The organism is Mycobacterium sp. NGS63 (assembly GCF_059812295.1).
This window is the reverse complement of record NZ_JCALCJ010000010.1, coordinates 1-57132: the sequence shown is the minus strand read 5'-3', so window position 1 is coordinate 57132 and position 57132 is coordinate 1. Positions and strand designations below refer to the sequence as shown.

Below are 57132 nucleotides of genomic sequence, written 5' to 3'. Positions count from 1 at the left end.
CCAGCACCGGGTCGGCGATCTCCGGCACGCGCGCCGGGCCGCGTTCGGCCAGCCAGCGCGCAAACTCCGGGCCGGCCTGCAACGTCGAGTAGGCCAGGGACTCGGTCACCACCCCCGCCGGCGTCGGGCCGTCGGGATCGACCGACCGCAGCACGTCGTCGCACACGGTGCTGGCGTGCGGCCAGCGCTCACAGCGCCGCACCAGCTCGGCCAGGGCCTCGGGGACCGAGTCCACCGTGATCGCCCGGCGGTCGCCGGTGGATTCTTCGGTGATCGTGAAAGTTGCGTGCTGCAGCCAGTATTCGGGCGCTCCGGCAACCGGGCCCGCCGCGATCACCACGCCGGTCGGCGTAGTCTCGCCCGCCGGGGGCGGCTCCGTCAGGTCGACGACGCGCAGGGTCACCCGGAATACTTCTTCACCAGCTCGCCCTTGTAGAGCTTGCCGGTGTCGGTGCGCGGCAGCTGCGCCTCGAAGGAGATCGACCGCGGACACTTGTAGTGCGACAGGCGATCCCGCAGCCACACCAGCATCTCGTCGGCGAACTCGTCCGTCGCGTCGGCCGGGTCGACGGTCTGCACGACGGCCTTGACGCTCTGGCCCATTTCGTCGTCGGGGATGCCGAACACGGCCGCGTCCAGCACCTTCGGGTGGGTGACGAGCAGGTTCTCGGCTTCCTGCGGGTAAATGTTCACCCCGCCGGAGATGATCATGTGGTGGCGGCGGTCGGTGAGGTAGAGGTAGCCCTCCTCGTCGAGGTAGCCGACGTCGCCGACGGTCGCCCAGCCGTGCGTGTCGCGCGAGGAGGCCGTCTTGTCCGGGTCGTTGAGGTACTCGAACGCGTTGCCGCCCTCGAAGTAGATCTCGCCGGGTTGGCCCGGGGGCAGTTCGTTGCCGTTCTCGTCGAGGATGTGCACCACGCACGCCATCGGCTTGCCGACCGAACCCGGGTGGGCCAACCACTCCTCGGCGCTGATCAGCGTCGACCCGTGCGCCTCGGAGGAGGCGTAGTACTCGTCGACGATCGGTCCCCACCACTCGATCATCTGCTGCTTGATCTCCACCGGGCAGGGCGCCGCCGCGTGCATCACCCGCTGCAGCGACGACACGTCGTACGAATTGCGCACGGCCGCAGGCAATTTCAGCATGCGGGTGAAGTGGGCCGGGACGAACTGGGCGTGGGTGACCCGGTAGCGCTGGATGGCGTCCAGGCAGCCCTCGGCGTCGAACTTCTCCAGCACCACCGTGGTGATCCCGCCCGCCTGTGTGGTCATCGACCACACCGACGGCGCGGTGTGATACAACGGGGCCGGGCTCAGGTAGATCGCCTCGGGGTTCATCCAGAACTGCACCAGCGCCGACATCATGCCCGGCGCGTCGGCCGGCGGGACGTGCGGCAGTTCGCGCTTGATGCCCTTGGGCCGCCCGGTGGTACCCGACGAATACTGCAGCAGGTCGCCCTCGACCTCGTCGGCGATCGGCGTATCGGGTTGATCGGCAACGCATTCCGGGTAGCGCGCCCAGCCGTCGAGATCGTCGTCGGCGATCAGCAACAGGTCGGGCAGGCCGCCGGGCTGGGGGCACCTCCCGCTTGCGGGGGAGTGCTCGCCCAGGTTCTCGCACGTCTTGCGCAGCGCCGCCGAGCCGATGATCGCCTTGGCGGCGCTGTTGTCGACGATGTAGGCGGCCTCCGCCGCGGTCAGATGGGTGTTGATCGGCACGAAGTACAGGCCGCTGCGCCGCGCCGCCCACATCACCGCGTGGATGTGCTCGTTGTTCTCCATGAGGATCGCGATGGCGTCGCCCTCGACCAGGCCGGCCCGCCGGAAGTAGTGCGCCAGCCGGTTGGCGCGCGCTTCCATGTCGCCGAAGGTGACCACCGTCCCCGACGGGTGGAGTATGACGACGGGTTTGTCGGGGTGAGCGACGGCGTGCTCGCGAATCTGCATGCGCAGAACTCTACGATGTGCGAAGTTGACGGGTGTCAAGGTGTCGGGGTTAAGGGTCGCGGTACACCTCGCGCCGATGTGCTACGCGGATGACAAGAATGGTTAGGATGTCGTCTTCAATTTCGTACAGAATGCGGTAATCGCCCGCGCGCACTCGCCAGCGATTGCGATAACCGACCAGTTTTGTCGCCTTCGGTGGCCGAGGGATGTCGGCGAGCAGAGTGACGACACCTTCGATGCGAAGACGGTCCCGCTTCTCAATCGCGTCGATGGCCCGTTGAACACGGCAGGTCTTACGGACCTGACAAGTCACGCGATGCCGAGATCGTGCTTGACCAGTTCCCAGGGAATCGTGTCGCGGTCTTCGGCCTCGTCGTGTTCGGCCAGCGCCCGGTAATCGTCTGCGTCGTCGAGATCGTCGAGTAGCTTCTCGAATGCGTCGTAGCCCATCAGCACGGCGATCGGTTGACCGTGTCGCGTGAGCTTGACGGCCTTGCCGTGCGCGGCGAGGTTGTCGACCACCGCCGCCAACTGCTCTCGCAGTTCAGATACCGGAATGCTGCCCGAAGCCATGGCGAGATTGTACAACCCCGTACAAAATGGGCGGTGCACCGACGGCCATGAAATGGCCTACAAAGAGCTGGCGCTCCCCGTGTTGGGGCAGACGTTCAGGTTTGGGTGTGAATCCTGGGCTTTGGGTGTGAATCCTGGGCGGCGAAATCGCCGAACGGCCGCCACCAGCTCACAATCAAAGCCGTGAGTTCACACCCAAAAGCGTGGCGCTAGTCGGCCTCGGCCAGGCGCTGCTTGAGCGCCTCGAACTCGTCGCGCACGCCGGTGGGCAGCTTCTCGCCGATGAACTCGAACCACTCCTCGATCAACGGCAGCTCTTCGCGCCACTCGGCGGCGTTGACCGCCAGCGCCCGGTTGACGTCCTCGGCCTCGACGTCGAGGCCGTCCAGGTCCAGATCCCCCGCGGTAGGCACGACGCCGATCGGGGTGTCCTGGCCGCCGGCCTGGTGCTCGATGCGGTCGACGATCCACTTCAGCACCCGGCTGTTCTCGCCGAAGCCCGGCCACAGGAACTCGCCCTTGTCGCCGCGGCGGAACCAGTTGACGAAGAACACCTTCGGCATCTTGGACTCGTCGGAGTTCTTGCCCAGGTCGAGCCAGTGCTGGAAGTAGTCACCGACGTGGTAGCCCAGGAACGGCAGCATGGCCATCGGGTCGCGGCGCACGGTGCCGACTTTGCCCTCGGCGGCGGCGGTCTGCTCGCTGCCCATGGTGGCGCCCATGAACACGCCGTGCTGCCAGTCGCGGGCCTCGGTCACCAGCGGCACCGTCGTCTTGCGGCGCGCGCCGAACAGGATCCCCGAGATCGGCACGCCCTGCGGGTCGTCCCACTCCGGCGCCAGGATCGGGCACTGCGACATCGGGGTGCAGTACCGCGAGTTCGGGTGCGCCGCTTTGGTGTCCGTCTCGCGCAGGATCCAGTCGTTGCCCTTCCAGTCGATCAGGTGGTCGGGCTCGCCCTCCAGGCCTTCCCACCACACGTCGTTGTCGTCGGTGAGCGCCACGTTGGTGAACACGGTGTTGCCCGCCTCGATGGTGCGCATCGCGTTGGGGTTGGACTTCCAGTTGGTGCCCGGCGCGACCCCGAAGAAACCGAACTCGGGGTTGACCGCGTACAGCCGGCCGTCCTTGCCGAACCGCATCCAGGCGATGTCGTCGCCCAGGGTCTCGGCGCGCCAGCCGGGGATGGTCGGCTGCAGCATGGCCAGGTTGGTCTTGCCGCACGCCGACGGGAACGCGGCGGCGAAGTAGTACGCCTTGTTCTCCGGGGAGATCAGCTTGAGGATCAGCATGTGCTCGGCCAGCCAGCCCTCGTCGTGGGCCATCGCCGAGGCGATGCGCAGCGAGTAGCACTTCTTGCCCAACAGCGCGTTGCCGCCGTAGCCCGAGCCGTAGCTCATGATCTCCCGGGTCTCCGGGAAGTGCGTGATGTATTTGGTGTCGTTGCACGGCCACGGCACGTCAGCCTGGCCGTCCTCGAGCGGCGCCCCCACCGAGTGCAGCGCCTTGACGAAGAATCCGTCGGTGCCCATCTTGTCCAGCGCGGCCTTGCCCATCCGGGTCATGGTGCGCATGGAGACGACGACGTAGGCGGAGTCGGTGATCTCCACGCCCAGCTTCGGGTCCTCGGCGCCCAGCGGGCCCATGCAGAACGGCACCACGTACATCGTGCGGCCGCGCATGCAGCCGCGGTAGAGGTCGTTCAGGGTGGATCGCATCTCGGCGGGGTCCATCCAGTTGTTGGTGGGGCCGGCGTCGATCTCGCGCTCGGAGCAGATGAAGGTCCGCGACTCGACCCGCGCCACGTCGGACGGGTCGGACAACGCCAGGTAGGAATTGGGGTGCTTTTTCTCGTTCAGCTTGGTGAACGTGCCCGCCTCGACCAGTTGCGTGCACAGCCGCTCGAATTCCTCGTCGGAACCGTCAGCGAAGACCACCCGGTCCGGCTGGGTGAGCTCGGCGACCTCCTCCACCCATGACAACAGCCCCTGGTGTTTCGTCGGCGCGGTGTCCAGACCCGGAACGGTCGCTGAAGTCATCGAACTCTCCTGGTTTCTTCTGCCTGCTAACTCGGCTCGTGGTTGCGGTGTTGCCTTTACGTGACTGCCTTGGTGTCTTGCTATGGCTGCGCCCACACAACTGTTTACATGGTGGCGTTAACTACAGGTTATCGTGATCGCCTTGTCGGGGAGGTCTCGGGCGGGTATAAGCCTTCTCACAACAACGATTCAGAAGCCCGCGCCGAGCGTCAGTCGGCATCGCCATCCGCGCTCCTTGAAGCCGGTTTTTCCGTTTCGTCCCCGCCCGCGTCCTCGGCAGAGTCGTCGGGTGGAGGTATACCCGGTTCTCCCAGTTCTGCACGCACCGCATCCAGCGCCGCCTGCACCGTCGGCATCTCCCGGTCCCGCGCCGCCGCGGCCCGTGCCGCGGCGATCGCGTGCTCGCGAAGTTCGCTGTCGATGGCGGAGACCTGATCGGACACCTGGGTGTTCTCGGCCTCGTCCCGGGCGATCAGCGCGGTGCTGAGCACCGACTCGGCGACCAGCACCCGGGTGGCCACCAGCTCCTCCACCGCCGAGCGCAGCGACGAGGTCACCTCGCCGGCCCACCGGTCCAGCAACGCGCGGTCGTGCAGCAGGCCGCGGATGTGGACGACCACGAACGTGACGGCCAGCCCGATCGCCACGCATCCCACGGCCCCGACGATCGCCAGCGCGGGGCTCAGCCGGGAGGTCAGCCCGCCGACCAGCCGGCTGAGCGTCAGGGCCACGCCGAGCCCGAACCCGGCGCCCAGCAACAGCATCAGCCAGGTTTCGTGCCGCCGGGATTTCAGCGGCGGCGGCGGGACCTCGACCGTGGGCAGCTGCTCCGCGTCGGGCAGCGCCACCGGCACCCCCAGCACCTGCGCGACGTCGGCGAGGTGGGTGGCGGTTCCCTCGCTCACCTCGGTCACCACCTCGTCGACCCGGGCGCGGGCATGCTCCTCGAAGCCGGCCATCTTCCGCCGCGACAGTCCGGCGGCGTCCTCTTGCAGCTCGCTGCGCACCGACGAACACCGGTTGCGCGCGAAGTAGGACAGCTGGACCCGGGCCTGCTGGATCTGGCCGCGCAGCGTGATCGTCCGCTCGGTTTTGGCCTGGCGCCGCTGCCGCAGGGCCGCGCTGCGCTCCTCGCGCAGTGCGTCGACCCGCGCCCGCCGGCCGGCGCCCTCGGCGTCACGGTCGAACCGCTGTGCGACGTTCTTCAAACGGGATTCCCACGCGCGCAACCGATTTCGCCGCGGAATGCCGGGATCGTCGAGTTGCGTCGCGACGGTCTGCACCAGGTCGTCGATGTCCGGCGCGCCGAGGTCGGGCCGGGCCGCCGCACCGACCCAGGCCACCCGGCCGTAGCGCGGCGCGTGCGCGGCCAGGGTTTCGCGGTTGGCGGTGAGGACCTCGCGCCAGTTGCGGTGCACGTCGATCTTGGACACCACCCCGACCACCACGTCGGTGTGGTCGGCGGCGGCGTCCAGCAGCGCACAGTCCGATCCGGTCAGCTCCGCGGCCGCCGACACCACGAACACCACCGCCATCGGCCCGTCGCCCGGTCCCAGGTCCGTGGACTCGACGAACTTGTGCTGCGGCACCCGTTCGCGCAGCGCCGCGACCACCGCGGTGACGCCGGCCAGCCACGGACCGGTCACCAACACCACGTCGCGGCGGTTGACGGCGGGCGCGTCCAGCCGCGGCCCGATCGCGGCGACCAGCGCGTCCACCTCGACGACCGGATCCTCGGCGCTCATCGAGCCCCTCCCGGTGCCTGGGCCTGCGACCACAGCCGCAGCGATCCCCGGGTGATGTCCGCGGCGCCGGCGCGGTGCAGCGCGCTGACCGGGCCCGAACCGTAGCGCCGCCAGCGCCGCGCGCGGGGAAGGTGCGCGGCCGGATCGTCGTCGCCGACGGGCTCGAGCCCCGCGGCCTCGGCGAGGTCGACGGCGGCCGCCATGCGGGCGACCACGGTGTCGTCGCGGGCCAGGAAGTCGCCGATGGTTTCGTCGTGCGAGACCGCCAGGGCCTCCAGTTCCGCGACGGCCCGCAGCACCCGGCGGTAGCGCGCCTCCGCGCCGACGACCGCGATCCTGTCCAGGACGGCGTCCACCCCGCTGATCCGGCGCAGCAGCGCGCGGACCTGCGCGGGCGTCGCGCCGCGCCGCAGCGCGGCGACGCACAGGGCGGCGCCGAACACGTCCAGGCTGTCCAGCAGGCGCAGCCGCGCGTCGGTGGGCACCGGAAGGCCGGCGGCCAGGAAGCCGGCGAACGAGCCGTCGAGGCAGGTGGCGCCGCCCGGATCGGCAACGATGGCGCGCAGCGCCGCCCAATGCCCCGCGTCCAGGCCGTCGTGCGCGGCGACCGCGAGCAATCCGCTCATCGGCTCGACGGGCGCCCGCAGGCGCGCGGCGAACTCCGCGCGGCGCGTGTGCGCGGAGTTCAGCATGGCCAGGTCCGCCTTGTTCAGCACCGCCAGGACGGGACGCCCGGCCGCGCGGATCGCCTCGACGTCCGCGGCATCTTCGGGCTTGACGACCTCGGTGAGGACGTAAACGACCACGTCGACCGCCCCGGCGTCATCGCACACCGAGACCCCCGGCGCGTGGCCCAGGGCGCGCGCGACGGTGGCGCGGCCCACGCCGCGGCGTCCGCGGACGGCCAGCCGCAACGGCGCGCCCGCCCGCTCGGCGACCGCGGTCACCCGCGGGTCGGCGCGGTCGGCGGCAAAGCGCGCCAGCTCGTCGACGAAAATGCCTGGCCTCCTGCCGTCGCTGTCGGTCACCGTCCGGTCCGCCCGCCGGAGGCGAAACCTATCGAATGGTGGCATCTGCGTCACCGAGATGCGAGCCACCGTTCGCCCGCTATCAGTCCAAGGCAACTGTTGGGTATCAATCTGGACCTGGGGCGGCTACATCGGCGATTCATGCGCCACGATGGACAAATGCATGCGCTACCCGGGGTCGGGACGTGTCCCGACGCGCCGGCGGAGGGGGACCACGACACGGGCCTGGACACTGGAGGGGCCATGGTCCCCGCCCCCGAACCGCGCCACCTGCCCGCCTCGAGCTTCCGCTCGCGGCGGTCCGCGTTGTCGGGCGCGCAGCGCGAGACCTGGGAGCGACTGTGGCCCGAGCTGGGTCTCACCGTCGGGCCCGACGAACGACCGCAGCAACTGGACACCCGCGCGTGGTTCGGTCGTGAGGCACCCGTCGTGCTCGAAATTGGTTGCGGCAGCGGCACATCCACGCTGGCAATGGCCAAGGACGAGCCTCACGTCGACGTCATCGCGGTGGAGATCTACCGGCGCGGCCTGGCGCAGCTGCTCAGCGCGATCGAGCGCGAGGGGGTCGGCAACATCCGGTTGATCCGGGGGAACGCCATCGACGTGCTGGACCTGATCGCGCCGGGCTCACTCACCGGCGTCCGCGTCTTCTTTCCCGATCCCTGGCCCAAGGCCCGTCACCACAAGCGCCGCTTCCTGCAACCGGGCACGATTGGTCTGATCGCCGACCGGCTACTCCCCGGTGGTGTCCTGCACGCGGCGACGGACCATCCCGGTTACGCCGAGCACATCGGCGAGGTCGGCATGGGCGAACCGCGGCTGCACCGGGTCGACCCGGATAGCCGACTGCCGATCTCCGTCGCGCGCCCCACCACCAAGTACGAGTCCAAGGCCCGCGACGCGGGCAGTGTTGTGAACGAATTCATCTGGCAAAAGCTGGAAAAGGCAAAAGGATGAGCCTGACGGAAGAAGCCGCGACATCAGAAGCAGCACCCATGCACGCGCCAGCTTCGCCGGCGGTGCTGTCGGCCGAAGGCCTGAGTAGCTTTGCGCCACCGGCCGGACGCGTCTTGCTCGTCTGGGACGCCCCCAACCTGGACATGGGACTCGGCTCCATCCTGGGCCGCCGCCCCACCGCCCTGGAACGCCCGCGGTTCGACGCCCTGGGCCGCTGGCTGCTGGCCCGCACCGCGGAGGTCAGCTCCGCCCGCCCGGGCGTCGTGATCGAGCCCGAGGCCACCGTCTTCACCAACATCGCCCCGGGCAGCGCCGACGTCGTCCGGCCGTGGGTGGACGCATTGCGCAACGTGGGTTTCGCGGTGTTCGCCAAGCCGAAGATCGACGAGGACAGCGACGTCGACCGCGACATGCTCGCCCACATCGCGCAGCGGCACCGGGAGGGGCTCGCGGCGCTGGTGGTGGCTTCGGCCGACGGCCAGGCCTTCCGCCAACCGCTGGAGGAAATCGCACGCTCCGGGGTGTCCGTGCAAGTGATCGGATTTCGCGAACATGCGAGTTGGGCGCTAGCGTCGGATACCTTGGACTTCGTCGACCTGGAAGACATCGCGGGTGTGTTCCGGGAGCCATTGCCGCGGATCGGCCTGGATTCGCTGCCTGACCAGGGGGCATGGCTGCAGCCGTTCCGGCCGCTGTCCGCCTTGTTGACCACGCGTGTGTGAGACTGGGAAACCAATCCGCGGGTCGCTACTGATCCAGTAAGGAGCTTACGTGTTCGCCTGGTGGGGTCGAACCGTGTACCGCTACCGGTACATCGTGATCGGGGTCATGGTGGCCCTGTGCCTCGGGGGCGGCATCTTCGGGATGAGCCTGGGTAAGCACGTCACGCAGAGCGGTTACTACGACGCAGGCAGCCAGTCGGTCAAGGCCTCGGTGTTGGGCGACCAGACCTACGGCCGCGACCGCACCAGCCACATCGTCGCCACCTTCACTCCCCCCGACGGAACGACGGTCGACGACCCGGCGTGGCATCAGAAGATCGTCGACGAGCTCAACAAGTTCAAGAACGACCACCCCGACCAGGTCGTCGGCTGGGCCGGCTGGCTGGCGGTGTCCAATCCCGCCGACGCGCCCCCGCTGATCAAGGGGATGGCGACCGAGGACAAGAAGCACACGTTCGTGTCCATCCCGCTCAAGGGAGACGACGACGACACCATCCTCAACAACTACAAGGACGTCGAACCCGACCTGCAAAAGCTCAACGGCGGCAAGGTCGAATTGGCGGGCCTCGAGCCTATCGCCAACGCGTTGACCGGCACGATCGCCACCGACCAGCGCCGCATGGAGGTGCTGGCGCTGCCGGCGGTGACCGTGGTGCTGTTCCTGGTGTTCGGGGGGGCGATCGCGGCGGGTCTGCCGGCCATCGTGGGCGGACTGAGCATCGCGGGCGCGCTGGGCATCCTGCGGTTCGCCGCGATGTTCGGGCCGGTGCACTTTTTCGCCCAGCCGGTGGTCTCGCTGATCGGTCTCGGTATCGCCATCGACTATGGGCTTTTCGTGGTGAGCCGGTTCCGGGAGGAGATCGCCGAGGGCTACGACACCGAGGCCGCGGTGCGACGCACGGTCATGACGGCCGGGCGCACCGTCACCTTCTCGGCGGTGCTGATCATCGCCTCCAGCGCCAGCCTGCTGGTGTTGCCGCAGGGCTTCGTGAAGTCGTTGACCTACGCGATCTTCGCCGCGGTGGGACTCGCGGCGCTGCTGTCGATCACCCTGCTGCCGGCCTGCCTGGGCATCCTCGGCCGCCACGTCGACGCCCTCGGGGTGCGCACCGCGTTCCGTGTGCCCTTCCTGCGCAACTGGAAGTACTCGCGCGCCTACCTCAACTGGCTCGCCGACCGGCTGCAGAAGACCAAGACCCGCGAAGAGGTCGAGGCCGGCTTCTGGGGCAAGCTGGTCAACTTCGTGATGAAGCGCCCGCTGGCCTTCGCCATCCCGATCGCCGTCGGCATGATCCTGCTGGTCATCCCCCTGGGCAACCTGTCGTTCGGCGGCATGAGCGAGAAATACCTGCCGCCGGACAATTCGGTGCGCCTGGCGCAGGAGCACTTCGACAAGCTGTTCCCCGGCTACCGCACCGAGCAGCTGACGGTCGTGATCCAGAGCGACAACCACACCAAGGTCACCGATCAGCAGGTCGCCGACATCCGCAACAGGCTCGCGCCGATCACGGGGTTCACCGACAAGACCTGGCAGGAGCGGGCGTGCCCGACCATCGCCGGCAACCCCTGCGTCAACGGCCCGAACGGGACGACGCAGCCCAAGGACGACTCGGTGCGGGTGATCCAGAACGGGTTGTCCAACCGCAATGACGCCGCCAAAAAGATCGACGAACTGCGGGCGATAAACCCGCCGAAGGGACTCAAGCTCCTGGTCGGCGGCACGCCCGCCCTAGAGCAGGACAGCATCCACAGCCTGTTCGACCAGGCGCCGCTGATGCTGGTGTTGCTGCTCGGCGCCACGACGGTGCTGATGTTCCTGGCCTTCGGCTCGTTCGTCCTGCCGATCAAGGCCGTGGTGATGAGCGCACTGACGCTCGGGTCCACGCTGGGGATCCTGACGTGGATTTTCGTCGACGGGCACTTCGCGACCCTGCTGAACTTCACCCCGACACCGTTGATGGTGGTCCTCATCGCGCTGGTGGTCGCGGTCGGTTTCGGCCTGGCCACCGACTACGAGGTGTTCCTGGTGTCCCGCATGGTCGAGGCCCGCGAGCGCGGCATGTCCACCGCGGAGGCCATCCGGATCGGCACCGCGACCACCGGGCGCCTGATCACGGCCGCCGCGCTGGTGCTCGCCGTGGTCGCCGCGTCGTTCGTGTTCTCCGACCTGGTGCTGATGAAGTACCTCGCGTTCGGCTTGATGGCGGCGCTGCTGCTGGACGCGACCGTGGTCCGCATGTTCCTGGTGCCCTCGGTGATGAAGCTGCTCGGCGACGACTGCTGGTGGGCCCCGCGCTGGGCCCGGCGCCTGCAGAACAAGCTCGGGCTGGGCGAGATCGACCTGCCCGACGAGCGCAAGCGGCCCAACCTCAACGGGCGGCCCGCCCGGCCCCCGGTCTCGGCGGCCAGCCTGGTGGCCGCGCCGTCGCGCGCGCCGCACGACCCCACCCACCCCGGCGCGCTGGAACCGCCGCGGCCCGCGCGGCCGGCCGGCCCACCGGAGCCCAGGCCCGCGCGGGAACCGGCCGCCGGCGCGCCCTCCGGCGCCAGCACCGCACGCCTGCAGGCCGCGCCGCGCCAGCCGACGGAAGCCACCACTTCGCGACTCGCGACGCCGGGCAACGCGCCGCCCGCCGACGCGCGCGGGACGGGCCCGGCCCAGCCCGCGCCGCGACCTCCGGCGCCCCCGACCCCGTCCAGTGGCCAGACCCGGGCCATCCCGGTTCCCGGCAACGACCCGGCCGACCCGACCGCGGCGCTTCCGGTCATGCGGTCCGACGCCGGGGACTCCGAGGCGGCCTCCCAGCAGCTCAACGCGCGCGGTCAAGGCGATAACGGCGACGGTGGCGAGAACGGCGACAACCCGCGTCAGCGCCGCCGTGGCGGCGGGGGCGGCGGGGCCGTCAGCGCGCAGGATCTGCTGCGCCGCGAGGGACGGCTGTAGCGCTCAGTCGGTTTCGGTTTCCGGACGGTCCGGTTTGGCCTGGACGACCACCCCGACCTCGTCGTCCTCATCTTCCTCGGCCTGTTTTTCGGCCTCCGCTTCCGGATTCCGGGCCAGCAGCACCTGTATCGCGTTGTTCAGGAACGCGACCGTCGGGACGGCCAGGAGGGCGCCGACGATGCCGGCGAGCACGCCGCCCGTCGAGATGGCCAGCACCACCGCGAGCGGATGGATGGAGACCGCGCGGCCCATCACGAGCGGCTGCAGCAAATGAGCCTCCATTTGGTTCACCGCAATCAGCAAACCCAGCGTGATCAGCGCGTAGACGATGCCCTTGGCCAGCAGGGCCACCACCACGGCCAGCAGGCCCGAAATCAGCGCACCGATCAGTGGGATGAAGGCGCCCAGAAACACCAGCGAGGCCAGCGGCAGCGCCAGCGGGATGCCCATGATCGCCAGCCCGGTCCCGACGCCGGCCGCGTCGGTCAGGGCGACCAGGAAGGTGGCCCGCACGTAACCGATCAGCGACGCGTACCCGGCGGAGCCGGCCTCGCGCACCCGGTCACGCGCGTGGGTGGGGAAGATCTTGGTGACGTATTGCCAGATGTTGCGCCCGCCGTAGAGAAAGAAAATCAGGGTGAACAGCGTCAACACCGCGGCGGTGACCAGTTCGGTGATCGTCGCCGCCGTGGACAGCGCGCCGCTGGTCAGCTTGGACTGGTTGTTGTGCAGCGCCTGGATCGCGGCGTCGCCCGCGCTGGAGATCTGTTCGCCGCGCAGGTGTAGCGGCCCCTCGATCAGCCATCGCCGGGTGGAGTCGATGCTGCGGGTCACCTGGTCGGTCAGGTCCGGCAGGCCGTAGACGAACTGCAGGATGACGAATGTCAGGATGCCGCCCAGGATCGCGAACCCGCTCAGCAGCACCAGGGTCACGGCGGCCCCGCGCGGCAGGCCCCTTTTGTCGATCCAGTCGACCGCCGGGACCAGCAAAGCGCTGATCATCAGCGCCAGCAACACCGGGACGACGATGACTTCGAGCTTCTTCACGACCCAGAGCAGCGCGACCGCCGCGGCCAGGATGACCAGCAAACGCCACGACCACGCAGCGGCCTTGCGGACCAGGGGTTCGACCGCTGCGTCATCTGAGGCCCCGACGGTGTGGCCAAGGTTTGCCGGCATCTGGTCAGCCTATCCGGCGCCGGTGCGCGTCGCGGCCTCACGCGGGCGCCGTTTCAGCCCGGCGGTCGGCACGATCCGGTTACGACCCCAGAACGTCCCAGACACGGTCGGAGCCGCACCCCGCTGCCCGCGCCACCTGCGCGGTTACCCTAAAGCACGTGTCGCACGACGCACCCCTTTCCAAGCTGGACTTGACGCCCGGGCGCACCCCGCGCGGCAAGTACTGGTGGGTCCGCTGGGTGATCCTCGGCATCGTCGCGATCGTGCTTGCTGTCGAGATCGCGCTCGGCTGGGACCAGCTGGCCAAGGCGTGGATGAGTCTGAACTCGGCCAACTGGTGGTGGCTGATCGCGTCTGTGCTGGCGGCGGCCGCGTCGATGCACAGCTTCGCCCAGATCCAGCGGACCCTGCTGAGATCGGCCGGGGTCAACGTCAAGCAGTTGCGCTCGGAGGCGGCGTTCTACGCCGCCAACTCGCTGAGCACCACGCTGCCCGGCGGGCCGGTGCTGTCGGCGACGTTCCTGTTCCGTCAGCAGCGGCTCTGGGGCGCCTCCGCGGTGGTGGCCTCGTGGCAGTTGGTGATGTCGGGCGTGCTACAGGCCGTCGGGCTGGCGCTGCTCGGCCTGGGCGGGGCCTTCTTCCTGGGCGCCAAGAACAACCCGTTCTCCCTGCTGTTCACGCTCGGCGGCTTCGTCGCGTTGCTGCTGCTGGCCCAGGCGGTGGCGTCGCGCCCGGAGCTGATCGAGGGCATCGGCAGCCGGGTTTTGGCCTGGGCCAACTCGATTCGCGGCAAGCCGACGGACACCGGCCTGGACAAGTGGCGCGAGACGCTCATGCAACTCGAGTCGGTGAGCCTGGGCCGTCGCGACCTGGGGGTGGCGTTCGGCTGGTCGATGTTCAACTGGATCGCCGACGTGGCCTGCCTCGGGTTCGCGGCCTACGCCGCCGGCGACCACGCGTCGGTCGCCGGATTGACGGTCGCGTACGCGGCCGCCCGCGCCGTGGGCACGATACCGCTGATGCCGGGTGGACTGCTGGTCGTCGAGGCGGTGCTGGTGCCCGGCCTCGTCTCCAGCGGGATGTCGTTGCCCAGCGCGATTTCGGCCATGCTCATCTACCGGCTGATCAGCTGGTTGTTCATCGCGGCCGTCGGCTGGGTGGTGTTCTTCTTCGTGTTCCGCACCGAAAACGCCGACTCCGGCTCGGGCTCTGACGACGAACCCATCACCGGCCCGCTGCCCGTCATGCGCGACGGCCCCGGAACCGAACCGTCCGCCGACCCGACCGAAACCGCCCTGCAGGGCCCGCTACCGCCCGAGCCGAATCCGTAAGCGCGGGGCCGGCTTTCGCCCTTGTCGGCCCGTTCGGCCCGTCGATTGTGAACGCACGGCTTTCGGTGTGAGCGTAGGGCGGCACCCGGGCGCGTTTCGCCGCCCACGATTCACAATCGAAGCCCAGCTTCACACCCGACGACGAGCCGCGACCCGGGGCTCGTCGGCCCTTTCGGCTCGTCGGCCCGTCGATTGTGAACGCACGGCTTTCGGTGTGAGCGCAGGGCGGCATCCGGGCGCGTTTGGCCGCCCACGACTCACAATCGAAGCCCAGGCTTCACACTCAACGCCGAGTCGAGGCGCAGACAGTTATCAGCCGGCGTTATTCGGCTTCGGCGCACCGCCCACGGTGACTCCGGGCAGCAGCGCGCCGCCCGCGGCCGGCGATGCACCCGCCGCCGGCGGAGCGCCCGCCGGGGAACCGGTGCCGCCCATCGGCAGCGCGCCCGCGGCGCCCTGCGCCTGCTGCATCATGCCCATCGCCTGCGGAATGGTGATCGGCAGCTTGCACTGCATCGACAGGTTGGTCAGCGGCTGCGCGATCGACGTCATGTCGCCGGCGACCTTGGGATTGGCCTCGAAGTAGGACTTCAGCCCGGTGAACGACTGCGGCCCCGCCTGCTGCTGCAGCATCGTGGTCATCGCCTGGTTGGTCTCCGGGTGCGAGTCCAGGTAGTCGCCCATCGACTTGGAGACCGAGCCGATCGTCCGCGCGACCTCACTGGCCGCGCACGGGTCGTTGGCACCCGTCGCGGGCGGTCCGGCCAGCAGAGCGATGGCGGCGGCGGGCGCGGCGGTGGCGATCACCCCCGCCAGGAGGCGGCGCCTGATTGCGATCGTCATGGATCTCTCCTCAAAGTTCGCGCGCACTGCGGGACGCCTCGCAATTCGGTTGCAATAGACGGCTCTTTCGCGGCGAAATCCCCCGCCCCACGCGCGGCCATCCGCCATATTGCCATAGATCCCGCTTGATCACCGGTTCACAACGACTGCGCAGCATCTTGGCAACAACGGTGTCTTTGCAGCTCAGGAACCAGATAAGCCGACATAATCCACAGCCTCCTGCGGTATTCTCGCCTGACCGCACTGCGCGAGAACCCGGGGAGCAAGAAATCCAGCAGTTCATGATGCGCCTCAGCCGCAGCCTGCGTAAGTACCGCTGGTTGGTCTTCACAGGCTGGCTGCTGGCATTGGTGCCCGCGGTCTATCTCGCGATGACGCAGTCGGGAAACCTCACCGGCGGCGGTTTCGAAGTGGCCGGCTCCCAGTCGCTGGCGGTCCACGACCAGCTCGAGGACCTCTACCACGACCAGGGCGCATCCTCGCTGGCGCTGGTGGCGGCCCCCCGCCCGGACGCGAGTTACTCCGACATCAACGACGCCGTCGCGCTGCTGCGCCGGATCGCCGGCGAGTTCCCCGGCGTGACGGAGGTGCCCAACCCCACGCAGCGGCCGCCGCAGCCCGACCGGCCGTACGTGGTGTCGCTGCGGCTGGACGCCCGCAACGCCGGCACCAGCGACCTCGCCAAGCAGCTGCGCCACAAGGTGGGCATCAAGGACGACCAGTCCGGCCAGACCGCCGACGGCCGGGTGCGGCTCTACGTCATCGGGCAGGGCGCGCTGTCCGCCGCCGCCGCGGCCAACACCAAGCACGACATCGCCGCCGCCGAAAAGTGGAACCTGCCGATCATCCTGATCGTCCTGCTGGCCGTGTTCGGCTCGCTGGCCGCCGCGACGATCCCGCTCGCCCTGGGCGTCTGCACGGTGGTCGTGACGATGGGGCTGGTCTATTTGCTGTCGGCGTACACGACGATGTCGGTGTTCGTGACGTCGACGGTCTCGATGTTCGGCATCGCGCTCGCCGTCGACTATTCGCTGTTCATCCTCATGCGCTTCCGCGAGGAACTGCGCACGGGCCGCCAGCCGAACGAGGCCGTCGACGCGGCGATGGCCACCTCGGGTCTGGCGGTGGTGCTGTCCGGGATGACGGTGATCGCGTCGCTCACCGGCATTTACATCATCAACACCCCGGCGCTGAAGTCGATGGCCACCGGGGCGATCCTGGCCGTCGCGGTGGCGATGCTGACCTCGGCCACCCTGACCCCGGCGGCGCTGGCGACCTTCGGCCGGGCCGCGGCCAAGCGGTCGGCCTTGCTGCACTGGTCCCGGCAGCCGGAAGGCACGCAGTCGCGGTTCTGGAACCGGTGGATCGGCTTCGTCATGCGCCGCCCGTGGGCCGCGGCGATGGCGGCGTCGCTGGTGCTCATCGTCATGGCCGCGCCGGCGGCGTCGATGGTGCTGGGCAACAGCCTGCTGCGCCAGTTCGACTCGTCCCACGAAATCCGCGCCGGGGTCGGCGCGGCCGCCCAGGCGCTCGGGCCCGGCGCGCTGGGCCCGGTCAGCGTGCTGGTCAGCTTCCCCGACGGCGGCGCATCCTCACCCGAGCACAGCCGGACCGTCGCCGCGGTCCGCGAGCGGATGACGCAGGCCCCCAACATCGTGTCGGTGTCGCCGCCGCAGTTCGCCGAGGACAACAACAGCGCCCTGGTGTCGGCGGTGCTGACCGTCGACCCCGAGGACATGAAGGCCCGCGACACCGTCGGTTGGATGCGCACCCAACTGCCCCAGGTTCCCGGTTTGGGGACGGCGCGGGTGGACGTCGGCGGCCCGACGGCGCTGATCAAGGACTTCGACGACCGGGTGTCGCGGACCGAGCCGCTGGTGCTGCTGTTCGTGGCGCTGATCGCGTTCGTGATGCTGCTGATCTCCGTGCACTCGGTGTTCCTGGCGTTCAAGGGCGTGCTGATGACGTTGCTGTCGGTCGCCGCGGCCTACGGCAGCCTGGTGATGGTCTTCCAGTGGGGCTGGTTGCAGGACCTCGGGTTCAGCCACATCAGCTCGATCGACAGCACGGTTCCGCCGCTGGTGCTGGCGATGACGTTCGGGCTGTCGATGGACTACGAAATCTTCCTGCTCGCCCGCATCCGGGAACGCTTCCTGCACTCCGGCAACACCCGCGACGCGGTCGCCCACGGCGTGAGCACCAGCGCCCGCACCATCACCAGCGCCGCGCTGATCATGATCGCGGTGTTCATCGGCTTCGCGTTCGCCGGCATGCCGCTGGTCGCGGAGATCGGGGTGGCGTGCGCCGTCGCGATCGCCGTCGACGCGACGGTGGTGCGGCTGGTCCTGGTGCCCGCTTTGATGGCGATGTTCGCCCAGTGGAACTGGTGGCTGCCCGGCTGGCTGCGCCGCGTGCTGCCGTCGGTCGACTTCGACCGCCCGCTGCCGGAGGTCGACCTCGGCGACGTCGTGGTGATCCCCGACGACATCTCGGCGCTGACGGCGCCCAGCGCCGACCTGCGAATGGTGCTCAAGTCCGCGGCCAAGCTCAAGCATTTGGCGCCCGACGCCATCTGTGTGGCCGACCCGCTCGCCTTCACCGGGTGCGGGCGCAATGGCAAAGTGACGCAAGGCATTACGGGAAGCCGCGGCCTGGGCCCCGGGCAGATCCCCCACCAGGTCAACATCGACGACGACAGCGCGGGGGTCCCGACGAGCCCGGTGGCCGTGGGAGCCGCGGCCAAGACCGCCACCAACGGCCACTCGGCCGCCAAGAAGCTGGTGGGCGGTCTGGCGTCGCGCAACGGCATCGCCCGCGCCATCGCCGGCGACCGGCCGGTGCACCCGGTCACGCTGTGGCGGGGGCGGTTGTCGGTCGCCATCGACGCGCTGCAGACGGGGGCCTCGAAGACCGGGGCGGGTCCGGCCTACGAGCGGCGCAGCCCGGTGGAGACCACCCACGTGCAGTTGCCGACGGGTGATCGGCTGCTGGTCCCAACGGGCGCGGAGGCGTTGCGCCTCAAGGGCTACCTGATCATGTGCCGTAACAGCAGCCGCGATTACGCCGACTTTGCTGACATGGTGGAAACGGTGGAGCCGGAGACCGCCGCTGTGGTGCTGGCGGGCATGGACAGGTATTACTGTTGTCAAACACCCAGGCAGGAATGGATGGCCACCCAGTTGGTCCGGCAGCTCGCGGATCCGCATCCTTCCGATTTCAGTGACGACCAGTCGTCGGAGCCCGACGTCAAGGCGGACTGGGACGAGGTCAGAGCGCGCTGCCTGTCGGTGGCCGTAGCGATGCTGGAGGAGGCGAGGTGACGTTGGCACCCGACCGGCGCCCCGCACCGCCACCCCAGCGGCCCGCCGGCGAAGAGCGCGGGCCCGACGCCGGCTCGCCCGCGTCCTTCCAGGATTCCGAGCAGCCGGTGGAGTTCTGGCCGACGTCCGCGATCCGCTCGGCGCTGCAGGGCGGCGACATCGCCACCTGGAAGCGCATCGCCGCCGCACTGAAACGCGACCCCTACGGGCGGACCGCGCGCCAGGTTGAAGAGGTCCTCGAGGGGACCCGCCCCTACGGCATCTCCAAAGCGCTGTGGGAGGTGCTGGAGCGCGCCCGCACCCACCTGGAGGCCAACGAACGCGCGGAGGTCGCCCGCCACATCCGGCTGCTGATCGACCGGTCGGGCCTGGACGAGCAGGAATTCGCGTCGCGCATCGGGGTCGCGCCCGAGGAGCTGGGCACCTACCTCGACGGCAGCGTCAGCCCCACGTCGGCGCTGATGATCCGGATGCGTCGCCTCTCGGACCGCTTCGTCAAGGTGAAGCGCGCACCGGAGTCGAACTGAGCTTCAGCGGGAGTTGATCGGCCGCACGTCGGCCACCAGCCAGGTGTCGCCGCGTTTGTCCAGCCCCACCCGCAACGCGGGCGCCGCATGGCTGGGTGGCTGGCCGGGCGCGTTCTGGGTCACCCGCAGGATGACGGCCACACTGGCCGCCGCCGGACCCAGGGCCTCGACCCCGGCCGACAGCGTGGCGGCCTGGGCCGTGACGTTGTGCTGGGCCAGGTCGGCGCTGGACTTTTGGTATTGCTCCTTGAACGCGTTCACCTGCTCGGGCACCATCATCGCCGCGGCCCGGTCGATCGAGCTCGTCGGGGCGCTGGGGGTGAACGACGCCATCGCCTCGGCCATCCCCGAGGCGATCCGCACCACCTCGCGGGAATCGTTGGCGAAGGCGCGATCCGGCCGCGTCCAGTGGGTGAACCCGGTCAGCACCGCCGCGCACAGGGCGGCCACGCACAGGAACACCACGGCCAGCCGCAGCCCCGGCGCGTCGTCGTCGGTGCCGACGCTCACCGAATCGCGGCGCAGCAGCCAGAAGTCCACCGCCACCGCTTCCATGATCAGCAGCACCAAGACCGAGCACGCCGACACCCACCACAGCGGCCAGTCCAGCACCACCCCGATCGCCAGCAGCGCGGCGACGGCGGCCAGCGGCGCCACGATGTCGAAGGCCAGCAGCCGCCAGACGTTCCTCATCGGATGGATCCCAGCCCGGAGATCATCAGCTTGCCGTCCACGTCGCAGACGTCGAGCCGCAGATTCCAGTGCACCGTCTGCGGCTTGGCGCCGGCGTTCTCGCTGATCGACGTGGCCACCACCATCACCGAGTCCAACCGGGTGGCGAACGGCGGCAGCTTGGTGGTCACCACCGGGTGGGATTCGCCGGGCCGGGTGTCCAGGTCGCGGCGCACGGTCTCGACCGCCACCGACTCGATGCGCCCGGCGCTCTTGGACTGCAGCTTCTGCACCACCTGCCGGTAGGGGTCGATGGCCGCGTCGAAGTCGGTGTTGAGGTCGCCGACCGTCCCGTCGTGCAGCTTCTGCAGGCTGGCGTCGACGTTGCCGCTGTTCATGTTGATCAGCACGCCCGTCCACTCCGCGGCGGTCTGCATGACGCGGGTCAGGTAGGCGCGTTCGCCCTCCGCGTCGCGGTGCCCGGACCAGATGAGGTAGCCGAGCACGACGGCGGCGACCCCCAGGAGGCCGAGTACGGTCGAGGCGACGCCGTAGAGGGAAAAGACCTGGCCGCCCGACGGTTCGGGCTCGGCGGCCTCAGGGCCCGAGTCGTCGGCGGCGCCGGAGTCGTCGTCAGCGTCGGACATGGCCCGATCGTTGCATCCAAAAGAAGATGGAAGGATGGCGGGGTGACTGTAGAGGCCATCCGATCGGGCGTCGACCTGAGCTTTGTCGACGCGAACGCCCGCCCCCAAGACGACCTTTTCGGCCATGTCAACGGCCGCTGGCTGGACGACTACGAGATTCCGCCGGACCGCGCGACCGACGGCGCCTTCCGCCACCTGTACGACCGCGCCGAGGAGCAGGTGCGCGACCTGATCACCGAGGCCAGCGAGCGGGGCGCCGCCGCAGGCACCGACCAGCAACGCATCGGTGACCTCTACGCCAGCTTCCTCGACGAGGGCGCCGTCGAACGCAGGGGCCTGCAACCGCTGCTCGACGAGCTCGCGGAAATAGACGGCGCCACGGACCGCGCCGCATTGGCCGCCGTGCTGGGCGCGCTGCAGCGCACGGGCGTCGGCGGCGGCGTCGCGATGTACGTCGACACCGACGCCAAGAACTCCGCGCGCTACCTGGTGCACTTCAGCCAGTCGGGCATCGGGTTGCCCGACGAGTCGTATTTCCGCGACGAGCGGCACGCGGCGGTGCTGGCCGCGTATCCGGGCCACATCGCGCGGATGTTCGGCCTCGTCTACGGCGGCGGTGCCGAAGACCACGCGGACACCGCGGCCCGGATCCTGGCGCTGGAGACCAAGCTCGCCGCCGCGCACTGGGATGTGGTCAAGCGCCGCGACGCCGACCTCACCTACAACCTGCGCACCTTCGCCGAGCTGCGCGACGACGCGACCGGGTTCGACTGGGCCGGCTGGGCGACCGCGCTGGGCAGCACACCGGAGGCGCTCGCGGAAGTGGTTGTGCGGCAACCGGATTACCTGGCCGCCTTCGCCGCGCTGTGGGCCGGCGAGGACTTCGAGGACTGGAAGCGCTGGGCGCGGTGGCGGTTGATCCGCGCCCGCGCCGCGTGGCTGACCGACGACGTCGTCGCCGCGGACTTCGAGTTCTACGGCCGCCTGCTGACCGGCGCCGAGCAGATCCGCGAACGCTGGAAGCGGGCGGTGTCGCTGGTGGAGAGCCTGATGGGTGACGCGGTCGGAAGGCTGTACGTGGAGCGGCATTTCCCGCCCGGCGCCAAGGCCCGCATCGACACCCTGGTGGACAACCTCAAGGCGGCGTACCGACAGTCGATCAGTGAGCTGGACTGGATGACGCCGCAGACCCGCGAGCGCGCGCTGACCAAGCTGGAGAAGTTCACCGCCAAGGTGGGCTACCCGGCGAAGTGGCGCGACTACTCCGCGCTGGTGATCGACCGCGACGACCTGTACGGCAACTACCGGCGCGGGTACGCGGTCAACCACGACCGCGAGCTGGCCAAGCTCGGCGGGCCGGTGGACCGCGACGAGTGGTTCATGACGCCGCAGACCGTCAACGCCTACTACAACCCGGGGATGAACGAAATCGTCTTCCCCGCAGCCATTCTGCAGCCGCCCTTCTTCGATGCCGACGCCGACGACGCCGCCAACTACGGCGGGATCGGCGCGGTCATCGGCCACGAGATCGGGCACGGCTTCGACGACCAGGGCGCCAAGTACGACGGCGACGGCAACCTGGTCGACTGGTGGACCGACGACGACCGCACCGAGTTCGGCGCCCGCACCAAGGCGCTGATCGAGCAGTACGAGGCCTACACGCCGCGCGGCCTCGACGGGGGCCATCACGTGAACGGCGCGTTCACCGTCGGCGAGAACATCGGCGACCTGGGCGGGTTGTCCATCGCGCTGCTGGCCTACCAGCTGTCGCTGAACGGCCAACCGGCCCCGGTCATCGACGGCCTCACCGGCGTGCAGCGCGTGTTCTACGGCTGGGCCCAGGTCTGGCGCACCAAATCACGTGAGGCCGAAGCGATCCGGCGTCTGGCGGTGGATCCGCATTCGCCGCCGGAGTTCCGGTGCAACGGCGTCATCCGCAACGTGGACGCCTTCTACGAGGCCTTCGGCGTGGCCGAGGGCGACGAACTGTATCTCGCGCCGGCGAGCCGGGTCAGGATCTGGAACTAGGGTCACCCTCCCCCGCGAGCAGACGCAAAAGCACCGCGACACGCCGTCAGATAGGTGCTTTTGCGACTGCTCGGCAGGCTTCGATGCGGGCCGGCACGTGCTTGTGCCACGGCGTGCCGGCGTAGGGGTCGCGCCACTCGGTGGAGGTGAGCGCGTTCGGGGCGACGCCCGGTACGACGGTCGCCCCGTCGTCGGCGACGTAGTCGAGCCCGAAACCGTTGGGCAGGGCCGCATGTCCGGCCAGCATCGTCTCGGTGATCTCGATGGTGGCCTCCGCGCTGCCGGCCGCGGTGCTGACGAGCGCCCGTGCCCCGTCGACGAGCCCGAGGGCCTGGGCGTCCTCGACGCTGACGCGCAGCGCCCCGTCGGCGTCGCGCTTGCGCCAGGACGGGTCGCGGAAGATGTCGTTGGCGGTGTAGGCGCGCCGCTCGCCCACCGACAGCACGATGGGAAACTCCGCGGTGGTCAGCTCGGGCGGCGCGGCGGCCAAAGCCCTGAGGTCGTCCAGCATTTCGGGGATTTCCAGGGCGATCTTGTGGTCGGCGTGGCCGATCAGCGCGAAGTCGTCCTCGTATAGGTGCCGGGTGAACGTGACGCCGGACGGGTTGTCGAGGATCGCGTCGAACAGGGCGTTGCCGTCGGCGTGGCCGGCCCGCGCGACCGCCTCCGGGTAGGTCATGGCGGTCTTCTGGGCCAGCCCCCACGCCGCTGCCGCGCCGGCCAGCCCGTTGGGCAGGGTCGGGCCCAGCGTCTCGTAGAGGACGTACGGAACCAGCTTGGCCACAGTGGGATTGGCGGCCACGGCGCCCAGGAACGCCTCGGCGTAGGCCTGGCGCCCCCGGCGCGCGGCCTCGCGTAACGGGCGCAGGTCGGCGTCGTCGAGCACGCCGAGCGCGCGCACCAGCCGCGCCCAGATCTCGGGTTCGGGCAGGGTGCCGGGCAGCGGCGGCAGCAGCGGGCGGCGCAATTGGAAGGTGTTGGAAGGGAACTCGAAGTTGAAGAAGGTGGCTTCCGGCTTCTCGAACTGGGACGCTGCGGGCAGCACGTAGTGCGCGAGCCGGGCGGTCTCGGTCATCGCGACGTCCACGACGACCATCAGTTCCAGCGCCTGGAACGCCTCGCGGCAGGCGGCCGAGTTGGCCAGCGAGTGGGCGGGGTTGCTGCTCTCGACGATCATGGCCCGGAACCGGTCGGGGTGGTCGGTCAGGATCTCCTCGGGCACGACGTTGCTGGGCACCAGCCCGGCGATGATGGGCGCGCCGGTGACCGGGGTGCGGCCGGAGGCCAGGCCGAGCAGCGGGGCGAACGACGAATGCAGGTGCTGGCCACCCTTTTTCGCGAAGTTGCCGGTGAGGATCCACAGCAACTTGTTCAGGTAGGAGCACAGGGTGCTGTTGGGCGCCTGCTGGATGCCGAGGTCCTCGAAGACCGCGACGCTGGCGGCGGCGCCGATGCGCCGGGCGGCCGTGCGCAGCAGTTCCTCGTCCACCCCGCAGCGCTGCGCGTAGTCGGCGATCGGCACCTCGCGCAGGGCGGCGCGGACGGCATCGGCGCCGCGCACACGCTCGGCCAAAAAGGCGTCGTCGCACAGGTTTTCCTGCACCAGGACGGCGGCCAGCGCGGCCAGGCACCAGGCGTCGGTGCCGGGCCGGACCCGCAGGTGGAAGTCGGACATCTTCGCGGTATCGGTGACGACGGGGTCGATGACGATCATCGACCGGCGCGGGTCCTTCGCGATCTCGTTGAGCACCACCCGGGCGCGGGGGAAGCTCTGCGACATCCACGGGTTCTTGCCGACGAAGACCGAAACCTCGGCGTGCTCGAACTCGCCCCGGGTGTGGCCGCCGTAGAGCTGCGCGTCGATCCACGCCTCGCCGGTTTTCTCCTGCGCCAACGCATTTGACCGGTAGCGGGCGCCCAGCGCCTTCAGGAACGCGCCGCTGTACGCCCCGCCCAGGTGATTGCCCTGCCCGCCGCCGCCGTAGTAGAAGATCTTGTCCCCGCCGTAGGCGTCGCGGATGTGCTTGAACCCCTCGGCGATCTCGACAATCGCGGTGTCCCAGTCGATTTCCTCGAAGCTGCCGTCGGGGCGGCGGCGCAGCGGGGAGGTCAGCCGGGCGCGGTTGTTCTGGTAGTGGTCCAGGCGCAGCGCCTTGTTGCAGGTGTAGCCCTGCGACCCCGGGTGCGCCTTGTCGCCCCGGATGCGGGCCAGCCGGCCGTCTTCGACCTGCACGACGATGCCGCAATTGCATTCGCAGAGGATGCAGGCCGTGGACTGCCATTCGCCGGTCATCGGGGGTTCCCTTCTGTCGTAAGCAGGTGGCGCAGCTGGCGGTGCACCGCGTCGAGCGGCGCCGGGTCGCGCCGCACCCGGGCCAGCACGATGGCACCCTCCATAGCCGAGGTCGCCAGCAGCGCCAACTCCCGGGCCCGCTCGCGCCCTATGCCGTCGGCGGTGAAGCGCTGCGCGATCAGGTCGGTCCAGCGGTCGAACACCGCGGCGGCGCGCTCGACGACCGGAGCCATCCGCTCGCGGTCCTGCTCGTCGCCCGCTTCGACGGAGACCGCGACGATCGGGCAGCCGGCGCGAAAATCGGTGTCGAGCAGCTGCCGGCGGTACTTGTCGATCAGGGTGTCCAGCAGCTCGAGCCCTTCGCCCGCCTCGGCGATGATGGCGGCCACGTGCTCGCCGGCGTAGTCGACCGCCTCGCACAGCAGCTGGGTCCGCCCGCCCGGGAAGTAGTGGTAGGCCGACCCGCGCGGCGCGCCGCTGTGTTCGAGCACGTCCGAGATCGCGGTCGCGTGCGCGCCGCGCTCCCTGATCAGCAGCGCGGCGGAGACCACCATTCGTTCGCGGGGGCTTCGCATATGTATGATGCTATACATAATCGCCGAGTAAACAAAGCCCCGGCGAACAGACACAAAATCGCCCGATTCCGGGCCGGAATGGGCGATTTTGTGTCTTCTCGCGGTGAGACCGCTACGACATCCAGTCGGCCGAGCCGTCGTTCTTCTTGTAATTGCCGCCGCTGGAGTTCTTCACGATGATCGGGTCACCCGCGCCGAAGTTGTCGAAGAACCACCGGGCGTTGGCCGGGCTGATGTTGATGCAGCCGTGGCTCACGTCGCGCTTGCCCTGGTCGTCCACCGACCAGGGGGCGCTGTGCACGAAGTCGCCGACGTTGTCGAAACGCACGGCCAGCTCGACCGTCACCTTGTAGCCGTAGGTCGAGTTGACCGGGACACCGTAGGTGGAGGAATCCATCACCACCGAGGGCATCTTCTCCTGCACGTAGTAGGTGCCGTTGGGGGTCTGGTGGTTGCCGGACGTCATCCCCATCGACATCGGGATCGTCTTCTCCACGGTGCCGTTGCGCGTCACGGTCAGCTGGTGGGTGGCGTCGTCCGCCGTCGCGATCAGCGTGTCGCCGGTCTGGAAGCTCGACACGGTGCCGCCGGCGTCGACGGTCACCGCGGTGTGCGCGGGCCAGAAGCTCAGCGGCCGCCAGCGCAGCTGCGTCGGGGTCATCCAGTAGAACTTGCCGGGTACCGGCGGGACCGAGGACACGTGGACGGCGTCGATGGCCGCGCCCGCGTCGTCGACCCGACCCGGGAAGTTGATGATGATCGGCTGGCCCACGCCCACCGTCGAGCCGTTCTTCGGCACGAACGTCGGCGGGCCGAACGGCGGCGTTCCGGTGAACGGCGCCGGATTCTGCCCGGCGGCCGGGCCGGCGGCCACCGGCTGCGCGCCGGGGAACGGCAACGGCGGAGGCGCCAGCGGGTCGGCCGGGGGCGGCGGCGCGGCCAGCGGGTCGGGCCCCGGCGGGGGCGGCGCGGGGGGCGCGACCACACCGGGGTCGCCGGGGGCCGGTTCGGGGTCGGCCACCGCGGGGCCCGCGCTGAACACCAGCGCCGCACCCACTAGAGCCAATCCGGCCGCCTTCAGACCCCCGCAGAGGCCCCTCCTGGTCCAGGCCATCGTCCCGCCCGACATACGCATCCCTCCAGTCGCTATCTCGCAACAGTGTCGCATAGCGTCCGCGCCAGCTACCTTTTCCGCGGGCGGCGCCGGGCCGATACGCTGCCCGCCCGGCACCTCTGACCTGCGCAGCTATGAATTGCGAGAAGTTGCCGGGGCAACGTCCAGCATCCGCCGGTTGGCCGCCATGCCGGCCAGCGCGGCCGCCATCAACCCCGCCGACGCGGTGAGCATCAGCGCGACGCTGCGCTCGTACAACAACCCGCCGGCCAGCGACCCGGCCATGATGCCCACCTGGAACGCCGTCACATACAGGCCCGAGGCGCCGTCGGGATCGTCGGCCCCGTTGCGCATCGCCGCGGACTGCAGCATCGGCGACACGGCGGTGGCCATCGCGCCCCACAACACGATCGCGCCCGTCCCGACCAGCGCCGTCATCGCAACCGGTCCGCCACCGAACGCGAGCGCGGCCAGCACCAGGAACGCGGCCGTCAGGCCCGCCATGCACAGCACGACCGCGCTCTTCGGCCGGCGGTCCATGGACCGCGCCACCAGGCCCACGGCGATCACCCCGGCGGTGCCATAGGCGGCCAGCACCCAGGCCAGGGTCGGCCCGCGCACGCCGACCACGTCGCGGATGACCACCACGATGTAGGTGTAGGACACGAAATGGCCGGTGACGCCGACCATCGTGATGAGGCTGACGACGATCAGCGCCCGATTGCGGTGGTGCCGCGCCCGCGGGCCCACCCACCTGAGCTGGTCGGCGCTCAGCACCATCTCGGGCAGCAGCGCCAAGGCCGCCACGGTGACCACCGCCGCGGCGACGGTGACGAACACCGCGGCCAGCCGCCAGCCCCACATCAGGCTCATCGCGGCCGTGAGCGGGCTGCCGATCACCAGCGCGAGGCTGGTCCCGATGTAGATCGACATGGTGGCGCGCCCAGCATGGCTCGGCGGCACCAGCCGGGTGGCGATCGGGGCGATCACCGACCACAGCAGGCCGTGGGTGACCGCGCACAGCACCCGCCCGACGGCCAGCACCGCGAAGGTGGGCGCCAGCGCCGAGATGAGTTGCGAGACGGTCAGGCAGACCAGGCTGAACACCAGCGCGCGGCGGCGCGGCCAGTGCGCGGTCCAGCGCACCAGCGGGAACGTCGACAGGGCCGCCACCAGCGCGTACCACGACAGCAGCGTGCCGACCGCGACCACGCTGACATGCAGGTTGCGGGCGATCGCCGAGAGCGCGCCCACCGGCAGGATTTCGGCCGTGACGTAGGTGAACGCCGCGGCGGCCAGCACAGCCAGCTGCGCGGCGACGCGTGGGGTCCACGTTCGCGCGGCAGGGTTGGTGGCGGCATCCACAGTCATGGCGGTCATCGGTCGGGCACGCAATCAGCCGGTCAATGCTGCTGGCTACTTTGCGCTGCACCTACCGTACGCACCGCAACAATAGGTTCCCGCGGGTTTGCGGTTCAACACGCCCGTCTAATTGGGCGGTCAGGAACGAACCAGGCGCGCGATCGCGGCGGAGGCCTCGGCCAGCTTCTCGTCGGCGTCGTTGCCGCCCTCGGCCACCGCCCGGGTCACGCAGTGGTTCAGGTGCTCGTCGAGCAGGTTCAGCGCCACCGACCGCAGCGCGCTGTTGGCCGCGCTGATCTGGGTCAGGACGTCGATGCAGTACTTGTCGTCCTCGATCATGCGCGCGATGCCGCGCACCTGGCCCTCGATGCGCCGCAGCCGCTTGGCGTAGTTGTCCTTTTGCTGCGAATAGCCGTGCGGCTCCGACGTCCTGGTCACCGCCCCAGTCTACCCCATACCCCGACGGGGTATAACCCGCGCATATGCGCCGTGCCAGGCCCGCGCATACTTGCACGATGGAACCCGACATCAAACCCCGCAGCCGCGACGTCACCGACGGCCTGGAGAAGGCCGCCGCCCGGGGCATGCTGCGCGCGGTAGGCATGGGCGACGAGGACTTCGCCAAGCCACAGATCGGGGTCGCCTCGTCCTGGAACGAGATCACGCCGTGCAACCTGTCGCTGGACCGGCTCGCCAAGGCGGTCAAGGAGGGCGTGTTCGCCGCCGGCGGCTACCCGCTCGAGTTCGGCACCATCTCGGTTTCCGACGGCATCTCCATGGGCCACGAGGGGATGCACTTCTCGCTGGTGTCGCGCGAGGTGATCGCCGACAGCGTCGAGACGGTCATGCAGGCCGAGCGCCTAGACGGCTCGGTGCTGCTGGCCGGCTGCGACAAGTCGCTGCCCGGGATGCTGATGGCCGCCGCGCGGCTGGACCTGGCGGCGGTGTTCCTCTACGCCGGCTCGATCCTGCCCGGGGTGGCCAAGCTGTCCGACGGCAGCGAGCGCGAGGTCACCATCATCGACGCCTTCGAGGCGGTGGGGGCGTGCGCGCGCGGGCTGATGCCCCGCGAGGACGTCGACGCCATCGAGCGCGCGATCTGCCCCGGCGAGGGCGCCTGCGGCGGCATGTACACCGCCAACACCATGGCCAGCGCCGCCGAGGCGCTGGGCATGTCCCTGCCGGGCAGCGCGGCGCCGCCGGCGACCGACCGCCGCCGCGACGGGTTCGCCCGCCGCAGCGGCCAGGCCGTCATCGAGCTGCTGCGGCGCGGCATCACCGCCCGCGACATCCTCACCAAGGAGGCGTTCGAGAACGCGATCGCGGTGGTGATGGCGTTCGGCGGCTCGACCAACGCGGTGCTGCACCTGCTGGCCATCGCCCACGAGGCCGACGTGGTGCTGTCCCTCGACGACTTCAGCCGGATCGGGTCCAAGGTGCCGCACCTGGCCGACGTCAAGCCGTTCGGCCGGCATGTGATGTCGCACGTCGACCACATCGGCGGCGTCCCGGTGATGATGAAGGCGCTGCTGGACGCGGGCCTGCTGCACGGCGACTGCCTCACGGTGACCGGTGCGACCGTGGCCGAGAACCTGGCCGCCATCGCCCCGCCGGATCCGGACGGCAAGGTGCTACGCGCGCTGGACAACCCGATCCACCCGACCGGGGGCATCACCATCCTGCGCGGGTCGCTGGCCCCCGACGGGGCGGTGGTCAAGTCCGCCGGCTTCGACTCCGACGTGTTCGAAGGCACGGCACGGGTTTTCGACGGCGAGCGGGCCGCCCTGGACGCCCTCGAGGACGGCACGATCACCGGCGGCGACGCCGTGGTGATCCGCTACGAGGGCCCCAAGGGCGGGCCCGGGATGCGCGAAATGCTCGCGATCACCGGCGCGATCAAGGGCGCGGGACTCGGCAAGGACGTCCTGCTGCTGACCGACGGCCGGTTCTCCGGCGGCACGACCGGCCTGTGCGTGGGGCACATCGCGCCCGAGGCGGTCGACGGCGGGCCCATCGCCCTCCTGCGCGACGGCGACCGGATCCGGCTGGACGTGGCCGGCCGCAGCCTCGACGTGCTGACCGATCCGGCCGAATTCGAGTCGCGACGAAGGGATTTCAACCCTCCGCCGCCGCGCTACAAGACCGGCGTGCTGGCCAAGTACGTCAAGCTGGTCGGCTCGGCGGCGGACGGCGCGGTGTGCGGCTAGCCCGCTGACGCGTTGTGCCCCAACGACTCCCGGCTAGGCGTGGGCGCCCGCCTCGCGCGTGCGCATGCCGAAGTAGGCGGCGTTGAATCCCAGGAAGGTCAGCAACGCGCCGGCGACGACATTCGACCAGATCATGCCGGAGGTCAGCGTGACGTGCGGCAGGACCCACAGCGACACGACCACCCAGAGCCCAAGCACCGGCAGCGTCCAGGTCATGCCGTGCGCGCGGTCGAGCGTCGTCGCGCACCCGTATGCCAAGAACGCCACCGCAATCCCGACGATCAGGTCGGAGGTGGCGAGCGATCCCGTCCCGCTGAATCCCACGATCCACGGTGACGCGGCCACGTACAGGCCCGCCAGCAGCGTCAGCCCGAATGTGAAATGCGCACTCATCGACTCGGCCACGCGTTCGTAGCGCGCCCGCAGAGCCAACAAGTCGGGGTGGTGATCGATTGATGAATGGACTGTACTCATTTTGTGACCTTTCTGTTATGCAGCAAGCCTTTTGAGCCGGCTGCACCCATCCATCTGTCGTCAAGATTACGCTCGATCGCCGCACGCCAGCAACGAACGACCGGCCCTGCCGTAGCGTGGTAAGGCATGGACATCGCGGACCGATTGCGGCTGGACGTCCCGGTGGGACAGGCGGGAATGGGCGGCGGGCTGGCCGGCGCGGAGCTGGCCGCCGCGGTCGCCCGAGCGGGCGGCCTGGGGACGCTGGGCATCACCACACCGCGCCGGCTGAGCGCGTCGATCGACGCCGTGCGCGAACGGGCGCCGGGGCGCGCCGTCGCGGTAAACCTGTTGCTGCCCTTCGTCCATCGCCGCCACGTCGCGGTGTGCGTCGAGGCCCGCGTCGACGCCGTCGTGCTGGCCTTCGGCGAGAAGCGCCGGCTGGCACAGCACCTGCGGGACGCCGGGATCTTCGTGTTCGTGATGGTGGGCACCGGGGAGCAGGCGCGCGCCGCAATCGCTTCGGGCGCCGACGGTTTGATCGCGCAGGGCCGCCAGGCCGGCGGCCACCTCGTCGGGACGATGCCGGCCCTGCAGTTCCTGCCGCACGCCCTGGCGGCGGCCGGGGGGCGTCCGGTGCTGCTGGCCGGCGGCATCGCCACCGCCGCCGACACCCGCGCCGCGCTGGACGCCGGCGCCACCGGTGTCATCGCCGGCACGCGGTTCCTGCTCACCCACGAGGCCAACGCCAGCCGTGAGTATCAGCGGCGAATCATGCGGGCGGACAGGACCATCGAGACTAACCTGTTCGGCCTGAGCTGGCCGCTGCGCCACCGTGTGGTGCCCAACGCGGCCACCCGCCGCTGGTGCCGCGACGACGGGAGGGCCCGCGCGCTGCCCACCGCCCTCAACGCGGCCAGCCGGCCGCTGTCGGCGCTGGGCTATTTCGACGCGGGCCCACTCATGCGCCTGCAGTCGCCGGGGCTGCCGTTCTTCACCCCGCTGGCGCCGGTCGCCGGCGTGCCCGACTCCTGGCTGGACAGCGCGGCCCTCTATGCGGGTGAAACCGCCCTGCGGATCGGCGAACTCACCTCCGCCGAGCAGGCCGTGCGGGACCTCACGCCGCGCTGAGGCGCCTAGCGCACCAACGCCATCGCGAAGCCGTCCCAGTGCTTGGCCCCGACGGTCTGCAGCACCGCCGTGTCCAGCCGCGGGTGCTCGCCCATCGCCTGCAGCGCATCGCGCGTCGCCCGCACCCGGGTGTCGTCGCAGTCCGGATCGAGGATCTGGCCCTCCCGAATCACGTTGTCCAGCAGGATGACTGATCCCGGGCGGGCCAGCCGCACCGCCCACTCGAGATAGGCGACGTTGTTCTCCTTGTCGGCGTCGATGAACACCAGGTCGAACGGGCCGCCGGTCAGCGCCGGCAACGTGTCGAGCGCCGCCCCGACCTTCACCTCGACGCGGTCGGCCACGCCGGCCCGGTCCAGGTTGGCCCGCGCGACCTCGGCGTGTCTGGGCTCATATTCCAGCGTCACCACCCGCCCCTGCGGACCCGCCCCGCGCGCCAGCCAGATGGTGCTGTAACCGCCCAGCGTGCCGATCTCGAGGATGCGGCGCGCTCCGATCGCGCCGGCGAGCAGGCACAGGAATTTGCCCTGCTGGGCCGACACCGCGATCTGCGGCAGCCCGGCCGCGTCGCTGGATTGCACCGCCGCGGCCAGGGCGGGGTCGTCGACGAGCACCGTGCCGTCCAGGAAGGCGTCGACGTCGTGCGGGGTGGGTTTGTCCGTCATCCCGCCAACGCTAGCGGGTCGCGGCGGATCCGCGCCGACCCCTTTACGGCATACCCGTATGGGGTATACAGTGAGGACGTCCACGAAACCGAGAAGGGTGATTCGCTATGACAACCTACGAGGCGGGAACCGTACTGACCTGTGGCCACGAGGGCTGCGGGTGCCGCGTTCGCATCGAGGCACCATGCCACTGCTCCGGGGCGGGTGAGCCGTACCGCTGCACCTGCGGCGACGAGCTGACGCCGGTCAAGTAGCCGCGCCGGCCGGTCGCGCGGATCGCGGCCCTACCGCCCGAACGTGCGGCCGGCCAACTCGGCGACGGCCTCGAGCCGTGGCCCGACCGCCGAGACGCCCACCGCCACCGCGTAAGTGCCCGATTCGATGCGCCAGCATTCCGCGGCACCGTCGTACCGGGCGAGCAGGCGCGGGTCGGCCGCAAGGGTGACCCGCCCGGTCGCCCCCGGCTCCAGCTCGACCCGCTGGAATCCCAGCAGCCGCAGGCATTTCCCGCCGGGCGCGGCCGTCAGATACAGCTGCGGCACGTCGGCGCCGCCGCGTTCCCCGGCGTTGGTGACATCGAAACTGACGCTGACGGTTTCACCGCCGCGCACCACCAGATCGCGGTACTCAAACCTGGTGTAGGACAGGCCATGCCCGAACGCGAACAGCGGTTCGCGTCCGGTCCTGGCGAACCATCGGTAGCCGACGTCGGCGCCCTCGACGTAGTCGATCGTGCTCGGGGTCCCCCACGCGGCGCCGGGGTCGGGCAGTTCCGGGCGCGGCGTCTGGCCGAGGCCGACCGGGAAGGTAAGGGGCAGCCGGCCTGCCGGATTCACCCGTCCGGCAAGAATTTCCGCGATCGCACGCCCCCCGGCCTGGCCGGGGTACCAGGCCTGCACGATGGCGTTCACCGAGTCGCGCCAGGGCATGGCCACCGGGTTGCCGGTCTCAAGCACCACGACGGTGTTCGGGTTGGCCGCCGACACGGCGGCGATCAGCGCGTCCTGCCCCCAGGGCAGCGCGAGGTCGGCACCGTCGAAGCCTTCCCCCTCGGCGCGGACCGCGAACACGATCGCGACGTCGGCCCGCCGCGCCGCCCGCGCCGCCTCCGCGACGCTGGCCCCGGGGACGAAGTCGATGTGCGCGTGGGGCAACTGCTTTCGCAGCTCGTCGAGCGGGCGCGACGGCAGCAGGTACAGGTTGCGCAGCCCGGCCTCGAGGCCGGCGCCGCCGATCGGGATCACCGCGGCGTAGCCGCCCGGCGGGACGACGGCGCTGGAACCGTAGCCGGCCGCGACGCCCAGCTGCGCGTAGCCGCCGATGACGGCGATGCGCGCGGTCGACTCGGGCGCCAGCGGCAGCACCCCGCGGTTGGCCAGCAGCACGATCCCCTCCCGCGCGACCCGCAACGCAATCTCGTTGTGCGCGTTAAGGTCCGGTTCCGGAGCGGGATCAGGGCGGTCGATCCCGACCGCGAACATCGACCGCAGGATTCGCCGCACCATGTCCGACAGCCGCGCCTTGGGCAGCCGCCCGTCGGCGTGGGCGGCCCGCAGGCCGTCGCCGAACGCCTCGGATTGCCACAGCAGGGCGTCGATCTGCGCGCCGCACTCCTGGTCGAGGCCGGCGAGCGCGCACTGCCAGCCGGGTGTGGCGCCCCAGTCGGACATGACCCAGCCGCGGTATCCCCAGGCGCCTTTCAGCACCCCGTTGATGAGGGTGGCGTTGGCAGCGGCGTAGTCGCCGTTGACCTTGTTGTAGGCCGTCATCACCGCGCCGGGCCGGGAGCGCTCGATGGCGATTTCGAAGGCCAGCAGGTCGGATTCGCGGTGCGCGTCGGGATCGATGACCGCGTTTAGCCAGTGCCGGTTGGTCTCGTTGCAGTTCAGCGAGTAGTGCTTGACCGTCGAGATGACGCCCTGCTCCTGTATCCCGTTGACCGACTCGGCGGCGATCGTCGCGGTCAACAGCGGGTCCTCGGAAAGGTATTCGAAGTTGCGGCCGTTGCGCGGGTCGCGCGCGAGGTTCATCGCCCCCGCGAGCTGCACGTTGAACCCGCGGCTGCGCGCCTCCCGGCCGATCAGGCCGCCGGCGGCGCGGGCCAGCGCCGGGTCGAAACTGGCGGCCAGCGCCAGCCCGGCCGGCAGCGCGGTGGCCGTGTCGCCCGGGCGGTAGCCGGGGTTGGTGACGCCCAGGCCGGCGTCGCTCATCAGCAGCGCCGGGATCCCGAGCCGCGGAATCCCCGGCACGTAGCCGGCGCTCATCGGGACGCCCGCCGGGATGCGCTCGTCGCGCAGCGGCCAGAATTCGCCGGCACCCATCACCCCGACGATCAACGTGAACCGCTCGTCGTCGGTCATCCGGGACTCGACCTCGCGCGCCCGCGCGTCGGGATCGTTCACCGCACACCCTCTTTGGCGAACACCACCCGCAGCACGTGCCCGAGTTCGGGACCCATCACCCGCTGCGTCAGCTCACACAGCGTCGCGACGAACTCCGGGCCGTGCGGCGGCTCGGCGTGGCACAGGTGATGGGCCACCTCATGGAGCACCACCAGCTCGCGCAGCGCCCAGCCGGCGGTGTCGGGGACGGCGATAGTGCCCGCGCCGTCGCGGTTTTCGTAGTGCGCCGCGGTGGCGGCCCGCCGCGACCGCACGCGCAGCGGCGCCACGTCCGGCCAGCGTTGCCGCACCGACGGCAGGGCCAGCACGTCGTCGACGTAGCGCTGCACCGAGGCGACCGACCCGAATCGCCCCTCCGGCGGCAGCGTCAGCTGCGTGCCGAAGAACTCCACGGCGGGCGATCCGTGCTCGGCGGCGCGGTCGAACAACGTCCGGACGAACTCCTCGGCCGCATAAACCTTGGCGCGCTGCGAGTCCCGGGCACCGCTCACCGGCCCAATGCGCTCCGCGCGCCGGGCAGCTCGGGGCTGTCGGAGAGCCGGGCCCGCCGGCCGGCCCGGTCGCCCGCGCGTCGCGCCTTGGACGAATACCCCGCCGACGCCCGGTGGGCCTGCCAGGTGCCGCGCGCCTTCGAGGTGCTGCTGTAATAGTCGCGCAGCTCGAGTTCCTTGTCCCGCAACGCGATCGCGGTGCCCGGCGGGCGGCGGCGGTCCTCGGTGGCCTCGCGGGTGGCCTCGTCGCGCGCCTCGGCCAGCCGCTGACCGACGCGCGCGCCGAAGGCGAGCTGGAAATTGAGCCGGGCGGTGATCGTCGGCGTCGGCCGGTGCGCACCCGAGGCCAGGTAGGCGTCCGACGCCCGCACCATCTGGACGACCAGGCTGGCGTAGAGGGCGTGGGTGGCGTCGATGTCCTCGGCGAACCCGTACGCGTAGAGGAACGTCGAATTGGACGCGATGTCACAGCGCACGTCGTTGGCGGCGGCGATCAGCACGAAAAGCTGCACATAGGTCCGCAGGCCCTTGCTGCCCGCGGCGCCGATCGTGATGGTCCGCTGGGTCGGCCCCTGCGCCGGCGAGCGCTTGGCCGCGTGCGACCGCGCGACCGCCAGGTCGATGGAGGCCGCCGTCGCCAGGCGCTGCGCGGCGCTCATGAAGGCCTCCGCCTCGTGCGGGTTGTCGGTGCCCTCGGCCTGGCGCAGCAGCGCGGCGATGCGAGACAGCATTTTGTCGTCGGTCATGTGCGCCAACCTACGGGAGGGTCACGACACTCAGAGCCGTTCGGTGATCCACGAGACCACGTCGCGCAGCACCTCGTCGCGCTCGGGCTCGTTGAAGACCTCGTGGTAGAGCCCGGGATAGACCTTCAGCCGCACGTCGGCAGAGCCGACGCACTCGACCAGGCGCCGGCTGCCGTCGACGGGGATGAGCCGGTCGTCGGAGCCGTGCACCACCAGCAGCGGCGCGGTCAGCGCCGGCGCCCGCTGGGGCATGGTCTCGCCGACCTGAAGCAGCGCGCGCCCGACGCCGGCGGGCACCTTTCCGTGGTACACCAGCGGATCGGCCTGGTAAGCCGCCACCACTGCGGGATCCCGCGAGATCGCGTCGACGTCGAGGTCCTGCACCGGCAGGCCCGGCACGAGCACGCCGAGCACCTTGGCCGCGAGCACCATCAGCGGCGATACCAGCTCCTGGGCCGCCACCGCCGGCGCCGAGAGCACCATCATGTCGTAGTTGTCCGGGCGTTCCACGCCATAGGCGAACACGATCCCGCCGCCCATGCTGTGCCCCAGCACGATGCACTTGAGGCCGTGGTGTTCCCGGGTGGCGATGCCGACCAGCGCGTCGAAATCTCCCGTGTACTCGGAGATGTCCCGCACCAGCATCCGCTTGCCGCCGGAACGGCCGTGCCCGCGGTGGTCGAGCGCGTAAGTGACCAGCCCCGCGCGGCCGAAGCACTGCGCGACGTGGTCGTAGCGGCGGGCGTACTCGCCCAGGCCGTGCGACAGCACGACCACCGCCCGCGGCGCGGTGTCCGGCGTCCAGACGTCGTAGACGATGCGCACGCCGCCGACACCGTCGAAGCTCCGTTCAGTGCGCGTAGTCATCAATGGGCAGAGTAGTGGCTTATCGGGCGCGGCCGTCAGAGGCGGTGCGTAGGCTCTTTCGCGTGAGCGTGCTGGCAGAAAGCTCCGACCGGGATTTCTCGGCCCATGCCGAGCCCTACCGGCGCGAATTGCTCGCGCACTGCTACCGGATGACCGGGTCGTTGCACGACGCCGAGGACCTGGTGCAGGAGACGCTGTTGCGGGCCTGGAAGGCCTACGACCGCTTCGAGGGCAAGTCGTCGATGCGGACCTGGCTGCACCGCATCGCCACCAACACCTGCCTGACCGCGCTGGAGGGTCGCGCCCGCCGCCCGTTGCCCACCGGCTTGGGCGGGCCCAGCTCAGACCCGACGGCGGAGTTGGTGGAACGCCGCGAGGTGCACTGGCTGGAGCCGCTCCCGGAGCTGGCGGACGACCCGGCGGACCCGTCGGTGATCGTCGGGTCACGCGAGTCGGTGCGATTGGCGTTCGTCGCTGCGCTGCAACACCTTTCGCCCCGGCAGCGGGCGGTGCTGCTGCTGCGCGACGTGCTGCAGTGGAAGGCCGCCGAGGTCGCCCACGCGATCGGCACCACCACGACCGCCGTCAACAGCCTGCTGCAGCGGGCCCGCGCCCAGCTGGGCGCCGTGCAGCCCACCTCCAGCGACCGGTTGACGCCGCCCGAATCACCCGAGGCGCAGGACCTGCTGGACCGCTACATCGCCGCGTTCGAGGCCTACGACATCGAACGGCTGGTGGACCTGTTCACCGCCGAGGCGATCTGGGAAATGCCGCCGTATGCCGGCTGGTACCGCGGGGTGCGCGACATCGTCACCCTCATTCGCCAGCAGTGCCCCGCCGAACATCCCGGCGACATGCGCCTGGTGCCGTTGACCGCCAACGGCCAGCCGGCCGCGGCGATGTACATGCGCGCCGGCGACGTCCACCTGCCGTTCCAGTTGCAGGTGCTCGACGTCAGCCGGGGCCGCGTGTCGCACGTGGTGGCCTTCCTCGACGAATCGTTGTTCGCGAAGTTCGGACTGCCGGAGGCGCTATGAGCCAATCCCCCGTCGTCAAGCCCGTGCCGGGCAAACCCCTGCTGCTGCTCGGCGGCTTCGACGTCGGCGACCTGGGCTACGCCGTCGAGGAGTTCTTCGTCTCCGGCACGGCCTCGTCCTACGCGCCGGCCGGCGACCTCGGCCCCGACGGCGCGTGGGACGTAACCCCAAGCGGCACGGCCGAATTCACGACACGGGTGGTGGCGCTGACCCCGACCGATCCGGCCCGGTTCAATGGCACGGTGCTCGTCGAATGGCTCAACGTGAGCGGCGGCCTCGACGCCCCGGCCGTGTGGATGATGGCGCACCGCGAGATCCTGCGTGCGGGTTACGCCTACGTCGCGGTCTCGGCGCAGCAGGTCGGCGTGGACGGGGGCGCCAGTTTGCTCGGGTTCGACATGTCCCTGAAAACCCAGGATCCGGAGCGTTACGCCGCCCTGAACCACCCCGGCGACGCGTTCGCCTTCGACATTTACTCCCAGGTCGGCGCGCTGGCCGGGAACGCGGGCCAGGGCATCCTCGGCGAACTGCGCCCCCGCCACGTCGTCGCCATCGGCGAGTCGCAGTCGGCGGTCTTCCTCACCACCTACATCAATGCCGTCGATCCGCTGGCCCGAGTCTACGACGGCTTTTTGGTGCATTCCCGATTCGGCCCGGCCGCGGTGCTGGACGGCAGGTCGATGATCGCCGAACTGGATTCGCCCGGCGCGGAGCAGGCGGCGGTGAAGTTCCGTCCGGACCTGCGCGTCCCGCTCCTGACCATCATCACCGAAACCGACCTCTACGGCCATGTGCCGCTGGGCTATTACCTGGCGAGGCAGCCCGACAACGAGTGGCTGCGGGTCTGGGAGATTCCCGGCGCCGCCCACGCCGACAACTACACGATCCAGGTGGCGCCGATCGACGACGGTTCGGCGGCCCTCGACGCCATCGTGGCGGCCTACGCGCCGACCAACGTACTGATGGGCCAGCAGTTGGGGCACTTCATCAACTTCGCGCCGCAACATCACTACGTCGTGCAGGCCGCGCTCGCCGCGCTGAACACGTGGGTCGGCACCGGCGAGCCCGCGCCCGGCGCCCCGCCCATCGACGTGGACGAGGCCGCGGGAACCGCAGCGCCCCAACCGATTCTGGATCCCAACGGCCTGGCGCGCGGCGGCGTCAGGACCCCGTGGGTGGACGTCCCGACCGCCCGGACCTCGGGCATCGTCGCCGAGGAGAACATCATGGCGGCGATCTTCGGCACCGGCGAACCGTTCGACGCCGAAACGCTGCGCCGGCTCTACCCCGGCGGGGTTGAGGAGTACCTCGGGCGGTTCACCGCGTCACTGGACGGGGCGATCGGCGCCGGGTTCGTCCTGGCGGCCGATCGCGCCGAGATCCTCGAGCTCGCCGCCGCGACGTACCCAAACCCCTAGCCGCAGAGTGCTTTTGATCACCGGCCCGTCGGGCAACGTCGGGCACGAACTGGTCGCGACGCTGCGGACCACGCCGCCGCCCGGCGGCTGGCGGGTGGCCAGCCGCCACCCCGACCGCCTCGGCGGCGACGCCGACGCGTGCCGCTTCGACTTCTTCGATCGCTCCACCTGGGCAGCGACGCTGGACGGCGTGACGACGCTGTTCCTGTTGTTTCCGCTGCCGGGCAACCGCGCCGCGCGGGACGCGCTGGTCCCGTTCGTCGACGCCGCGCAACGGGCGGGCTGCCGCCACGTGGTGTACGTGTCGGTGTTCGGCGCCGACCGTGCCCGGTTCATTCCGCACCACAAGGTCGAAGCCGCGCTGCGCGCGTCCGCGATGGGCTGGACGGTCCTGCGGTGCAGCTTCTTCATGCAGAACCTGCACCGCGTGATCTCCACGCACGGCACCGACATCGTCGAGCGCGGCGAGCTGTTCATCCCGGCCGGGCGGGGGCTGACCAACTTCATCGACGCCCGCGACGCCGCGGCCGTGGCCGCGCTGGCGCTGACCGATCCGGCCGCCCATCACAACCGGACCTACCACCTGACCGGCCCCGCGGTGTTGAGCATGGACGAGGTCGCCGCGGCGCTGACCGAGGCGCTGGGCTTCCCGGTCGCCTACACCCACCCCGGGCTGCTGCGGTTCGCGGCGCGGCTGCGCCGGCGCGGGGCCGGTTGGGACAGCATCGGTTTCATGGCCGCGGTGTACACCCTGACCCGGCTGGGGCGAAACCACCCGATGACCGACGAGGTGCGCCGCCTGCTCGGCCGCGAGCCCCGAACCCTGGCGGAGTTCCTGCGCGACAGCGCCTGGCGCTGGCACGAGCGCGCCTGGACCTAGCCAAACACCATTGACTCTGCGCTCATGGCGCGACCCACTCGCACTTCTGCGCCGTAGGCGCAGAGTCAACGCCTAAGAAAACAGCCGGCTGTCCGGCGACGGCCCGGGCACCGGGCGGACCAGGCCGGCCCCGGTGATCAGCGGCAGGTCCAGCGCGGACAGCAGACCCGGCGGGGCCGCACACACCGCGGGGATCGCGTTGACCATCCGCGACGCGCCCGCGATGCGCGCGCCCAGATCGTGGTCGCGGTCCTCGGCCATCTCGAATTCGCAGCGCATGCTCGGGGATCCGTCGATCTCCACGCGATAGAGACCGCGACCGGACGCCGGGCCGTAGCCGAGGTCCTTCGGCGAGATGGCGATGTTCGGCTGCGGCCAGTCCGGCGCGATGTCGTCGCGCATCCGGGTCACGTGGTCGAGGACGAAGGTCGGCTTGTCCCCGACGTATCCGGTCAGCGTGGAGCGCATCGCGGCGATCGTCCCCGCCGCGATGTGGCCGGTGGGCGTGTCGAAGGACTCGGGCGCCGGGATGCGTTCGTTGCCCTCCTCGATGCGGTCGATCTTGACGCCAAGGCCCGCGGCGAGTTGGTGCAGCACCGGCCCCCAGCCGAAGGTGAAGATTCCGGGCTGGGCCGCGAACGCCGCGTAGTCCGGGGGCTGGCCGAACCCGAGGATCTCGTAGACCGCTGCCTTGTCCGGATAGGTGGCGTAGTTGAACATCTCGGTCACCCGCACCGACTCGATGACCCGCGCCACCCCCGTAAGCACCAGCGGCAGAACGTCGTTGGCGAAGCCGGAGTCGATCCCGGTGGTGAAGAACGACGCGCCGCCGTCCAGCGCGGCCCGGCGCAGCGGGTCGGTGAACGCGGCGTCCAGCCCGTCCGGGAACACCAGCGGCACCACCGAGCACGACACCACGTTCTTGCCGGCCCGCAGGATCGACGCCATGTCCTGCACGGCCTCCAGCGGCCGCAGGTTGGCGCCGGCGGCGTACACCACCGCGTCGGCGTCGCCGGCGAGCATCGCCGCCGGGTCCTGGGTGGCGATCACCCCCACCGGCGCGATCCCGCACAGTTCTCCGGCGTCGCGGCCCGCCTTGGCGTCGCTGTGCACGACGACGTCGACGAGCTGCAGTTCCGGATGGTCGATCACCCCGCGCAGGGCGATCACGCCCATCGACCCCGGCCCCCAGACTCCCACCATGTACACGCGTCTCTCCTATTATTAGGACACTGACTCTTAGATTTTGGACGGATCGTAGGGAGCTTCGCGTGGCCGAGTCAACCGCCAAGTCGCCGCCCACCGCCCGCGTGATGGATGTGCTTGGGACGCTGGCGGATTCACCGCACGGGCGCACCTCGGCCGAGGTCGCGAAAGCGTGCCGCATCAGCACCTCGACCTGCGCCCTGGTGCTGGCCGAACTGGAGCGGCGCGCCTGGGTGGCGCGGCGCGACGACCGCCGCTACGTGCTGGGCAGCGGCTTGTTTCACCTGGTGCACGGGCTGCGGGCGCAGTTCCCGCTGCTGGACCGCGGGCGCGACGCGCTGCGCTTCCTGCACGACACGCTGGGCGCGGGCTGCTCGATGTCGAGGATCGGCGACCGCCACCTGACCACTGTCGACGCGGTCGGTCACGGCACCGACGGCGAGCACGCCGTCGGTCAGCGCTTCCCGATCGACCCGCCGTTCGGACTGGTCGCCATGGCCTGGCGCGACGACGAATTCGTCGAGGCCTGGTTGCAGCGGGTGCTGCCCAGGCTCACCCGCGCCGAGATCGCCCGCCATCGGCGCGTGCTGGCCGACATCCGGGCTCGCGGCTACGGCGCGTGGCGCTTCGACGACACCCACCAGTCGCTGCACCACCGGCTGGCCGACGTGCTGGCGTCGCTGGAGCCGACCGCCCGGGTGACCCGCCAGCTCACCACCCTGATGACCATGGTGACGTTGCGGTCGATCACCGACGTCCTGGAAACCCAGCTGGCGGCAACGGAATTCGTCGTGCTGCCGATCTTCGGCCAGGACGGTCAGCCCGAGTACCAGATCGAGATCCACCTGGGCCGTTCGGCCGGGCTGACCCTGGCCTCCCTCGACGCCGCGCTGCGCCGCGCGCAGGCGCTGCTGACCTCGGGGATAACCTAGGCTGGTTTTCATGCCCGCCACCGTGGAGATCCGCCGCGCGGCCGACCGGGCCGTCACCACGACGACCTGGCTGAAATCGCGGCATTCGTTCTCCTTCGGCGACCACTACGATCCCGACAACACCCACCACGGGCTGCTGCTGGTCAACAACGACGACATCGTCGCGCCCGGAACGGGATTCGACTCGCACCCGCACCGGGACATGGAGATCGTGACCTGGGTCCTGCGCGGCGAGCTGACGCATCAGGACTCTGCCGGCAACCGAGGCGTCATCTATCCCGGCCTGGCCCAACGCATGTCGGCGAGCAGCGGCATCCTGCACTCGGAGAAGAACGAGTCCCCCACCCAGCCAGTGCATTTCGTGCAGATGTGGGTCGTCCCCGACGAGACGGCCATCACACCCGGCTACCAGCAACACGAAATTGACGCCCAACTGCTAGAAGCCGGGCTTGTGACGATCGCCTCAGGCATGCCGGGTCACGACGCGGCCATTCGCCTGCACAACCGCGCCGCCGCGCTGCACGGCGCGCGGCTGCAACCCGGCCACGCGGTAAGCCTCCCGAAGGCGCCCTACCTGCACCTTTTCGCCGCGCGCGGCGGCGTGACCGTGGAGGGGGCCGGTGACCTCGACGAGGGCGACGCGGTCCGGTTCACCGGCGACGACGGGCGGCGCGTGACGGCGCGCGGGGCGTCGGAGCTGCTGATCTGGGAGATGCACTCCCGGCTGGGTGGCTGAGGATATCCGGGCGACCACCTAGAGTTGGGCACGACAGACAGGAGCCCGCATGTCTCAATCGCAGCCGCGGCACGCGGCGCCCAACCCCGACCGCAGCATCAAGGCGATTCGCACGGTGCGGTTCTGGGCGCTACCCGTCGTCGTCACGCTGGCACTGATGTCGGCGCTGTGCGCGCTGTACCTCGGCGGCATCCTGAACCCGATGACCAACCTGCGGCATTTCCCGATCGCGGTGGTGAACGAGGACGCCGGGCCCTACGGCGGGCAGATCGCCGAAGGAATCGCCGGCGGGTTGGACCGCAACAAGTTCGACGTGCGGGTGGTCTCCCACGACGAGGCGAAGCGACTGCTGGACACCGCGGGCGTGTACGGGGAGCTGGTCATTCCGCCGACCTTCTCGTCGAACCTTCGCGAGTTCGGGGCCAGCGCGGTCACGCCCGGCCGCGCGACCCGGCCCTCGGTCACCATCTCCACCAACCCGCGGGCGGGCACGCTGGGCTCCAGCATCTCCGGCCAAACCCTGACCCAGGCCGTCGCGGTCGCCAACGGCAAAGTGGGCCAACGACTTACGGCCGACGTCGCGGCCCAGACCGGCGGTGCGCCGCTGACCGGCGCGGCGGCGCTGGGCCTCGCCAACCCGATCGAGGTCAAGACGAGCGTCTACCACCCGCTGCCCAACGGCACCGGCAACGGGTTGTCGGCCTTCTACTTCGCGCTGCTGCTGCTGCTGGCCGGCTTCACCGGCAGCGTCGTGGTCAGCACGCTGGTGGACGCGCTGCTCGGCTACGTGCCGGCGGAATGGGGCCCCGTGTATCGCTTCGCCGAGCAGGTCAAGATCTCCCGGTTCCAGACCCTGCAGCTCAAGTGGGCCATCATGGTGCTGCTGGCGCTGCTGACGTCGGCGGTATACCTGGCCATCGCCCACGCGCTTGGGATGCCGATCCCGCTCGGCTGGGAACTGTGGGCGTACGGGGTGTTCGCGATCATCGCGGTGGGCATCACGTCGAGCTCGTTGCTCTCGGTGCTGGGCTCGATGGGCCTGCTGGTCAGCATGCTGATCTTCGTGATCCTCGGATTGCCGTCCGCGGGCGCCACCGTCCCGCTGGAGGCCACGCCGCCGTTCTTCCGCTGGCTGGCCGAGTTCGAGCCGATGCACCAGGTCTTCCTCGGCGTGCGGTCGCTGGTCTACCTCGACGGCCGCGCGGATGCCGGCCTGTCCCAGGCATTGTGGCTGACGGCGGTCGGCCTGGTGATCGGCCTGGTGCTGGGCGGCATCATCACACACCTCTACGACCGCAAGGGCTTTCACCGAATCCCGGGCGCCGTCGAGCTGGCGATCGCCGCGGAGCACCAGGCGCAGCACAAGGCGCGCTTGAGCAAGCGCGAGAGCGCCACCGACAGCCAGTCCGAGGCAAGCGAAACCCCAAGCGAGCAAACGTAATTCGAGTGCGGCCCAAGCGGTACGCGTTCGTTACCTAAGTTGACAGTGTTACTGGTGTGACTGATGCTATTGATGTTGTATAGACATCCGCGCCGAAAGGTCCCTCGTGCTGACGCCCCTCGCCAGCCTGCGCCGGCTGGTGGCCCGCTGCGCGGCGGTGCTTGCGTGCGCGACACTGGCGAGCACCATCGGGCCGCCCGTCGCGCACGCAGCGGACGGGCGTGACCTCCTGGCGAGCGCGATCAGCGCCACCCGCGGCTCGTACCTGGTCTACAACTTCGGGCCCGGCCATCCCACGCCCATGCTCAACGCCGGCGGCAGCTGGTACGAGATGAACAACGGCGGCCACCTGATGATCATCAAGAACGCGGCGGGACGCCTCGCGCCGCACCTGCTCGTCGACACCCACCAGGGCGACCAGGCGCGCTGTGAGAACAACCCCGGGGCCCGCACCGGTGAGGGTCTGTGGCAGGCATCGGAGATCTATCCGCCGTTGCAGGCGTGGCAGCGGATGGGGCAGCCGACGATCGCGATCAACGCCAACTTCTTCGACATCCGCCCGCAGAAAGGCGGGTCCTGGCGGCAGACCGGCTGCAGCTCGCCGCTGGGCGCGTTCGTCGACAACACCCGCGGCCAGGGCCGGGCGAACCAGGCGGTCACCGGCACCGTCGCGTATCCGGGCAAGCAGGGGCTGTCCGGCGGGGGCGAGAGCTGGAGCGCCCTGTCGACGATGATCCTGCCGTCGGGCGGCGCGCCATATGTGTTGCGCCCCAAGGGCCCCCAGGACTACGACGTCGCCACCCCGGTGGTCGCCGACCTGCTCAACCGCAACGAGCGGTTCGTCGCGGTGTCGGGGATCGGGCTGCTGTCCCCCGGCAAGACCGGCCAACTGCATGACGGCGGTCCCAGCGCGGCGCGGACGGCGATCGCCTACGCGAAGCAAAAGGACGAGATGTACATCTTCGAGGGCGGCAGCTACACGCCGGACAACATCCAGGACCTGTTCCGCGGGCTGGGCAGCGATAACGCCATCCTGCTCGACGGCGGTGGGTCGTCGGCCATCGTGCTGCGCCGTGACACGGGCGGCATGTGGGCCGGTGCCGGCTCGCCCCGGGGCTCGTGCGACACCCGCCAGGTGCTGTGCGACTCCCACGAGCGGGCGCTGCCCAGCTGGCTGGCGTTCAACTAATCCGGTGGCGGCCCGAAGCGAAAGATCGCCAGGCTCGCCGCGACCACGACCGCCGCGACCGCGAACACGGGCGCCACGACGAGCCGTGACATGGTCGCGCCGACCAGGGCGCCGGAGCACATCGTGAAAACGACGCTGTAGCGCAGCTTTTCGCGGGCCCCGGTGCCGCCGGCCAGCCGGCTGTCCAGCCCGAGGCTGACGATCGTGGACGTCAGCACCGTGGTGGACAGTTCTTGGATCCCGAATTGCCGCGCGCTCGAGTGCTGCAGGCCGAACGTCACCGCGAGCAGGCCGATCATGATCAGCTTGGTGTTGTCGTGATAGCGCAGCACACCCGCGCCGGCCAGCACCGACAGCGCCACCAGCAACGCGATTTCGGTTGCCAGCACCGTGGTTATCCACGGCCGCGCCCGCTGACCGAAATGCCGGGCCAATCGGCCGCTGACGATCGTGCTGCAGACGAAGGTGGGCAGGGCCACCGCGACCGCCGTCAGGTCGATGCTGGACTTCGGCGCCAGCCAGAAGCCGAGGAAGATCACGTTGCCGGTCATGTTGGCCACGAAGACGTGCCCCAGCACCAGGATGCTCATGGCGTCGGCCAGGCCGGTGGCGAAGGTCAGCAGCAGCAGCGCCGCGACGGTCGAGCGCTCGGAAACCGGCGACGCGACGGGCATCGGAAGCGCTCAGACGTGCGGTGTCAGGTCCAGCGAGGTGATGGTCGTCATCCTCGTCACCAGCCAGCGGCCGCCTGCGCGCTTCATGAACAGCCGATAGGACAGGTACTTCAGCGACGGGATGTTCTTGGTCAACGGGCTGGTCGACGTCGTGTTGGTGTACACGATGACGACGGCGTTCGGGTCGTCCAGCGATTCGACCGCCGCGCCGGTGACTTCGGTGTGGTTGGTGACCTTGGCCTGCTTGTTGGGGGCCGCGATCGCGTCGACGAACTTGCGGTATTGCGCCTCGAAGTCGCCGCTGAGGTAGGCCGCCGCGCGGTCGGCCAGGCCGTCCATGTTCTCCGGGGTGTAGGTCCACAGCGTCGTGATCGCGTTGGCGGCGGTCCGCGCGACCTTGAGTTTCGTTGCGGCGGTGGCCCGGTCGGTCAGGTAGGGCTGGACCATCGCGCCGGCGAACGCCGCGGAACCGACGAACAGCATCGCGGCCAGCGCGATGGCGATGGCGAGGCGCTTGCCGGCCAGCAGCTTGCGCCGGCGGCGCTTGGGCTTCGCCTCCTTCGGGCTCTCGGATTCGGCCTCGGAAGCCTCGTCGGCGTTCTCGGCCGCCTCGGTGGCCTCCGTCTCCCCACCCGACTCGGTGGCCTCCGCGGCGGATTCGGTTGGGGTGTCGGCGCTTTGGTCCACCTCGGTCGCGTCGGCGGTCAGATCACCTGCAGCAGGTTGCTGATCTTCCACTGATTCCCTTCCTGCGTGACGGTTGCCGTCCAACGATTGGTGTTCTCGAAGATCTGCTTTTCGTCCGGCGACTTCGAGGTGACCTCGGTGGCCACCATCACGGTGGCGCTGCCGTCGTCGTTCCACCGCTCCAGGCCCGCGCCCAGGACGGTGCCGGTCGCCGGCTCGGCCCGCGCCACCTGGAGCAGGATCTCGTTGGCCTTGTCGCGGTACTGCTTGGCGAAATCGCCGGTCGCCTGGGCCAATACGCGCGACACGTAGTCGTTGGCGTGGAACGGGTCGATGGAGGTGAACTGGCCCATGAACCCCGTGACGTAGTTGAGCACCTCGCGCTCCTTCGAGGCGCTGCGCACCCGCGACTCGTGCGAGATCAGCATCAGCGTGCACGCCGCGATGGCCATGACCATCAGCACCGCGGCCACCGCGCCGGCCACCGGCAACCCCCACGGCCGGCCCGGCGGCGCCGGACGTTCGACGAGCAGCGCCCCGGAGCCGGGCTCAAACTTGCGGCGGGGGCTCATTTTCCGTTCCCCGGCAATGGCGTCAGGTCGTCGACGCGCCAACGGTCGTCCCCGCCCTTGGCGAAGTTCACCCGGACGGTCGCGCTCATATACCGCTCGTTGGGCGCCGTGCCGCGCCGGCCCTGCAGGAACAGCAGCATGGTCGCCCGGTCCGGGGTGGCCGACAGCACCGACCCATCCTGCGGCCAGTACTCGTTGATAACCGGGGTCCGCTTCTTGGCCTTGTCCTGCTCCGCCGTCAGCTTGCCCCGGTAGTTGTCGGTCGCCAGCGACCGCGCGCGAGCGAAGTCGTCGTCCAACGACTTCGGGTCGTACGTCAGCATCTGCGCGACGATCTTCGGGCCCTGCGCCGCGACCTGCGCGCGGGTCTGGTCGCTCGCCCGGTCGCGGGAGTACACCGCCAAGTAGCTCACGGCGGTGGCCGCGAGGCACACCGCCGCCGCGGCCAGCACCGCCACCGCGGTCCACCGCCGGACGCGGGGTGGGGCCGCGTCGGGCTCCATCCGCCGCACCTCGGTGCCCAGCAGCATGTCGGCGAACGTGCGGCGCCGCGAATCCCACAGCGGCCAAAGCCATCCCACCACCGAGGCGGTGTCGAGCAGGTGGGCCAGGTCGCGCGCCAGCAGCCGCCACGGCCCGACCGCGCCGCCGTCGCGGCGCACCACCGCGATGCCGAACAGCCCGCGCCCCAGGCTGAAGCCCGCGATCGTCGGCAGCAGCAACCGGTTGACCAACAGCAGCAGGATGACCGCGCCGAGGACGGAAATGGACGTCCACCACCACACGCCGCCGCCGGTCACGGTGAACGACACCAACGCCAGCGTCGCGACCGCGGCGGCGCCCGCGAGGACGTCGACGGCGAAGGCGCCGACCCGAAAATTCCAGGGCGCCAAGGCATCCCGCGGCGACGCGGGGGCGGTCGCGTGGGAAAGTTCTTGGGTCCGTGGCTCGGAGACCACCGTCACTTCGTCACCTGGTCGAGCTTGGAAATTCGGTACTGCCCCTCGGCGAACGCCATCTTCACCCGCAGCCGATAGCCGGTCTCGTTCTGCTGCTGGTCGCTCGCCACCTTGACGCGCATCGCGACGAGCACGTCGATCGAACCGTCGGCGTTGTTGCGCTCCACCGCCGCCCGCACGTCGGACACCTGGACGTGGATGTTGGCCGCCTGATAGGCCTGGACCAGCATGCTGGTGTACAGCAGCGCCTGGGAGCGGAAGGCGTCCGTGCCGCAGTCGATGATCTTTTGTTCGCTGGCGGCCATCGCCTGGGTGTCGGGGGCCTGCGTCGCCGAAACGCAATCCACCGCCGCCTTGAGCGCCGCGGCGTCGTTGCGCGCGATGGCCTGGCTTTCGTGGTGATAGCGCAGCGCCAGGTACCCCCCGGCGCCCAGCCCGCCGGCCAGCAGCACGAGCGCGACCGCGATGCCGGACAGCCAGCCCCGGCCCATGCGCGACGGCCCGCGTCCGGCCACCAGGGAAGGGCCGGGCTCGGCGGGGTGAGCGTCCTCGGTGGCCTCGATCTCGGATTCCGCCGGCTCCGCGGCCTCCGGGGCCGGCCCGGTCTCGGCGGCTTCGGCGTCCTCGGTGGCCTCAATGACCTCGGGTTCGGTCGACCCCTCGGCGGTCTCCTCAACTTCCGCGGCAGCGGCCGCCGTCTCCTGCTCGACCTGCGGACTTGGTTTGCGGGAGGACCTGCGCAGTCGACGAAACCTCGGCATGGGTGGGGGGTTCAGCCGGCCGGCGCCAGCATCTCCTTCCATCCGTCGTCTCCTGTTTTGGTCGAGTTCTCGACGGAGTACTTCACCCCGTCGGGCCCCACCAGTTCACCGCTCTGCGGGCTGTAGATCGCCGAGGGGGGCCCGCTCGGAGTGTAGACACACGGGTTGGGCTGCTGGCCGTTGCACTGCACGGTGCCGGTCCCCGGGCGCGTCAGGGGATCGCTCGTCGGCGGCGGCGTCCCCGCCACGCGGTCCGACGGCGCCGGGTTCAGGCCGGTGTTGATCGAGGGCGCCGGGATCACCATGCCCGGGCGCACCGACTGGTCACAGCGCGCGGCGGGCGCCGGGCAGGTCAGGATCTGGTTCGGGTCGCCGTACCACGGGTTGGTGCCCGCCGGCACGTACGGCTTCGGGTCGCGGCACTCGCGCGGCGTGGCGGCCCGCTTGCCGGGCACGTCCGTACACGGGATGTTGCGCGATCCGCGGACGCTGTTGGCGGGCGTCTCCATCGGAATCTTGCAGTAGGTGCCGCTGGGCAGGGGCTCGATGTTGGTGTCCGCGGGCGAGCGCCACTCCGACGCCGGGATGAACCCGGTCAGGCACGGCGGCGGCTGGTTGATCGACAACGCGAGGTCCAGCGCCGCCTGGTTCGGGTAGGGCGCGGCCACCGTCTGGGCGATCGACGCGCCCTGCGGCAGGAACACCAGGACCTGCTCGACGCCGCTGTGGTAGCGCTTCAGCAGGTCGAACACGACCTCGAGGTTCGCCAGCGTCTGCGGCAGCGAGTCGCGGACGTCGTTGAAGACGTCGTTGACCGGGTCGGCGGTCGGGGCCGCCTGCGCCAGAATGCTTTTCACGTGCTGGTCGTTGGCGGCCGTCTGCGAGGCCAGCCGGTTGAGGTTACGCGCCCAGCGCTCGATCGCGTTGTTGGATTCGACCTGGCTGTCCAGGATCGGCCCGGAATGCTGGATGATGTCGTTGACGTCGGTGATCTGGGTCTTGAAGTCACCGACGATCGCCTGCGTCGAGTCGACCAGCCGTTGCAGCGCGGGACCCAGCCCGCCGACGGACTGGGCCGTCTCGTCGAGCAGCGAGCCGATCTTGTCCTTCGGCAACACCGCCAGCCCCCGGTTCGCGGTGTCCAGGGCCGGCCCGATCTCGGCCGGCACCGTGCCCAGGGTGGGGATGGTGTGGTCCGGTGACATGTATTTGCCCGGGTTCCCGTTCGAGACCAGATCCAGGTACTGCTCACCGACCGCCGACACCGAGTGCACCTGCGGCACCGCGTCGATCGGGATCTTGTAGCGGCTGTCGATGCTCATCGTCGCCTCCGCGCCCTGCTCCGTGGGCTGGACGTCGGTGACCTTGCCGATGGTGATGCCGCGATAGGTCACGTTGGCCGTCGGATAGAGGCCGCCCGAGGCGGGCAGGTTGGCCTTGAGCTCGTATCGGCCGACGCCCATGAGGCTCGGGATCTGCAGGTAGTAGACACCGAGCACCAGCAGCGAGACCACCGTGAGGATCCCGAAGGCGATCAGCTGGCGCCGGACGAAGGTGGTCAGCAATTCCGGTCCGCCCTTTCCACCAGCGGCCCGCCGGGCGCGTCATTCGGGTTCGGCGTGTACCGGACGTCGGGGATCATCGTCTCGGGGTCGCGCCCGAACGACTGCTCGAGCGCGCGCAGCGCACCCGACAACCCGGTGCCGGTGAGGAAGGCGTTGTCCACCGCGCTGTAGGTCACGTCCAGCGTCAGCGACACGTTGACGTAGTCGCCCCGGAACATCTTGGGCACGGTGTCGATGTCGAACGGCTGCGTCAGGATCAGCTTCAGCGCGCCGATCAGGTACGGCGAAGCCCGGCCGAGCTCCTTGAGCGGGCATTGCAGCGACTGCAGATCCTGGTGCAGCGGCCCGCGCGCCTCCGACAGGTAGGTGTCGGCGGCCTGGCTGAGGCGTCCCACCGAATCGACGGCGTTGATCAGCAGCTGCTTGGTATCGGCGAAATGCTTGAGCAGCGGTGGGATGTCGGTGAACACCCGGTCCAGCACGTCGGCCCGGCCGCCCACGTAGGTCAGCAGGCGGTTGGTGGAGTCGATGGCGTGGGTGATGTCGTCACGCTGCTGATTCAGCTGGCTGGTGAAGGTGTCCAGCTTGCCCAGGAACGCCCGGATCTGCGGGCCCCGCCCGTTGAAGATGTTGTAGACCTCGTTCTGCAGCACCTCCAGGTTCGGGATGCCGCCCCCGCGCAGGATCAGCGACAGGCTGGCCAGGGTCTGCTCGGTGGTGGGGAAGGCCGTGGAGTTCTTCAGCGGGATGGTGTCGCCGTCCTTGAGCAGCTCCGACGACGGGTTCGGCGGGGAGGCCAGCTCCACGTGCTGCGAACCCAGCAGCGACGTCTGACCGATCTTGGCGATCGCGTTCTTGGGGAGCTTGACGCTCTTTTTGACGCCCAGCGTCAGCGTGGCGATCCACTTCCTCAACTCGATCTTCTTGATCGAGCCGACGTAGACGTCGGCGACCATCACCTTGCTGTTGCCGTTGATGGCGAGCGTGTCCGGCATCTGCACGTAGATGGTCATGGAACCCGAGCCGCTGCCCGGACCGCCCGGGATCGCCACGTTGGAGATGCCCTTCCAGCCGCACGAGCTCAGCACCAGCGCGGCCACCACTAACACCAGCCCCTGCCAGGCCCGGCGGCGAATCCGGCGCACAATCTGTGCCTGTCGGTTCGGCTTGCTTCTCGCGCGTTCCGCGCTCGTCGCGCGCCTCACTGGCCACCTCCGAAGTCAGCCGGCGCCACCGGCCCACCCGCGTTGGGGGCGGGCGCCCCCACCGGCGCGGGCGTCGGCGCGACCGGGCCAGGGATCACCTCCGGCCCCGGCGGGGGCGGCGCGATCGGCACGGGAGCGTTGAGGCCCATGGGCGGCAGGATCGGGTTCTCGTCGTAGGAGTTCGGCGGCCCCGGCGGGGTCTGCAGGGTGGACTGCACCGGCTCGATGTCCGGGCCGCCCATCAGCTCGGCCAGCGACTCGGGCGTCAGCAGGCCCGCCGTCACCGGCCCGACCTGTTGGCCCTGCATGCCCGGCGCGACGATCCAGCCCTGCTGGGTGTTGCGGTGCGACAACGGCGTATCCGGCACCCAGATGCCCGGGACCGTCGTGTCCTTGTACCCGGGCGGCGGCTGCAGGCGCGGCTCGGAGTAGGCGACCTCTTTGGGCAGCGTCTCGGCGGTGCTGAACAGGTTCGCGCCGAACGGCAGGTAGTTGAACTTGATCGCGTCGAGAATCGGGGCCAGGTACTGCGCGCACAGTTCCGCCGACTCCTGATAGCCCAGCCGGCTGCCGGCCTGAATCGAGCTGCAGATGAACTGCATGGGGTTGGCGAAGTTGGTGATCGCCGGAATGGCGACGACGGCGCCGTGCGACGGGTGGTAGATCTGGTTGATGTTCGCCGCGGCCGTCGGCAGGACGTGCAGCGCGGTCTCCAGCCCGTTCAGCGAATCCGGCTGCAGCAACGTGTTCGTCGCGGTCGCCAGGTTGTTGACGTCGTGGGTCAGCACCTCACGGTTCTTGTCGAGGAACGGCCGCACGGTGGACAGCAGGCCGTCGAACTGCTGCACCGCGTTGGCGAGGTCGGTGTCGTTGTGGGCGAGCCGCGTGGTGAGGTCGGCCAGGTTCTGGTTCAGCGCGACGAACTGCCGGTCGTCCTGGTGCAGCGCGTTGACGAACAGGGCCAGGCTGCGCACCACCGCGAAGAAGTCGCCGCGGCCCTCGTTGAGCGCGGTCAGCGCCTGCGACAGGCTGCTCAGCGTGTTGTTGATCTGCTTGCCCTTGCCGGCCAGCCCGTCGGCGTAGGCGGAGATGACCTCACCGAACGGGCCGGTCGGCTGCTCCTTGGTGGGGCCGAGCTTGGAGATGATGTTGGTGATGCTGTTGCGCAGCTCGTCCCACTCGACCGGGACCTGCGTGCGCTCCTCGGGGATCACCGCGTTGTCGGCGAGCACGGGTCCGCCCTTGTAGGCGGGCTCCAACTGGATCGAGCGGGACGCCACCAGCGTGGGGTTGAGGATCACGGCCGAGGCGTTGGCGGGAACCTTGTACTTGTTCTCGTAGTGGAAGGTCACCTTCATCTTGTTGCCGACCGGCTCAATCTTGTCGATCGCCCCGACGCGCAAGCCCATGATCTGGACCTTGTCCCCGGGGTACAGCGCGTTGGCCGCCGGGAAGTAGGCGACCACGGTGTTGTTCGTGAGCTTCTGGTAGAGCCGCCAGCCGACGTACCCGAGAGCCAGAGCCAGCACGATCACGAAGATCCCGATGATCACCGTTGCCCGTGAGAACTTCGGTAGCCGGATGTTCCGGATATCAAAGATGGTGCTCAATTCTGGCTACCTCCCGTCGCTCCGCTCCCACCGGCTCCGCCGGGGTTGATGAACGGCGCTGGCAGCTGGTTCCCCGGACCGGGCGGCGCCGGCGGGCCGGGCGGCAGGCCCGGCGCGAACGTGGACGGCGGCGGCGTCGGCCCGGCCGGTGCCAGGTTCTCGGTGCGGGCGCCCGGCGGCGCCTGCGCGGGCAGCGGCACAGGCGTGCCCGGAACGTTCGGCGGCGGGTCGCCCGGCCGGCCGGCGATCGGGATGCCCGGCGTGGGCGGCAGGCCGCCGGGGTTGGGCGGCGAGGTCTCGACGTCGATCGGCGCGGGGAAGCCGGGACCGCCGAACGGGCCGATGCCGGTGCCCGCGCAGGGCAGCGGGTTCCACGGCCGCGGCAGACCCGCGTCGCCGACGGTGACGTTGCCGCCGGGATTCGCCGGCGTGTACGAGCACGGCGATCCGGGTGGGACGGCCGGGCCCGGGTGGTCGGGCGTGCCCTCGAGCACCGGCGGCGCCGGCGGCGGTGCGCCGTTGGGGAACCGGGTGCCGTTGGGGTCGGGCCAGCGGAATTCGGGCAGACCGGCGCTGCGCCAGAAGTTCTCGGGATCGATGCCGCGCTTCTTGAACGCGGCGTCCACCCACGGCTGGATGATCTGGTACAGGGCCAGGTTGTGCAGGACCACCTTGAAGAACGGGCCGGACGCGATGGCCTCGTTCAACGACGGGAGGAACTTGCCGACCTCGATGAAACCGGTGGCCAGGTCGTCCTTGCGCTCGACCAGGATGTCGCTGACCGTGCGCAGCTGCTCGAGCACGTGGTTCAGGTTCGGGTTGTCGTTGATCAGGCCCTTGACCTGTTCGGAGAACGCGGCGACGTTCGCCAGCAACGCGTTGATGGCCTGGCCGCGTTCGTTGAACGCCGCCAGCAGCGTCTTGGCGTTGACCAGCAACCGGTCGATCTGCTCGCTGCGGTCACCCAGCACGCTGGCCACCTGGTTGGCCTGGGCGAGCAGGTGCTTGACCTCCTCGTCGCGCTTGCCGATCGTGTCGGAGAACTTGGCGACACCGTCCAGCGCGGCGCTCAGGTGCGGGTAGGTCTGGTCGATCGTCTGCGACAGCACATGCAGCGACTCTTTGACCGTGTCGATGTTCCAGCCCGAGGCGGCCTTGGTGACGTCGAAGAACGCGTCGTAGATCTGATACGGCGTGGTGCTCTGCCCCAGCGGCAACGCGGCGTTGGGCTTCAGCGTCTGGTTGCCGCGGTTCTCGATCTCGAGGATCTTCTTGCCGAGGATGGTGTCGGTCTTGATCGCGAGGCGGCTCTCGGTGCCGATGCGCTCGCTGCCGAGATTGAACTTGATCAGGACGTGGTCGCCGTCGATCGCGAGGCTCTCCACCTTCCCGACGTCCATGCCGGCGATCCGCACTTTGTCGCCCTTGTTCAGGCCGCCGGTGTCGGTGAACTGGCCGTAGTAGTGCGGTCGGGCCATCAGCATGGGCACGCTCGTGAAGCTTTGACCCACGCCGATGACGAGGAGCGTCACCAGGATGCCCATCAGCCCGATGCGCAGCCGATTCGGAGGTTCCAGCGTCCTCATTGCGGGGTGCACCTCCCCGTCGGCTGCTGGAACAGCCGGACCGTGCGGACGGGTCCGCCGGCCTGCAGGCCGTTGATCTTCAGGGTGATGTCGCAGGCGTAGAAGTTGACGAAGTCCCCGTAGGAGCCGATGCCGCGCCCGATCAGGTTCAGCGCGGTCGGCACCTTGTGGATGAAGTCGTTGAGCTGCTCACGCTGGTCGATGAGCGGCTGCTGGACGGCGTCGAGGTAGTTGAGGCTCTTGTGCAGCAGCCCGCGGTCCTCGGCCAGCAGGTCGGCGACCGTCCCGGCGGCGTTGCTGATGTGCGCGGTCCCGCCCGCCAGCTGGTCGCCGTGGTTCTTCAGCCCGGTGACCAGCACCTCGAGGTTGTTGACGGTCTGGTCGAATTGCTGGCGGTGGCGAACGGTGGTGTCGAGCACGGTGTTCAGGTTCTTGATGACCTCGCCGATCGCCTGGTCACGCGTGCCGAGCTGGTTGGTCAGCTGCGCGGTCTGGTCGAGGATGTCGTTGATGGTGCCGCCCTGCCCCTGGAAGACGGTGATCAGCGCGGTGGCGATGGTGTTGACCTTTTCCGGGTCCAGCGCGCGGAACAGCGGCTTGAAACCGCCGATCAGCGCGTCGAGGTCCAGGGCCGGCGACGTCCGCGCCACCGGGATGAAGCCGCCGGGCGGCAGCACCTTGCTGCTGTTGCCCACGTCCTCGAGCGGGGTCTTGAGCTCCAGGTACCGGTTGCCGATCAGGTCGAGGTAGCGGATCTGCGCGGTCGTGGACCGGTACAGCGGGATCGAGCGGTCGACGCTGAAATCGACTTTCGCGCGCCGGCCGCCGTCGACCAGGTGCACCGAGCTGACCTTGCCGATCTCCACGCCGGAGGCCCGGACGAATTGGCCCTGCCGCAGCCCGCTGATGCTGCTGAATTCCGCCGAGTACGCGTAGGTGCGGCCGAAGCGCATCTGGCCGAACACCACGATGATCATCACAGTGAAGAGCAGCAGCACCACGGAGAAGATGCTGAGTCGGACGATGGTACCGGTGATTTTCATGGGTTGATCGTGTTATCCCCTACCTGACGGCCCCACACGTACTCGATCGCGTAGGGCGAACCGGTGTCGATGTGGTTGTACGGCGCGATGCTGTTGCCGGTGTCCATCACCAACTCGGGCGCGGGCCACAGGTCGTGGGTGATGGCCTGCCAGCACCCCGGCGCGCCGCCCGGCCCGCCGCGGGCGTTGGTGCGCGGCAGGTTCTCCGGCCACATGTAGGGGTTGGGCGCCCCGCCCACCAGCCCGGCCAGCGCCCCGGCCTGCGAGGCGATCGCGACCACCGCCGACACCGGGTTCAGCAGGAGCCCCGCCCCGGACAGCGCCTCGGTCTCGGTGTTCAGCGAGTAGCCGTTGCCGGCCAGGAACGACGCGGCCTTGGGCTCGATGTCGTGGTAGTTGCGGACCGTGCAGAACAGCTCGGGGCTGTAGGTGTCCAGCAGCTGGGCGGTGGGGACCAGGTCTTGGGCGCCGCGCGCCAGATACGGCCCGCCGCGCTCGAAGATGTCCGCGCCGGTGTTGCCGAACCCGGCCGCCGACAGCAACGCCTGATCCAGCTCCTTTTGATGGGCGTTGATGGTGCGCGAGGTGATCACCGCGTTGTTGAGGAAATCGAACAGATCCGGGGCGGCATTGGCGTAGGTGTCGCCCAACCCGGCCAGCTGCTGAATGTCGTGACGGGCCTGGGGCATCTGCGGATTGACATCATCGAGGATCGCGTTGGCGTTGACGATCGACTGCCCGAACTTCTCGCCCAACCCCGCCAGCGACTGCGCCGCAGCGGACAGCGTCAGGTTCAACTTGACCGGATCCACCTTCTGGGCGA

The 57132-nt window shown here is 69.9% G+C and carries 50 protein-coding genes and 1 pseudogene (1 of these 51 only partly in view); 17 read left to right on the top strand and 34 right to left on the bottom strand.

What is annotated here, in order from left to right:
* The 7 genes from AC5Y4Z_RS22715 to AC5Y4Z_RS22685 form a co-directional block, all read right to left on the bottom strand.
* Positions 1 to 397: the beginning of an enoyl-CoA hydratase/isomerase family protein gene (locus AC5Y4Z_RS22715; protein ID WP_499967307.1), read on the bottom strand. It extends 563 nt beyond the left edge of the window; the window shows 397 of its 960 coding nt (coding positions 1-397); the start codon lies at positions 395 to 397; its stop codon lies beyond the left edge, outside the window.
* 2 nt (positions 398 to 399) lie between these two features.
* Positions 400 to 1947, bottom strand: coding sequence for a fatty-acid--CoA ligase FadD4 (fadD4, locus tag AC5Y4Z_RS22710; RefSeq protein WP_499967167.1), 1548 nt, complete (start codon positions 1945 to 1947; stop codon positions 400 to 402).
* A 49-nt stretch (positions 1948 to 1996) separates the two neighbouring features.
* Complete coding sequence (locus AC5Y4Z_RS22705; protein ID WP_499967166.1) at positions 1997 to 2260, bottom strand: type II toxin-antitoxin system RelE family toxin; 264 nt, start codon at positions 2258 to 2260, stop codon at positions 1997 to 1999.
* Positions 2257 to 2520: a type II toxin-antitoxin system Phd/YefM family antitoxin gene (locus AC5Y4Z_RS22700; protein WP_499967165.1), complete on the bottom strand. Its 264-nt coding sequence runs from the start codon at positions 2518 to 2520 to the stop codon at positions 2257 to 2259. Before AC5Y4Z_RS22700 ends, AC5Y4Z_RS22705 begins: the two co-directional genes overlap by 4 nt.
* Positions 2521 to 2729: 209 nt before the next feature.
* Complete coding sequence (locus AC5Y4Z_RS22695; RefSeq protein ID WP_499967164.1) at positions 2730 to 4559, bottom strand: phosphoenolpyruvate carboxykinase (GTP); 1830 nt, start codon at positions 4557 to 4559, stop codon at positions 2730 to 2732.
* 209 nt (positions 4560 to 4768) lie between these two features.
* Entirely contained in the window at positions 4769 to 6304 is a 1536-nt protein-coding gene (locus tag AC5Y4Z_RS22690; protein ID WP_499967163.1) for a hypothetical protein, read from the bottom strand.
* On the bottom strand, positions 6301 to 7332 hold the full coding sequence (locus AC5Y4Z_RS22685; RefSeq protein WP_499967162.1) for a hypothetical protein: 1032 nt from the start codon (positions 7330 to 7332) through the stop codon (positions 6301 to 6303). Before AC5Y4Z_RS22685 ends, AC5Y4Z_RS22690 begins: the two co-directional genes overlap by 4 nt.
* Before the next feature lie 141 nt (positions 7333 to 7473).
* On the opposite strand from AC5Y4Z_RS22685, the gene trmB reads away from it, so the two are divergent.
* From trmB to mmpL3, 3 genes are read left to right on the top strand one after another with little or no spacing between them, the layout of a single operon-like run.
* Positions 7474 to 8289, top strand: a complete 816-nt coding sequence (gene trmB / locus AC5Y4Z_RS22680; protein WP_499967161.1) for a tRNA (guanosine(46)-N7)-methyltransferase TrmB — start codon at positions 7474 to 7476, stop codon at positions 8287 to 8289.
* A complete protein-coding gene (locus AC5Y4Z_RS22675; protein ID WP_499967160.1) occupies positions 8286 to 9011 on the top strand; it encodes an NYN domain-containing protein in 726 nt (241 codons plus the stop codon). Before trmB ends, AC5Y4Z_RS22675 begins: the two co-directional genes overlap by 4 nt.
* A 49-nt stretch (positions 9012 to 9060) precedes the next feature.
* Positions 9061 to 11955 (top strand): trehalose monomycolate exporter MmpL3, encoded by a 2895-nt coding sequence (mmpL3, locus tag AC5Y4Z_RS22670; RefSeq protein WP_499967159.1) that lies wholly within the window; start codon positions 9061 to 9063, stop codon positions 11953 to 11955.
* Between the two features lie 3 nt (positions 11956 to 11958).
* Here the strand turns inward: mmpL3 and AC5Y4Z_RS22665 are convergent, their stop codons facing one another.
* Positions 11959 to 13134, bottom strand: coding sequence for an AI-2E family transporter (locus tag AC5Y4Z_RS22665; protein ID WP_499967158.1), 1176 nt, complete (start codon positions 13132 to 13134; stop codon positions 11959 to 11961).
* Positions 13135 to 13292: 158 nt separating this feature from the next.
* Between AC5Y4Z_RS22665 and AC5Y4Z_RS22660 the strand changes: the two genes are divergently transcribed.
* Complete coding sequence (locus tag AC5Y4Z_RS22660; protein ID WP_499967157.1) at positions 13293 to 14465, top strand: lysylphosphatidylglycerol synthase transmembrane domain-containing protein; 1173 nt, start codon at positions 13293 to 13295, stop codon at positions 14463 to 14465.
* Positions 14466 to 14777: 312 nt separating this feature from the next.
* Here AC5Y4Z_RS22660 and AC5Y4Z_RS22655 read toward each other — a convergent pair whose 3' ends face one another.
* Positions 14778 to 15308, bottom strand: a complete 531-nt coding sequence (locus AC5Y4Z_RS22655) for a hemophore (protein WP_499967156.1) — start codon at positions 15306 to 15308, stop codon at positions 14778 to 14780.
* Between the two features lie 281 nt (positions 15309 to 15589).
* On the opposite strand from AC5Y4Z_RS22655, the gene AC5Y4Z_RS22650 reads away from it, so the two are divergent.
* Both AC5Y4Z_RS22650 and AC5Y4Z_RS22645 read left to right on the top strand, forming a co-directional pair.
* Positions 15590 to 18628 (top strand): MMPL family transporter, encoded by a 3039-nt coding sequence (locus AC5Y4Z_RS22650; protein ID WP_499967155.1) that lies wholly within the window; start codon positions 15590 to 15592, stop codon positions 18626 to 18628.
* Positions 18625 to 19155, top strand: coding sequence for an XRE family transcriptional regulator (locus tag AC5Y4Z_RS22645; RefSeq protein WP_499967154.1), 531 nt, complete (start codon positions 18625 to 18627; stop codon positions 19153 to 19155). Before AC5Y4Z_RS22650 ends, AC5Y4Z_RS22645 begins: the two co-directional genes overlap by 4 nt.
* 3 nt (positions 19156 to 19158) lie before the next feature.
* On the opposite strand, the gene AC5Y4Z_RS22640 is transcribed toward AC5Y4Z_RS22645, so the two are convergent.
* Together AC5Y4Z_RS22640 and AC5Y4Z_RS22635 are read right to left on the bottom strand one after the other, a co-directional pair.
* Complete coding sequence (locus AC5Y4Z_RS22640) at positions 19159 to 19848, bottom strand: hypothetical protein (RefSeq protein ID WP_499967153.1); 690 nt, start codon at positions 19846 to 19848, stop codon at positions 19159 to 19161.
* On the bottom strand, positions 19845 to 20474 hold the full coding sequence (locus tag AC5Y4Z_RS22635) for a hypothetical protein (RefSeq protein ID WP_499967152.1): 630 nt from the start codon (positions 20472 to 20474) through the stop codon (positions 19845 to 19847). The genes AC5Y4Z_RS22640 and AC5Y4Z_RS22635 overlap by 4 nt, the downstream gene beginning before the upstream one ends.
* A 42-nt stretch (positions 20475 to 20516) precedes the next feature.
* Between AC5Y4Z_RS22635 and AC5Y4Z_RS22630 the strand changes: the two genes are divergently transcribed.
* Positions 20517 to 22502: a M13 family metallopeptidase gene (locus AC5Y4Z_RS22630; protein WP_499967151.1), complete on the top strand. Its 1986-nt coding sequence runs from the start codon at positions 20517 to 20519 to the stop codon at positions 22500 to 22502.
* 46 nt (positions 22503 to 22548) lie between these two features.
* Here AC5Y4Z_RS22630 and AC5Y4Z_RS22625 read toward each other — a convergent pair whose 3' ends face one another.
* The 5 genes from AC5Y4Z_RS22625 to ricR all read right to left on the bottom strand — a co-directional run bounded on the left by AC5Y4Z_RS22625 (position 22549) and on the right by ricR (position 28284).
* Positions 22549 to 24795, bottom strand: coding sequence for a molybdopterin-dependent oxidoreductase (locus AC5Y4Z_RS22625; RefSeq protein WP_499967150.1), 2247 nt, complete (start codon positions 24793 to 24795; stop codon positions 22549 to 22551).
* Positions 24792 to 25370, bottom strand: a complete 579-nt coding sequence (locus tag AC5Y4Z_RS22620; protein WP_499967149.1) for a TetR/AcrR family transcriptional regulator — start codon at positions 25368 to 25370, stop codon at positions 24792 to 24794. The genes AC5Y4Z_RS22625 and AC5Y4Z_RS22620 overlap by 4 nt, the downstream gene beginning before the upstream one ends.
* A gap of 112 nt (positions 25371 to 25482) precedes the next feature.
* The gene (locus tag AC5Y4Z_RS22615; RefSeq protein ID WP_499967148.1) at positions 25483 to 26499 is read right to left on the bottom strand and encodes a L,D-transpeptidase; all 1017 of its coding nucleotides are present in this window, start codon (positions 26497 to 26499) and stop codon (positions 25483 to 25485) included.
* A gap of 117 nt (positions 26500 to 26616) precedes the next feature.
* Entirely contained in the window at positions 26617 to 27864 is a 1248-nt protein-coding gene (locus AC5Y4Z_RS22610) for an MFS transporter (RefSeq protein ID WP_499967147.1), read from the bottom strand.
* A gap of 120 nt (positions 27865 to 27984) precedes the next feature.
* Positions 27985 to 28284, bottom strand: coding sequence for a copper-sensing transcriptional repressor RicR (ricR, locus tag AC5Y4Z_RS22605; protein WP_499967146.1), 300 nt, complete (start codon positions 28282 to 28284; stop codon positions 27985 to 27987).
* 44 nt (positions 28285 to 28328) lie between these two features.
* Between ricR and ilvD the strand changes: the two genes are divergently transcribed.
* Entirely contained in the window at positions 28329 to 30053 is a 1725-nt protein-coding gene (gene ilvD, locus AC5Y4Z_RS22600; protein ID WP_499967145.1) for a dihydroxy-acid dehydratase, read from the top strand.
* A 33-nt stretch (positions 30054 to 30086) separates the two neighbouring features.
* Here ilvD and AC5Y4Z_RS22595 read toward each other — a convergent pair whose 3' ends face one another.
* Positions 30087 to 30527 carry an SPW repeat protein gene (locus tag AC5Y4Z_RS22595; protein WP_499967144.1) on the bottom strand — a complete coding sequence of 147 codons (441 nt, stop codon included), beginning with the start codon at positions 30525 to 30527 and terminating at the stop codon, positions 30087 to 30089.
* 126 nt (positions 30528 to 30653) lie between these two features.
* Between AC5Y4Z_RS22595 and AC5Y4Z_RS22590 the strand changes: the two genes are divergently transcribed.
* Complete coding sequence (locus tag AC5Y4Z_RS22590; RefSeq protein ID WP_499967143.1) at positions 30654 to 31637, top strand: nitronate monooxygenase; 984 nt, start codon at positions 30654 to 30656, stop codon at positions 31635 to 31637.
* 5 nt (positions 31638 to 31642) lie between these two features.
* On the opposite strand, the gene AC5Y4Z_RS22585 is transcribed toward AC5Y4Z_RS22590, so the two are convergent.
* Positions 31643 to 32302 carry an O-methyltransferase gene (locus tag AC5Y4Z_RS22585; RefSeq protein ID WP_499967142.1) on the bottom strand — a complete coding sequence of 220 codons (660 nt, stop codon included), beginning with the start codon at positions 32300 to 32302 and terminating at the stop codon, positions 31643 to 31645.
* A 107-nt stretch (positions 32303 to 32409) separates the two neighbouring features.
* Here AC5Y4Z_RS22585 and mymT point away from each other — a divergent pair, with 107 nt between their 5' ends.
* Positions 32410 to 32556, top strand: a complete 147-nt coding sequence (gene mymT, locus AC5Y4Z_RS22580; RefSeq protein ID WP_499967141.1) for a copper-binding metallothionein MymT — start codon at positions 32410 to 32412, stop codon at positions 32554 to 32556.
* A gap of 30 nt (positions 32557 to 32586) precedes the next feature.
* On the opposite strand, the gene AC5Y4Z_RS22575 is transcribed toward mymT, so the two are convergent.
* The 4 genes from AC5Y4Z_RS22575 to AC5Y4Z_RS22560 are packed head-to-tail and all read right to left on the bottom strand — an operon-like array spanning position 32587 to position 36808.
* A complete protein-coding gene (locus tag AC5Y4Z_RS22575; RefSeq protein WP_499967140.1) occupies positions 32587 to 34704 on the bottom strand; it encodes a beta-glucosidase in 2118 nt (705 codons plus the stop codon).
* Positions 34701 to 35195, bottom strand: a complete 495-nt coding sequence (locus AC5Y4Z_RS22570) for a TIGR04338 family metallohydrolase (RefSeq protein WP_499967139.1) — start codon at positions 35193 to 35195, stop codon at positions 34701 to 34703. Before AC5Y4Z_RS22570 ends, AC5Y4Z_RS22575 begins: the two co-directional genes overlap by 4 nt.
* Positions 35192 to 35941, bottom strand: coding sequence for a DUF2786 domain-containing protein (locus AC5Y4Z_RS22565; protein ID WP_499967138.1), 750 nt, complete (start codon positions 35939 to 35941; stop codon positions 35192 to 35194). The genes AC5Y4Z_RS22570 and AC5Y4Z_RS22565 overlap by 4 nt, the downstream gene beginning before the upstream one ends.
* 30 nt (positions 35942 to 35971) lie before the next feature.
* Positions 35972 to 36808 carry an alpha/beta hydrolase gene (locus AC5Y4Z_RS22560; protein WP_499967137.1) on the bottom strand — a complete coding sequence of 279 codons (837 nt, stop codon included), beginning with the start codon at positions 36806 to 36808 and terminating at the stop codon, positions 35972 to 35974.
* Here AC5Y4Z_RS22560 and AC5Y4Z_RS22555 point away from each other — a divergent pair.
* The 3 genes and pseudogenes from AC5Y4Z_RS22555 to AC5Y4Z_RS22545 all read left to right on the top strand — a co-directional run bounded on the left by AC5Y4Z_RS22555 (position 36759) and on the right by AC5Y4Z_RS22545 (position 40143).
* Positions 36759 to 37845 (top strand): annotated as a pseudogene (locus tag AC5Y4Z_RS22555) (sigma-70 family RNA polymerase sigma factor). The gene AC5Y4Z_RS22560 and the pseudogene AC5Y4Z_RS22555 overlap by 50 nt on opposite strands.
* Positions 37842 to 39263 carry an alpha/beta hydrolase domain-containing protein gene (locus tag AC5Y4Z_RS22550; protein WP_499967136.1) on the top strand — a complete coding sequence of 474 codons (1422 nt, stop codon included), beginning with the start codon at positions 37842 to 37844 and terminating at the stop codon, positions 39261 to 39263. Before AC5Y4Z_RS22555 ends, AC5Y4Z_RS22550 begins: the two are co-directional and overlap by 4 nt.
* 7 nt (positions 39264 to 39270) lie before the next feature.
* A complete protein-coding gene (locus AC5Y4Z_RS22545; RefSeq protein WP_499967135.1) occupies positions 39271 to 40143 on the top strand; it encodes an NmrA family NAD(P)-binding protein in 873 nt (290 codons plus the stop codon).
* Between the two features lie 72 nt (positions 40144 to 40215).
* Here AC5Y4Z_RS22545 and AC5Y4Z_RS22540 read toward each other — a convergent pair whose 3' ends face one another.
* A complete protein-coding gene (locus AC5Y4Z_RS22540; RefSeq protein WP_499967134.1) occupies positions 40216 to 41352 on the bottom strand; it encodes an NAD(P)H-dependent amine dehydrogenase family protein in 1137 nt (378 codons plus the stop codon).
* A 104-nt stretch (positions 41353 to 41456) separates the two neighbouring features.
* On the opposite strand from AC5Y4Z_RS22540, the gene AC5Y4Z_RS22535 reads away from it, so the two are divergent.
* From AC5Y4Z_RS22535 to AC5Y4Z_RS22520, 4 genes are all read left to right on the top strand, one after another.
* On the top strand, positions 41457 to 42281 hold the full coding sequence (locus tag AC5Y4Z_RS22535) for an IclR family transcriptional regulator (protein ID WP_499967306.1): 825 nt from the start codon (positions 41457 to 41459) through the stop codon (positions 42279 to 42281).
* A gap of 10 nt (positions 42282 to 42291) precedes the next feature.
* Positions 42292 to 43017, top strand: a complete 726-nt coding sequence (locus AC5Y4Z_RS22530; RefSeq protein ID WP_499967133.1) for a pirin family protein — start codon at positions 42292 to 42294, stop codon at positions 43015 to 43017.
* A gap of 49 nt (positions 43018 to 43066) precedes the next feature.
* Positions 43067 to 44458, top strand: a complete 1392-nt coding sequence (locus AC5Y4Z_RS22525; protein WP_499967132.1) for a YhgE/Pip domain-containing protein — start codon at positions 43067 to 43069, stop codon at positions 44456 to 44458.
* A gap of 79 nt (positions 44459 to 44537) precedes the next feature.
* Complete coding sequence (locus tag AC5Y4Z_RS22520) at positions 44538 to 45647, top strand: phosphodiester glycosidase family protein (protein ID WP_499967305.1); 1110 nt, start codon at positions 44538 to 44540, stop codon at positions 45645 to 45647.
* Here AC5Y4Z_RS22520 and AC5Y4Z_RS22515 read toward each other — a convergent pair.
* The 11 genes from AC5Y4Z_RS22515 to AC5Y4Z_RS22465 form a co-directional block, all read right to left on the bottom strand.
* Positions 45644 to 46321, bottom strand: a complete 678-nt coding sequence (locus AC5Y4Z_RS22515) for a YoaK family protein (RefSeq protein ID WP_499967131.1) — start codon at positions 46319 to 46321, stop codon at positions 45644 to 45646. The two genes, AC5Y4Z_RS22520 and AC5Y4Z_RS22515, sit on opposite strands and share 4 nt — an antisense overlap.
* Positions 46322 to 46330: 9 nt before the next feature.
* On the bottom strand, positions 46331 to 47059 hold the full coding sequence (locus AC5Y4Z_RS22510) for a hypothetical protein (RefSeq protein WP_499967130.1): 729 nt from the start codon (positions 47057 to 47059) through the stop codon (positions 46331 to 46333).
* Positions 47026 to 47580 (bottom strand): Rv1363c family protein, encoded by a 555-nt coding sequence (locus tag AC5Y4Z_RS22505; RefSeq protein ID WP_499967129.1) that lies wholly within the window; start codon positions 47578 to 47580, stop codon positions 47026 to 47028. The genes AC5Y4Z_RS22510 and AC5Y4Z_RS22505 overlap by 34 nt, the downstream gene beginning before the upstream one ends.
* Positions 47577 to 48545 (bottom strand): RDD family protein, encoded by a 969-nt coding sequence (locus tag AC5Y4Z_RS22500; protein WP_499967128.1) that lies wholly within the window; start codon positions 48543 to 48545, stop codon positions 47577 to 47579. The genes AC5Y4Z_RS22505 and AC5Y4Z_RS22500 overlap by 4 nt, the downstream gene beginning before the upstream one ends.
* On the bottom strand, positions 48542 to 49342 hold the full coding sequence (locus AC5Y4Z_RS22495) for an Rv1363c family protein (protein WP_499967127.1): 801 nt from the start codon (positions 49340 to 49342) through the stop codon (positions 48542 to 48544). Before AC5Y4Z_RS22495 ends, AC5Y4Z_RS22500 begins: the two co-directional genes overlap by 4 nt.
* Positions 49312 to 50865 carry an MCE family protein gene (locus tag AC5Y4Z_RS22490; protein ID WP_499967126.1) on the bottom strand — a complete coding sequence of 518 codons (1554 nt, stop codon included), beginning with the start codon at positions 50863 to 50865 and terminating at the stop codon, positions 49312 to 49314. The genes AC5Y4Z_RS22495 and AC5Y4Z_RS22490 overlap by 31 nt, the downstream gene beginning before the upstream one ends.
* On the bottom strand, positions 50859 to 52010 hold the full coding sequence (locus AC5Y4Z_RS22485; protein ID WP_499967125.1) for a virulence factor Mce family protein: 1152 nt from the start codon (positions 52008 to 52010) through the stop codon (positions 50859 to 50861). The genes AC5Y4Z_RS22490 and AC5Y4Z_RS22485 overlap by 7 nt, the downstream gene beginning before the upstream one ends.
* A 56-nt stretch (positions 52011 to 52066) precedes the next feature.
* On the bottom strand, positions 52067 to 53680 hold the full coding sequence (locus tag AC5Y4Z_RS22480) for a virulence factor Mce family protein (protein ID WP_499967124.1): 1614 nt from the start codon (positions 53678 to 53680) through the stop codon (positions 52067 to 52069).
* Positions 53677 to 55266: a virulence factor Mce family protein gene (locus AC5Y4Z_RS22475; RefSeq protein ID WP_499967123.1), complete on the bottom strand. Its 1590-nt coding sequence runs from the start codon at positions 55264 to 55266 to the stop codon at positions 53677 to 53679. Before AC5Y4Z_RS22475 ends, AC5Y4Z_RS22480 begins: the two co-directional genes overlap by 4 nt.
* On the bottom strand, positions 55263 to 56309 hold the full coding sequence (locus AC5Y4Z_RS22470; RefSeq protein WP_499967122.1) for a virulence factor Mce family protein: 1047 nt from the start codon (positions 56307 to 56309) through the stop codon (positions 55263 to 55265). Before AC5Y4Z_RS22470 ends, AC5Y4Z_RS22475 begins: the two co-directional genes overlap by 4 nt.
* Positions 56306 to 57132: MCE family protein (locus tag AC5Y4Z_RS22465; RefSeq protein WP_499967121.1), on the bottom strand; the 827-nt coding region annotated here is incomplete at its 5' end. The genes AC5Y4Z_RS22465 and AC5Y4Z_RS22470, both read right to left, overlap by 4 nt.

Bases quoted from the DNA above. Each gene is read 5' to 3' on its own strand.
- AC5Y4Z_RS22550 (WP_499967136.1), top strand. From the start codon at position 37,842: ATGAGCCAATCCCCCGTCGTCAAGCCCGTGCCGGGCAAACCCCTGCTG.
- AC5Y4Z_RS22620 (WP_499967149.1), bottom strand. From the start codon at position 25,370: ATGCGAAGCCCCCGCGAACGAATGGTGGTCTCCGCCGCGCTGCTGATC.
- AC5Y4Z_RS22495 (WP_499967127.1), bottom strand. From the start codon at position 49,342: ATGGAAGGAGATGCTGGCGCCGGCCGGCTGAACCCCCCACCCATGCCG.
- AC5Y4Z_RS22610 (WP_499967147.1), bottom strand. From the start codon at position 27,864: ATGACCGCCATGACTGTGGATGCCGCCACCAACCCTGCCGCGCGAACG.
- AC5Y4Z_RS22535 (WP_499967306.1), top strand. From the start codon at position 41,457: ATGGATGTGCTTGGGACGCTGGCGGATTCACCGCACGGGCGCACCTCG.
- AC5Y4Z_RS22470 (WP_499967122.1), bottom strand. From the start codon at position 56,309: ATGAAAATCACCGGTACCATCGTCCGACTCAGCATCTTCTCCGTGGTG.
- fadD4 (WP_499967167.1), bottom strand. From the start codon at position 1,947: ATGCAGATTCGCGAGCACGCCGTCGCTCACCCCGACAAACCCGTCGTC.
- mymT (WP_499967141.1), top strand. From the start codon at position 32,410: ATGACAACCTACGAGGCGGGAACCGTACTGACCTGTGGCCACGAGGGC.
- AC5Y4Z_RS22690 (WP_499967163.1), bottom strand. From the start codon at position 6,304: ATGAGCGCCGAGGATCCGGTCGTCGAGGTGGACGCGCTGGTCGCCGCG.
- AC5Y4Z_RS22590 (WP_499967143.1), top strand. From the start codon at position 30,654: ATGGACATCGCGGACCGATTGCGGCTGGACGTCCCGGTGGGACAGGCG.
- AC5Y4Z_RS22560 (WP_499967137.1), bottom strand. From the start codon at position 36,808: ATGACTACGCGCACTGAACGGAGCTTCGACGGTGTCGGCGGCGTGCGC.
- AC5Y4Z_RS22585 (WP_499967142.1), bottom strand. From the start codon at position 32,302: ATGACGGACAAACCCACCCCGCACGACGTCGACGCCTTCCTGGACGGC.
- AC5Y4Z_RS22530 (WP_499967133.1), top strand. From the start codon at position 42,292: ATGCCCGCCACCGTGGAGATCCGCCGCGCGGCCGACCGGGCCGTCACC.
- AC5Y4Z_RS22525 (WP_499967132.1), top strand. From the start codon at position 43,067: ATGTCTCAATCGCAGCCGCGGCACGCGGCGCCCAACCCCGACCGCAGC.
- AC5Y4Z_RS22505 (WP_499967129.1), bottom strand. From the start codon at position 47,580: ATGAGCCCCCGCCGCAAGTTTGAGCCCGGCTCCGGGGCGCTGCTCGTC.
- AC5Y4Z_RS22625 (WP_499967150.1), bottom strand. From the start codon at position 24,795: ATGACCGGCGAATGGCAGTCCACGGCCTGCATCCTCTGCGAATGCAAT.
- AC5Y4Z_RS22665 (WP_499967158.1), bottom strand. From the start codon at position 13,134: ATGCCGGCAAACCTTGGCCACACCGTCGGGGCCTCAGATGACGCAGCG.
- AC5Y4Z_RS22695 (WP_499967164.1), bottom strand. From the start codon at position 4,559: ATGACTTCAGCGACCGTTCCGGGTCTGGACACCGCGCCGACGAAACAC.
- AC5Y4Z_RS22655 (WP_499967156.1), bottom strand. From the start codon at position 15,308: ATGACGATCGCAATCAGGCGCCGCCTCCTGGCGGGGGTGATCGCCACC.
- AC5Y4Z_RS22595 (WP_499967144.1), bottom strand. From the start codon at position 30,527: ATGAGTACAGTCCATTCATCAATCGATCACCACCCCGACTTGTTGGCT.
- AC5Y4Z_RS22515 (WP_499967131.1), bottom strand. From the start codon at position 46,321: ATGCCCGTCGCGTCGCCGGTTTCCGAGCGCTCGACCGTCGCGGCGCTG.
- AC5Y4Z_RS22635 (WP_499967152.1), bottom strand. From the start codon at position 20,474: ATGTCCGACGCTGACGACGACTCCGGCGCCGCCGACGACTCGGGCCCT.
- AC5Y4Z_RS22650 (WP_499967155.1), top strand. From the start codon at position 15,590: ATGATGCGCCTCAGCCGCAGCCTGCGTAAGTACCGCTGGTTGGTCTTC.
- AC5Y4Z_RS22565 (WP_499967138.1), bottom strand. From the start codon at position 35,941: ATGACCGACGACAAAATGCTGTCTCGCATCGCCGCGCTGCTGCGCCAG.
- AC5Y4Z_RS22675 (WP_499967160.1), top strand. From the start codon at position 8,286: ATGAGCCTGACGGAAGAAGCCGCGACATCAGAAGCAGCACCCATGCAC.
- AC5Y4Z_RS22700 (WP_499967165.1), bottom strand. From the start codon at position 2,520: ATGGCTTCGGGCAGCATTCCGGTATCTGAACTGCGAGAGCAGTTGGCG.
- ilvD (WP_499967145.1), top strand. From the start codon at position 28,329: ATGCGCCGTGCCAGGCCCGCGCATACTTGCACGATGGAACCCGACATC.
- trmB (WP_499967161.1), top strand. From the start codon at position 7,474: ATGCGCCACGATGGACAAATGCATGCGCTACCCGGGGTCGGGACGTGT.
- AC5Y4Z_RS22475 (WP_499967123.1), bottom strand. From the start codon at position 55,266: ATGAGGACGCTGGAACCTCCGAATCGGCTGCGCATCGGGCTGATGGGC.
- AC5Y4Z_RS22640 (WP_499967153.1), bottom strand. From the start codon at position 19,848: ATGAGGAACGTCTGGCGGCTGCTGGCCTTCGACATCGTGGCGCCGCTG.
- AC5Y4Z_RS22615 (WP_499967148.1), bottom strand. From the start codon at position 26,499: ATGTCGGGCGGGACGATGGCCTGGACCAGGAGGGGCCTCTGCGGGGGT.